This window comes from Mucilaginibacter sp. (assembly GCF_041088075.1).
Lineage (GTDB): Bacteria > Bacteroidota > Bacteroidia > Sphingobacteriales > Sphingobacteriaceae > Mucilaginibacter_A.
In genome coordinates this window covers 1-56,577 of the sequence record NZ_JBGCVY010000026.1, presented here as the reverse complement: position 1 = coordinate 56,577, position 56,577 = coordinate 1, and the positions used below count along the sequence as shown (strand labels likewise).

Below are 56,577 nucleotides of genomic sequence, written 5' to 3'. Positions count from 1 at the left end.
GTTCTTTTTTATTGGTTGACATGATGATCATCGTTTGAAAAGTCTTCACCACCGTAATCCTACTGATTTTTTGCATAATCAATTGCTCGTACGATTTAATGTCTTTCACATAAATTTTCAGCAAAAAATCGCATTGGCCTGTAACGTGGTGGCATTCGGTAATTTCTTTGATTTCCTGGATCTCGTCCAAAAAAATTTGGATTGTATTGTTTTTGTGGAAATCCAGCGAAACCTGGATAAATGTTTTGATGCCCAGACCCAATTTTTCCTCGTCCACTAAAGCGTGATAGCTGAGAATGTAGCCGGAATTTTCCAATTTTCGAACGCGCTCCAACGTTGGCGCAGGCGAAAGCCCGATTTCGTTGGATAACTGTAGGTTGGTGATCCGTCCGTTTTGCTGCAAAATTTTTAAAATCTGCAAGTCTGTTTTGTCTAATTCCATTGCCATAACGCTACAATAATAGCTGTTTCTGCCGCATCAAAATAATTTAAGTTTTTTCAATCAAAACAGAAATAAAAATGTTATTTTTAGACTAACCTAAATTTATTATTAGGCATTCCAAAAATGGATACTTCTTTTACCGAGGAAAATTACCTGAAAGCTATTTACCACTTATCTGCCGACGAAAGCAAACAGGTAAACACCAACCAGATTGCCATGGTTTTGAACACCAAAGCCGCTTCGGTTACGGATATGCTGAAAAAGCTTTCGGGTAAAAACCTGATCAATTATGAACGTTACCAGGGTGTAGAACTCACAGATTCGGGAAAACAAATTGCTTTAAAAATTATCCGGAAACACCGTTTGTGGGAATATTTTCTGGTAGAAAAACTGGCTTTTGGCTGGGACGAAGTGCATGATCTGGCCGAACAATTGGAGCATATCCAATCGCCGGAATTGGTTGACCGGATGGACAAATTTTTGGGTTTCCCAAAATACGACCCGCATGGCGACCCGATCCCCGATCAAAGCGGAACGATTAAATGTGTAGAAATGAAATCTGTCGCTGCATTAAATGCAGGCGATGCGGGAATCATCTCAGGGATTAAAGAACATTCCTCTTCTTTTTTACAATACCTCGAAAAAATGGATTTGAAAATCGGAAAAAAGATTTTAGTGGAAGAAGTTATTCCTTTTGATGAAACGGTAATTCTGCGTACCGAAAACGGCGGAAAAATAAACATCAGCAAAGCTGCTGCAAAACACATTTTAATAAACTATGAGCAACTATAACGAATCTTTGGCCGAAGTGCATGGCTCGGTAAGCACTTCGGGCCGGGTTGGCTGGAAAAGGATTCTGTCTTTTTTAGGACCGGCTTTTATGGTGAGCGTGGGTTATATGGATCCGGGAAACTGGGCAACCGATTTGGCAGCCGGAAGCCAATTTGGTTACCGCTTAATTTGGGTGCTTCTTTTATCCAACCTAATTGCGCTGCTTTTGCAATCGTTAAGTACGCGTTTGGGCATTGTGCAAGGTTTGGATTTGGCGCAGGCATCGCGGCAAACATATTCGCGTTTTGTGAATTTCTGCCTTTTCATCCTGGCACAAATTGCCATTATCGCTTGTGATCTGGCCGAAGTAATCGGTATGGCCATCGGTTTGCAACTGCTTTTTCATTTGCCGCTGATCTGGGGCGTTTCGGTTACACTTCTCGATACCATTTTGCTGCTTTACCTGCTCAACAAAGGGATGCGTCATCTGGAAGGCTTTATCGTTTCGATGGTTTTTATCGTCGGCCTATCGTTTTTGGTGGAGATGTTTATTGTCGAACCAAACGTCAAACAAATTGGTTTAGGCTTGATCCCGCATAATCTAAATGGCAGCGCGCTGTACATCGCGATCGGTATTATTGGCGCAACGGTGATGCCGCATAATTTGTATTTGCATTCTTCTTTAGTGCAAACCCGGAAGATTGAAAGGACAGAAACCGGCATCCGCGAATCTATCAAAATGAATTTTATTGATACGACCGTCGCCTTAAACCTTGCTTTTTTTGTCAATGCGGCCATTTTGATTTTGGCTGCGGCGGCTTTTTTCAGAAATGGGTATCATCAGGTAGCCGAAATTCAGGATGCGCATAAATTGCTCAACCATATTTTTGGTTCGTTGGCGCCGGTTTTGTTTGCGGTGGCACTGATTGCGGCCGGACAAAGTTCTACCGTAACCGGAACGCTGGCCGGGCAAATTATCATGGAAGGCCACATCAACTTGCGGATTGCGCCCTGGCTGCGCCGGTTGTTAACCCGTTTGCTGGCCATTATACCTGCTTTTTTTACCATCCTTTATTCGGATGAACGCGCTTTGGGAAGTTTGCTGGTGCTGAGCCAGGTTGTGCTGAGCTTGCAACTGGGTTTCGCCGTGATCCCATTGATCCATTTCACTTCCAACAAAGAAAAAATGGGCGTTTTTGCCAACAAAACCTGGATCAAAGTTTTGGCTTGGATTGCAGCCATCATTATTGTTGGGTTGAACGCCAAATTAGTGGTCGGGCAAATTGCAGATTGGGCCGAAGCATTTCCACAGCACCAGAAATTGATCCATTTCACCACCGTTCCTTTTGCTATTGCCATCTGCATACTTCTTTTATACGTGTTTTTTAAGCCGTTTTTTAGGGTTTCTGCAGAAGTTGCCACGCGCATCCCGCATGGCCAGGCTTTGGAAATTGAGGCCATTGCCCCTGTTGCTTTGAAACGGATTGGTATCGCCGTTGATTTCACCAAAAACGACCGGGACACCATTCGCCACGCTTTGATGCAAGGCGGAAAAAGTGCCGAATATTTCCTCATCCATGTGGTAGAAACGGCCGGCGCAACTTACCACGGCGATAAAATTATGGATTTTGAAACCCAAAGCGACCGCGAAAACCTGGAGAAATACCAGTTGCGTTTGCAGGAATTAGGCTACCGTTCTAAACCATACATTGGTTATGGCAAAGTGGCAAAAGCCATTGCAGGCGTGGTAAACCAGCAGGATTTGGAACTGTTGGTGATGGGCGCACATGGCCATAAAGTTTTTAAAGATCTTATCTTTGGCACCACGGTCAATTCGGTGCGGCATTTGGTAAAGGTGCCGGTATTAATTGTGCAGTAAAAGAAGCATCAGGAAATTACTGATCAGGACGAAGCGCAACCAGATCAAGCAAAAATGAAAGAACAGGCAGAACAAAAAGTATATATCAAAAATAAAAGGGCTTATTTCGATTTTCACATTGATGATAAATATGTGGCTGGCATCAAGCTGTTGGGGACAGAAATTAAGTCAATACGCGAAGGAAAAGCGAACCTGACGGATTCCTTTTGCACGTTTATCAACGGCGATTTGTACGTCCGCAACCTGCACATTTCCGAATATTCGCACGGCTCGTTTTACAACCACGAAGCCAAACGCGACCGTATTTTATTATTGCAGAAGAAAGAATTAAAAAAGCTGCAATCCAAAACCGAAGAAAAAGGGTTCACCATCGTTCCGTTGGCTATTTTTATCAACGACCATGGTTTTGCCAAGATTGAAATCGGCCTCGCCCAAGGTAAAAAGACGTTTGATAAACGCGAAACGATGAAAGAACGGGATTCTAAAATTGAAATGGACCGGGTGATGAAAAGGTAAGAAGTTAGTATCAGGTACGGCTCAAAGCAGATCGAACTATTGCTTGATACTTGATACTAAATACTTACTACTTTCTTCAACTCCACGCCTGATCGCCAACCAACGGCACAAAACGAAACGTATCCAAACTCACTTTCTCAAAATCGTTTTCCGCAACGCGAAGGATGGTCGTCATCAACTGGCTTTTTTCGTCGCCTACGGGGATCACCAGCAAACCGCCAATCCTCAACTGCTTCAACAAAATTTCGGGGATAAAAGGAGCACCGGCCGTAACCAAAATCTTGTCAAAAGGCGCATGTTCGGGGATGCCGTTGGAGCCATCGCCGCAAAAAAAATGTGCCTGATAACCCATAAAAGGCAACACTTTGCACGTGCGTTCATACAGTTTTACTTGCCGTTCAATCGTAAAAACTTCAGCGCCCAACTCCAGTAAAATACAGGTTTGGTAGCCGGAACCCGTGCCAATTTCGAGTACTTTATCTTTTGGTTGAATGTGCAGCAACTCCGTTTGATAAGCAACCGTATAAGGCTGCGAAATGGTTTGCCCGTCGCCAATTGGGAAAGCAATGTCGCGGTAAGCCTGGTTCCAAAAAGTCTCGTCAAAAAAATAATGGCGCGGCACTTTCGCCATGGCTTTCAGCACGCGTTTGTCGCCAATCTTTTTCACGTCTTCCAGAAACTTCACCAACTGTTTCCGCGCCCCTTTTTCCCGGTAATTATCCACAAACTTGTACGCCATGCGCTGCAAAGATATTTTTTAACAAAGATTTTCCTGACTTTTATCCAAATTAAAATCCGGTAAAAACAGATGCTTCTTTTACCGGTAAAAAATCAATGTAAATGGAATTAAACCTCTTTCAGCCTAAAAAATACCCGATAAAAACAGTATGCCTTTTGCTGCTTTTGATTTTTGCGGGAAATAACCTTTCGGCACAAGCTTTAAAAGTTGCGGTTGCGGCAAACTTGCAAGGCGTAATCAAAGTGCTACAGCAGGATTTTACACGGAAAACGAATATTCAAATGGAACCGATAGTTGGTTCTTCCGGCAACTTATCCAACCAAATTAAAAACGGCGCGCCTTTTTCAGTTTTCCTTTCTGCGGATATGGATTTTCCGAACGAGTTGTACAAAACCGGCTTTACCACTTCAAAACCAGCAGTTTATGCTTTAGGCAGTTTGATTATTTGCAGCAATCAAAACCTCAATTTCAGCAATTGGGAAAAGCTGTTGCAAAGCGGTCAAATCAAAAAAATTGCTTTGGCAAACCCGGCAACGGCACCTTATGGAAAAGCAGCGACGGAAGTTTTGCAACGAAAAAATCTGCTGCAAAAAATCCAACCGAAACTAGTTTATGGAGAAAGTATTGCGCAGGTCAACATTTATCTAAGCACCGGCGTTGCCGAAGTTGGTTTTACTACTGAAGCTTTGGTGAGCGATGCCGCCAACAAGCAAAAAATTTACTGGCAACGCATTCCTGCTGCTGATTATCAGCCGATCGAGCAAGGCATGGTCATTATCAAACAAGCAAACGGAAACCAGCAACAGGCCGAAAAATTTTACCAGTATATGCAAAGTGCCTCGGCCAAAACGATTTTGAAGCGATACGGTTACCGATAATAGTCCGAAAGACCGGAAGTCCGAAAGACTATGTGCGGGGATGATAATTCTAATAATTTAACTCTAAAACTAAAAGCATTTGATCGACTGGTCGCCCATTTGGCTTACGTTAAAACTCGCGGTCATCAGCACTTCCATTTTGCTGGTGCTGGGTTTGCCGGTGGCGTATTGGCTTTCCAAAGGGCATTCGTTAATAAAGGTGATTTTGGAGGCGTTGTTTACCATGCCGCTGGTTTTGCCGCCAACCGTTTTGGGCTTTTATTTGCTGCTGGCTTTTAGTCCACAGCAAGGTTTGGGCAAATGGCTGCTGCAGCATTTCAACCTGCAACTGGTTTTTTCTTTTGAAGGATTGGTGCTGGCTTCGGTGATTTACAGTTTGCCGTTTATGATCAGTCCGGTAAAATCCGCTTTGCAGCAATTGCCGGTTTCGCTGGCACATGCTTCTTTTACCATGGGAAAATCGGAACGGGAAACGTTTTTTAAAGTGCTGCTGCCAAATATCCGCGCATCACTTTTGACCGCAACCGTGATGACTTTTGCACATACTTTGGGCGAATTTGGTGTGGTTTTGATGATCGGCGGAAACATTCCCGGCCTTACGCGCGTCGCTTCCATCGCCATTTACAATTCCGTAGAAAACATGGATTACCGAAGTGCTAATTTTTATTCGCTGGTACTTTTTGGTTTTACTTTTATTTTGGTTGTTGCTGTTTTTATCTACAATAAATACGCGTCTAAAAATTTGCCCGGATGATCCGCATCGAACTTGAAAAAAAGCTGAACACGTATCAGGGCAATTATCCGCTCCATGTTTTGCTGGAGATGGAAACCGGCAGTTTGGTTAAAATTTCCGGTCCTTCGGGTGCGGGCAAAACTACTTTTTTAAAATTGATTGCGGGTTTAATGCTTCCTGATGCTGGCCGGATTTTGGTTGATGATGAAATCTGGCTGGATACTTCCTCCAAAATCAACCTTTCTCCTCAAAAAAGAAAATGCGGTTTTGTGTTTCAGGATTACGCGTTGTTCCCAAACATGACGGTGCAGCAGCAACTGGAATACGCCACCAAAGACCAGGAATTGATAAAAAGCTTGTTGGATTTCGGAAGATTGAAACCTTTTGTAAAACATAAACCTTTACAACTTTCGGGCGGACAACAGCAACGGTTAGCCATTTTGCGCGCGCTGGCCATCAAACCAAAATTGTTATTGATGGACGAACCTTTTTCGGCTTTGGATTTCAAAACAAAAACCAATTTGATCGAAGAGCTCCAAATTTTACTCGATAAAAACAGCATCAGCACCATTATTGTAACGCACAATCCGCAGGAACTGAAAGGTTTGCCGGGACAAAATTTGGTGATTGGCGAGGAAGAAAGTGAAATTTAATCCGCCTGCTTCACCTCAATCTTACTCAAATTATGCAAGTATCTTCTTCCGGTTTTAAAATCCAGCATCGAAGCCATTTGGATATTTTCTGGCATTTGTGCTGCTTTGATGCCGTTCTTTTCCATCAAAATAAAAACCTGGTCGCCCACCGGCGTATTGTACAATTCGTTCCAGGAATAAACTACTTTGTAACCATCGGCACCGCTGCAAACAAAGTATAATTGGCTCATCAGTTTCGGGCTGCTTACATCAAAAGTTGTATTCCGCAACACATCTTTCAGCAAAACACCTTTTAAGTGTTCGTCCTGGTGTTTAAACTCGCCTAAATGGTTGGTAACTTTGATGTTTCCAATTTCTTTTAACGGGATTTTGTTCAGCGAATCCATCGTCATCACCGCTTCTTTTTTCACTTTTCCACTGATCGAAAAACTTTGTGTCGGCTTTAAAACTTCCTGGCCAAAAGCCGTGGCAGAAAGGAACAGCAAAATGAGAAATTTGTACATGCACAAATTAAAACTGATTTGGCCAAAATCCGAAGTATTTTTAAAAATATAACGTTTGGCAATGGTTTAAAATGTTCGTTCCGTTTTTTCCCCAAATACTTCTTTTATGCCTTAAAAAACAATGCCCCGAAAAGGCAGTTCTTTTTTAACCGGAAAATTAAATTGATGGACAGCACTTTTATAAAAATACTTGGATTGGTGGCGGGTGCCTGTACATCGCTTGCTATTTTACCGCAGGTAGTTACTACTTTTAAAACTAAAAAAGCCAGCGATGTTTCTATATTTATGTTTATTGTGATGCTTACCGGCAACATATTATGGGTTGTTTACGGCGTTGCCAAAAGCGACATTGCTATTATCATTACCAATTTAATTACGGTTGCCTTAAACATCACGATGCTGGTTTTTAAGGTAAAATACAAAGAAAACAAGTAAAATTAAACGTTACGCGCATTCCGGGCATTGGGATTTTTAAAAATATATTAAGTTTGCAATATGGAAGCACACGAAGAACACCACCATGAAGAAACCAAGGTTATCGGCCTGGTTCCGGCCATTATTTTTTTGGTTGCACTTGCTATTGTAGTAGTTTGGTACTCGATGAAAGGTGCCGGGCCAAGCGCATGGTAAAAGCATTAAATTTTATAAAAAACGCCTGAATGCTTTTATCTTAAAAAGCAAAACAGGCGTTTTTTATTTGTGCACGAAACGTTTATTGTTTCAGGTTTGGCCCTTTTTCGTCCTCTTTGTCTTGCGCTCCGGCCACATCCCCGGCAATATCACTTTCATAGTTTAAGGTGAAAGAAGGCTCGGCAGCCTGCACGGCGTCGTTGATACGGTCTAATTCTTGGTTGTCGTTTGGTGTGGTTTGGTTCAGTCCGTCATCGTTGCTTTGCTGCGGGTCGTTGGTTTGGTTATCGTCTTCCGGTAAGTTCATGGTTTTGTTTTTATTAAGATAAAACTTCAACCCAAATATTGTTTGCGCAAAACTGACAGGTAAACGCCCAGGCATCTTTTTAATCACGGTTTAACGTTTAAAAAATATTTTTAGCATACTGTTTTTATAGGCATAAAAACAGTATTGTATTGCCATGACCAAATTTTAAGCGGCAAATTTGTACATTTGCAGCCAAACGGATCACGAACCACTATCCCTGGTTGTTTGCACGCTTATCCATTATAAAATTTATAAAAGATCAGCATTCATTTTTTCTTGCTGTTTTACCGTTAAAGCAAGGCATTAATGTTAGGTTCTCTGGCAAAATACGTTGCAAATTTTGCAGCAAAACTTTTGTTTGAAGCAGGACAGGCAAAACCAGTAGGAGTTTAAATTAGAAAAAACATGGCAAAGTCGCAGGCAACTTTTATGAAAAAGCAGTTGGAAAAAAACAGGATGAAAAAGAAGGAAGATAAAGAACAACGCAAATTAGAACGTCAGCAAAATTCGACCAGCGGAGACCTGGAAAACATGATGGCTTACGTAAACGAGTTTGGCGAGATCACTTCTACTCCGCCCGAAAAAAAGTAAATTATGCTTTTAACAACAAGCCCGGCAACAAGTGTTATTTACCGTAACGCCTAATGCCGGGCTTAGCTTTTTTATCGTTTTTGCTTTGCGGAGAAAAGATTGGTGGTTTTTTATGGGAAATGAAACTGCTACAATTCCAGAAAATAGTTTTGCTACATTTGTTTATTCAAATTTACCAACCTTATTTAAAAACCAATTTACTATGGACCCAGATCAACTATTCGAAAAGTACAAAAGCAAACCTTTAGTTAAAGCAACGGCAGTGGTTGGCATCGCAGCTATTTTAATTAAAACAGCCATGTTGGGTTTTGAATTTGGCCATTGGTTAAAAGCCTAGTAAGTTATTTTATTGCTAAAAGCTTTCAAAACCTAATTCTGCTGCCTGTCAAATTGTTTTACCAATTTTTACAGGATAAAAGAAGTATATAATTTCACTTCAATAATTTAACGAAAACAAAAAACCGGTATGTTTCTAAAAATTTGTTTAAAAAACTTACCGGTTTTTTATCTGATAAAAGAAGCATCAAGCGATTCAACATTTTACTTTCCAAAACAATAAACAAGGGATAAGTTTAAAGCTGAAACAAACCTTACCCCAAAAGAATTTACTTTATCCTGCCCGTTGCTATACGAACCAACAAATTTACTATTGCCATAAACGTAACCCAACGTACCAAGTGTAGAAGTTAAACCTATTCTTTTTGTTGGGAAATAAACTATATCTAAAATAAAACCTGTGTTAACATAATTTCCCGTTTGCGAAAAATTATTATTGTTTACTTGTGGTTCTAAATAATCAACTTGGTATTTATACTTTTGATATTGTGCATAAGGGCCGGTTCTAATGCCTATCTTTTGGTTGTACAAAAAATACTTCCTAAGATAAATCCCTCCAGAGTAATATTGATTGTTATTTTTATAAGGCAAAACACTGTAAGATGTATTTGCAACAGAATAATTGTAAGTTGTTTTGTCTGTTCCATAACCTAAACTTAATCCTAAATCAAGGTTATTAGCAACAAAATAGCTATAATCAGGCCCGATTGAAAACGAAATTTCTTTACTTTTATAACTATTGTTGTAAGAGCTGTTGGTGTAATTAACATTGTCGGACTTATCGTTAGTTATTCCAAATAAAACGCTTCCACCCAAAAGCTGACTTCCTTTTTGCGTTTGTGCCTTTACAGTAAAACAGGTAGTAAACACTAAAATAATAAGGGTTAATTTTTTGTTCATATTAATCGTTATATAAATACAAGAGCTAATCTATTAATTAAAAATTGACATGTAAACTATGTTAAAATTTGTTCCTGTTAAAATTTGTTAAATCAATTTTTATAATTCAATGTGTTCAATAATTTAATTTTTTTACAGCTATTGTTTACAGTTTAGCCAACAAAGTTGCTAATGCTTCTTTTATCCATCTTTTTTTGCTTGTCCAAATTTTGGATGTTATACCATAAATGCAAAGTGCTTCTTTTATAAGAATTTTTAGCTGATAAAAGAAGCACTTGGAAAATCACAAAAAAAGAAAATGTATTAATATTTACGGAAACTTCACCGCCCGATACGTGGCCACACTTGTCAACGGAATATTAGAGTTATACTGTGCGTTGATTGTTTTGATAAACTGGTTGGCCACGATTGCATAACCCCGTGGTGTTAAATGCACGCCATCCAACGAAAATATCCCGCCGGTGATGTAGTTTGAAGTTAAAGTCAGGCCATCTACAACCAGTCCGTGTGCTTTGATGTCGTTCAAAAAGCTGTACATATCAACCACGGCTATGCCTTTAGATGCCGCTACAGTTTTGATAGTCGTATTGTAAGAATTTACATAATCTTTGGCTAAAGCAACTTCATTGGCATCCAAAACATATAGGTTTTCGATGGGTGTATAAGGCGTTAAACCATAAGGCAGGTTTCCGGCAGGCGTGGCAACCGGTGTCCCGATTTTTGAAGTGGGGAAAGTTAAGGTGATCATGTCTGCAGATGTGGCGGGCCTTGCTGCATACGTGGTGCTGGTTACATCAGCAGTGCTTTTTGCATTGATAAAAATAGCTTGTACCGTAGGATTTGCTTTTTGCACCGAAGCCAAAACCAAAGCCGGCGTAACGGTATTGAAATAAGGAATGGCGGTAACATCCGGGATGGTTGCACAAATGCCTTTTTGCCCGGCAGCCGTCAACCGCGATAACAACAGCGTATATAACTGGGTAAAAGTAGTTTTATCGGTCAGCACATCGCCCGCGCCACCAGATACGGCATATAGCAACGCATCGTTATTGCCCATCCAATTACTAAAAAAGGTAAAAGGTTTTGCGGTAACATAATCTAAGTAAGTGGTAGAATTTGTACCTGCGTTGCCAGGCAATAATCTTTCGTAATAACCATTCAGGTTGCCGTAAGCAGCATAATTAATATGCAACAATTTCATTCCCGGTATGCCATAATTGTTGTTGTCGCCACTGTATTTGGCATAAGTGGTAACATTGCCAAAACCCGGGATTGGAACAACACCGCGAACGGCCAACTGATCTGTTATCGGGGCCAAAACCGGAGAACCGGCCGCGTTAAAACCAGTCAGTTTTACATATCCGGAACCATTTGCCTGTGCTTCGGTAAACAATGGTTGCGTAAAAGTTCCACCACCTATTTGCTGCATTTGTTTGGCAATGATAGAAGGGTAAGAGTTTTGCTGGCCTTCCAGGTACAAACCATTGTCGGCATAACCGGCCGTAAGCGAGTTTCCAACAGCGATATAACGCGAAAAATCTGCCGTGCCGCTGGTAGCGGTTGGTTTTTTAAATTCGGGTTTGCAGGCAGCAAAGCTTAAAATACCTGCCGTTAAAATAAATATATTTTTAAAGTTGTTCATTTTGGTTTGATTTTGAAGGTACTACCAGTGATAAGTAAGGGAAATGCCGGGGATATAAACGTTGGATTTGTAAGTGCCGGACAATTGCGTTTCGATGGTGGTTTGTGTACGGCTCATCAAACGCTCGTACTCAAAAGAAAGGTCTATGTCAAAGTTTTTTGTGGCTTTGTAACCCACTCCACCCGTCAGATAATAGCGGTCTGCATCCGGTACTTCCGGCGTAACATAACCATCTTGCGCAGCTTTCATGATATAACCGCCGCCAGCCCTAAAGGCCCAATTGGTTGGCAAACTGTATTGTGCGCCAGCGCGGTAAGAAAAAGCGTTTTTATAATTTCTTGGCGAATAAGTATCCTGCAAAGCCGCCGTGTTGGAAGCATAATCAAAAGCCAACGCTTTGTAAACGTCCCATTTTACAAAGTTTACATCAACCGCAAACAACCAGTGTTCTTTGTACTTGTAGCCCAAACCAAGCGTTGTGGTTGAAGGCAAAGGTATGCCAGCCTTGAAAGTATTGGGCTGCGGAAAGTTTGCCTGAACCGAAGCCGGAACCTGAAACATCGCGTTGCCATTGTTGATGGTCGTGTTTACTTTAGAGCGATAGTTCAGCCCGATGTTTAAACCAACATCTGTTTTGATAAACAAGCCCGCGTTCCAGCCGTAACCGTTCCCGCTGCCCTTTAGTTCGGCCTGTCCGTCGGCCCCGGAAGAATTGGCCAAAGGGATGGCACGCGTTAAATCAACACTGCCGCGGTTGTAAACAAAACCGCCGCCGATACTAAAATTTTTGTTGAGGCGGATACTTACCGTAGGCTGAAAATAAATGGCTTTCAGGTTCAGGCTTTCCAAAGCGTATTTGCCGACCCAGTTATTGCTCCAGTCCACCAAACCGCCATAAGGGACGTAAACGCCAAGGCCAACTTTCCACCAGGAAGCTTTGGGGCCAAAAACCGCATAACCCGAAAATGGCGTGGCCACTTTACTCTTAGAATCATAAACATCATTACTGCCCGAAGGGTTAAAAGCAGATTTAAAAACAAGCGGACTGACACCTGCCTGAACAGAATTATCGGGCAATAAAACAACCGCGCCTGGGTTAAAAAATATCGAGGCACCATCTTGCACCAGGCCGGTGCCGGTATGGCCCATGCCAATTTGTTTTTGCCCGGCCACATTCACCTGGAAACCCTGCGCAAAAGTAATTGCCGGCAGCAAAGCCAGCAACAATAGTAAAATTTTTCTCATCATCATTAAAATTGGTTAGGAATAAGGTTGTTTAAAATTAGGTTTTATAAACAAACATGGCGAAGGTAAATTTAGAATTGGAAAATCCAAAAAAAAGGTGTGTAATGCGGGTAATTTAGTCAAAAAGCCGGAATTTAACTGGATTGGTTTTCAACCCTTTTACGTTCGTTCCCCAATCCTGGTTATGCTGTTTTTATGCCCCCAATTTTTGCCTGGTAAAAGAAGCATTATAAACCAGTAATCCCAACAGAATTTAATAGGTTTGAAGGAGGAACCGTTTCGCCTGAATGAGTAAAAAAATAGCCCAATTAAGTTTTAACAAGTTTGTGGATTTGTATGCCGATAAATCCATCGGTACCGATTTTTTTATCACCGAAGAAAAACAACTGCTGGCTTTAAGCGAATATCCTTACCGTTCCGAAGGTTATATCATCGGCATTTGTACCCGCGGAAGTGCCAAAGTGGAAGTGAACTTACAGGTTTACGATGCCCGGCCGGACGCGGTTTTGCTGGCCACGCCTTTCCACATTTTGCGGATTTTTAACAGCAGCGAGGATTTTTTATGTCGTTTTTTGGTTTTTTCAAAAGCTTTTTTAACCGAGCACAACATCAACAGCCATTTTATCGAAACCTTTAGTTTTTTTAAAACTTCATCAACGCCGGTTATTTTTTTGGAGCAGCAAAACGGAAAGGTTTTGGGCGAGATTTTTTCCATCATCCAGCATAAGTTGCGGCGCGAAGAACACCGTTTCCGCACAGAAATTTGCCGAAGTATTTTGGTGGCGCTTTTGTACGAAATTGCCGCGGTTTACGAGCAGCAGCACGTGATCATCAAAAAAAAGCAAACGCGCAAACAGGAACTGAACATGCTTTTCCAGAACTTAGTTTTTCATCAGTATAAAAAGCACCGCAACGTGCAGTATTATGCTGATGAACTGTGCGTTTCCTCCAAACATTTAACCGAAAGCATCAAAGAAGTTACGGGCAAAACCGCGGGCGACTGGATTGATGATGCCGTAGTTTTAGAAGCCAAAGTTTTGCTGCGCAACCACGAAACCAGCATTGCGCGCGTGGCGGAGGAAATCAACTTCCCCGATCAATCTTCCTTTGGCAAATACTTTAAAAAACATACGGGTTTTTCGCCGTCGGAATATCGGATTAAGGCGAATAGTTAGGTACAATGCTTCTTTTATCGGCATAAAATCAGTGCCTTGTATTTTTTGTCATGCCGAAATTTTTTCGGCATCCCACGAGAAAGGTTAGAACTGTGGAAGAGGGATCCTGAATTAAATTCAGGATGACTAAAGGCCATGCTTCTTTTACCGGCATAAATTCAGTGTGTTTTTGTCATGCAGAACTTGTTTCGGCATCCCATCAGAAAAGTTAGAACCATGGAAGAGGGATCCTGAAACCAGTTCAGGATGACAACAGAATGCTTCTTTTACCGGCATAAATTCAGTACGTTTTGTCATGCAGAACTTGTTTCGGCATCCCATCAGAAAAGTTAAAACCCTGGAAGAGGGATCCTGAAAAAATTTCAGGATGACTATGCCAAATGCTTCTTTTACCACTTAAAAATTAGTGTGTTTTGTCATGCCGGAACTTATTTCGGCATCTCATTAGAAAAGTTACAACCTTGGAAAAGGGATCTTGAAATAAATTCAGGATGACAGTACAATGCTTCTTTTACCGGCATAAATTCAGTGCGTTTTGTCATGCCGAAATCTTTTCGGCATCCCACAAGAAAGGTTAGAACCGTGGAAGAGGGATCCTGAATTAAATTCAGGATGACAATGTAAATGCTTCTTTTATCGGCATAAAATTGGTGATGAAAATTGTCAATACACTTTCCCTTTTTCCCCGTTTTTTTGACCAAAACCACCGCACTCCTGCCCTTTTTTAATCGGTCGGCAAAACTAATTTTACTTTTCTAAATTAGCAGCTTCACACAATCGCATTGCTGCACCAAATTAAACCGAAAACATGAAAATATTAGTTTGTATCTGCCAGGTTCCGGATACGGTTACCAAAATCAGCCTAAAAAACAACGATACGGCGGTGGAAGAAAACGGCGTAACCTTCGTCATCAACCCTTATGATGAATGGTATGCCTTGGTTCGTGCGTTGGAGTTAAAAGAAACCGGCCTTGCCCATGCCGTGCATTTAATTACGGTTGGCCGCGCGGCAACAGAACCGATCATCCGAAAAGCGCTGGCTTTGGGCGGGGATGAAGCGATACGGATTAATGCCGATAGCACTGATCCTTACGTTGTTGCGCATTATATTGCCGCTTATGCCAAAACGGTTGGTTACGATTTAATTTTATGCGGAAAAGAATCCATTGATTATGCCAACGGTGCCGTTGGGCCGATGGTTGCCGAATTGCTGGACTTGGACCACATCGGTTTTGCAACTTCAATTGCTTTGGAAGGAAACACCGCCACCGTAAAACGCGAGATTGACAGCGGCGAGGAAACCGATAGTTGCAGTTTGCCGTTGGTGATTTCCTGCCAAAAAGGGGTGGCCGAAGCACGCATCCCAAACATGCGCGGCATCATGTCGGCCAGGACAAAACCGTTACAAGTAGTCGTTCCCGCAGCCGTAGAAAGCCTTACCATGGTTGTCAACTACGAACTGCCGCATGCAAAAGCCGGTGTAAAACTGCTTGGTGCCGATGAAATGGACGAATTAGTTAACCTGCTGCACACGGTAAGCAAAGTTATTTAAACCTTAAAAATCAAGAAAATGTCAGTCTTAGTATTTGTAGAACATATCGAAGGCGTTATCCGAAAAACAAGTTTGGAAGCGGTACAATATGCATCCGAAATTGCCAAAAAACTCGGCACAAACGCAACCGCTGTTGCAGCCGGACAAATTGAAGAACCAGCTTTGCAGGAATTAGGCGCGTATGGCGCACAAAAGGTTTTGCATGTTGCAGATGAACGCTTAAACGAACTGAACGCCCGCGCCTGTACCCGGATTTTGGTTACCGCTGCACAACAGGAAAACAGCCAGGTGATCGTTTTGCTGCACGATGTAAATGGCCGCGCGATTGCGCCCCGCGTTGCCATCCAACTAAAAGCTGGTTTTGTGGCCGGTGCCTTGGATTTCCCTAATTTGGAAAAAGGTTTTGTGATCAAGAAATCTGCTTTTTCCGGGAAAGCTTTTGCTTATGTTAATATAACCAGTCCGGTTAAGATCATCACGTTATCGCCCAATACTTTCCCGTTGGTTAAAGGCGAAGGAACGGCCTCGGTAGAAAAATTAGCAATTGCTTTTGAAGAAAAAGACTTTGCCATCCAAGTAAAAAGCGTAGAAAAAATAACCGGCGAAGTGCCGTTGGCTGATGCAGAACTGGTGGTTTCGGGCGGTCGTGGCATGAAAGGCCCGGAAAACTGGGGCCTGATCGAAAACCTGGCGCACGAACTGGGCGCGGCAACAGCTTGCTCTCGCCCGGTTGCCGATTCCAACTGGCGGCCGCACCACGAACATGTTGGCCAAACCGGCGGCACTATCCGCCCTAACTTGTACATTGCTGCCGGGATTTCGGGAGCAATCCAGCATTTGGCCGGCGTTAGCGGTTCTAAAACCATTGTGGTGATCAACAAAGACCCGGAAGCACCGTTTTTCAAAGCGGCCAATTACGGCGTTGTAGGCGATGTGATGGAAATTTTGCCAAAACTGACCGAAGCGGTAAAAAAGTTTAAAGCCGAAAATCGCTAATACTTCTTTTATGCACATATTTTTTGAAGGCCAGGTTATCTGGTCGCAAATTGATGCCAACCAGCACATGCGGCATTCGGCTTATGCTGATTTTGCCGCGCAGGCACGCGTAAACATGCTCGAAAAATGCGGGTTGAGTGCTTTAAAACTTTTTGAATTGAAAATCGGCCCGGTGTTGTTTCGCGAAGAATTGTTTTACTTGCGGGAAGTGGCGTTGAACGAGTACATTAAAGTTACCTGCGAAATTGTAAAATCGAGGGCGGATGCTTCCCGCTGGACAATCCGCCATGAAATTTACCGAAGCGATGGTGTAAAAGCAGCGGTTATTGTTGCCGAAGGCGCCTGGATTGATACCGTAAAACGAAAACTGGTTGCCCTGCCGGAAGAAATGAGCGCGCTGTTTTTAACCTTGCCGCGAAGTATTGATTTTGTGGAAGAAGCGGCAAAATTGAAAGTTTAAAATTGATCTGAAAAATGGCATCCTAAAAGAGCAATTTAAATTGGTTTGGCTAAAGTTAAGCTTTGCATCAATTTTATATTGCCGTTGACTTTAGCCAACGGTAGCTGTGAATTTGGGAACCGGCTTTAGCCGAACAGTAGAATTGGTTTTTGGCTAAAGCCGTTCGCTGCTTTTATTCTATCCGCTGGCTAAAGCCAACGGCAATGAAATAGATCAAAAAATTTGTGATACTTATTTTACACCTGTAAGCCTTGTTTCTGGTTTTATTAAACAATGTCAAGAACTTTAAAACCAATTTTTTATGTGATAAAAGAAGCATGGAAAATATTTAAACAGGCTCTTATTCATTGCCACGGCCTTTAGGCCGTGGATTTGCAAGCCCCGAAATGGCTTTAGCCAAAACCTTTTTCCGATGCTTCTTTTAGCACCTAAAATTTGGTATCGTTATCGTTCATCCAAAACCAATACGGACACCAATTTTATGCCGATAAAAGAAGCATCATCAATTCAACCAAAACAATTCGGCCCCAAACCAAAATAACCGAACTTTTGACAAATCATTCCGAAGTACAGCCCTTTTTTCTGTTGCTTCAAAATGGATATTTGTAGTACAAAACCAATAAACCAAATTTTTAAACCAGGCCGGGATTTTTCTTTACCAATGGAAAAACCGAAGTAGCTTTTAAAAGGAGACAGAAACATTACTTCTGGTTAAATCTCCCGTAAAAGATTGTATCTTGATTGCGAAAATTTAAACCTGAACCACTATGCACATCCTTAAAAAAAACCTGTTGTCCTGCTTCATCCTGTTGCTGATTTCTGCCTTTGCTGCAAAAGCACAAACCGACAAAGTGGAAGGGCTTTGGTACAACGATGCCAAAACGGCGAAAGTGCAGATCACCAAGGCTGCCAACGGAAAATTTAACGGTAAAATTATTTGGCTGAAAGACCAATTAGAAAACGGCAAACCACGTACCGACCAGTTAAACCCGGACGAGCAATTGCGCAAAAGGCCGATTTTAGGTTTGAAAATTTTGTCGGATTTTGAGAAAGAAGGCGACGACAAATACGTGGACGGCAAAATATATGACCCCAAAAACGGCAAAACCTACAGTTGCAAAATGACCTACAAAGGCAAAACCTTGGATATCCGCGGTTACATCGGTATCTCTTTGCTGGGTAGGACCACCGTTTGGGAACGGGCAAATTAATTTTCCGCTAAAAATCGACTTAAAAAAATGAATGTTAAACGAACGATAAAAAAAGTTGCCGTGCTTGGTTCCGGTGTGATGGGCAGCCGCATTGCCTGCCATTTTGCCAACATCGGCATCGAAGTTTTATTGCTGGATATGATGCCGAAAGACGCGGTGGCAAACGACCCGAAATCCAAAAATAAGCTGGTAAACGAAGCATTAACGTCGGCTTTAAAATCGAACCCTTCCCCTATTTATTCTAAAAATTTCGCTAAAAATATTTCGACCGGAAATTTTGATGACGACATGCCAAAAATTTCCAACTACGATTGGATCATCGAAGTGGTGGTGGAACGGTTGGACATCAAACAAAAAGTTTTTGAACAGGTAGAAAAATACCGCAAACCCGGCACGCTGATTACTTCCAACACTTCCGGCATTCCAATCCATTTGATGGCTGAAGGACGAAGCGAAGATTTTAAAAAGCATTTCTGCGGAACCCATTTTTTCAACCCGCCACGTTATTTAAAGTTGTTAGAAATTATCCCAACGCCCGATACTTTGCCCGAAGTTGTTGATTTCCTGCTGCATTTTGGCGAGAAGTTTTTGGGCAAAACTACGGTGCTGGCAAAAGATACGCCTGCTTTTATCGGCAACCGAATCGGTGTTTTCAGCATCATGAGCATTTTGCATTTTGCGGATAAAAACGGTTATACGATAGACGAAATTGACAAACTCACCGGCCCAGTAATCGGTCATCCAAAATCGGCCACTTTTCGTACCAGCGATGTGGTTGGTTTAGATACGATGGTTCATGTAGCAAACGGTTTGAGCCAAAATGCACCCAACGACGAAGCGAAAGAACTTTTCCAAATCCCGGAATTTGTAACCAAAATGGCGGCCAATAATTGGCTGGGCAGCAAAACCGGACAAGGTTTTTATCGGAAAGAAAAAGGCAGCGGCGGCAACCAGTTTTTCACGCTTAATCTAAAAACGTTGGAATACGAGCCATCCCAAAAGGTAAAATTTCCTTCGCTCGAAACGACCAAAACCATTGACAATTTAAAAGACCGGATGAAAGTTCTGTTTGCCGCGAAAGACCGGGCAGGCGAATTTTACCGTTCGATATTTTACCAGTTGTTCGCTTATTCCAGCAACCGCATCCCGGAAATTGCCGACGAACTGTACAAAATTGATGCAGCTATGAACGCAGGTTTTGGCTGGGAAATGGGCCCGTTTGAAAAATGGGACGCCTTGGGTGTTGAAGAAACGATCAAGGCGATGGAAGCCCAAGGTTATAAACCGGCACAATGGGTTTATGATATGGTTCAGATTGGCGCCACCAGCTTTTATAAAATCCAGGATGGCAAGCGTTTGTATTTCGATATCAACACAAAAACCTACCAGTTAATCCCCGGAACGGAAGATTTTATTTTGCTGGATAACATCCGCGAAACCAATACGATCTGGAAAAACAGCGGAACCACGATTACGGATATTGGCGATGGCATCCTCAACCTGGAATTTCACACCAAAATGAACACCATTGGCAGCGAAGTAATTGAAGGTATCAACAAAGCAATCACATTGGCCGAGCAAAGTTACCGCGGTTTGGTAATCTCCAACGAAGGGACAAATTTTAGTGCCGGTGCCAATGTTGGGATGATTTTTATGTTTGCGGTGGAGCAGGAATTTGACGAGCTAAACATGGTCATCAAAGCTTTCCAAAATACCATGATGCGGATTCGTTATTCTTCCATTCCTGTTGTTGTCGCGCCGCATCAAATGGCGTTGGGCGGCGGCTGCGAACTGTGTTTACATGCGGATAAAGTGGTGGCACACGCAGAGTTGTACATGGGTTTGGTGGAGTTTGGCGTTGGCTTGATTCCAGGCGGCGGCGGCACAAAAGAATTTGCACTGCGTTTATCGGATGATTTGCAGGATGGCGATGTGGAATTGAACAATTTCCGCGACCGTTTTTTAACCATCGGCCAGGCAAAAGTTTCTACCTCCGCAGAAGAAGCTTTTGAATTGGGCTATTTAAAAAAAGGCCGGGATTTGGTGGTTATTTCAAGAAACCGGCTTTTATCCGAAGCAAAAAAACAATGTTTGCTGCTGGCCGACGAAGGTTACGTGCAGCCGCTTCAACGTAAAAACATCAAGGTTTTGGGCAAGCAGGCATTGGGTTTGGGTTACGTTGGCGCGAATACGATGTTCAGTGGAAATTACATCAGCGAACATGATGTTAAAATCTCGCAAAAGCTGGCTTATGTGTTGGCTGGCGGCGACCTCTCTCAACCCACATTAGTAAGCGAAGATTATTTATTGACGCTGGAACGCGAAGCTTTTGTTTCGCTTTGCGCAGAACGAAAAACGCTGGAACGCATCCAATCCATATTAACAGGCGGAAAAGTATTAAGAAATTAAGGGCTTGTTTAAATTTATACCAGAAAAAAATGTTAATGCTTCTTTTACCACCTAAAAATTGGTGGTTGCATCAACCTAAAAAAATCAGAAACCAATTGCCCACCAATTTTTAGGTGGTAAAAGAAGCATCGAAAAATAAACGAACAAAATTTAAACAGGCTTTATAAGCAAAGAAAAAATGAATGCATATATAGTAGCGGCTTGCCGCAGTGCCGTTGGAAAAGCCACACGCGGCGGTTTTAGGTTTACCCGGCCGGATAATTTGGCGGCAGACGTGATCCGGCAACTGGTTGCATTGGTGCCCAACGTGGACAAAGAGCAAATTGACGATGTGATTGTGGGAAACGCCACGCCGGAAGCAGAACAAGGTTTAAACGTTGCGCGCCTAATTTCGTTGATGGCGCTGGATACCGATAAAGTTCCGGGCATGACGGTGAACCGTTATTGCGCTTCGGGCTTGGAAACGATTGCGATTGCTTCGGCAAAAATCCACAGTGGCATCAGCGATTGCATCATTGCCGGTGGCGTGGAAAGCATGAGCTTGTTGCCTTTTGGCGGCTGGCGGATTGTGCCAAACGTGGATGTTGCCCTCGCCCACCCGGATTATTATTGGGGAATGGGTTTAACGGCAGAAGCGGTTGCAAAAGAATACAACATCAGTCGCGAAGAGCAGGACCAGTTTGCTTTTAACTCGCACCAAAAAGCTATCAGCGCAATTGAGAACGGGCGGTTTAAAGACCAGATCGTACCGGTAAATGTTTCAGAAACTTATGTTGACGAAGACGGCAAACGCAAAAAAAGGGAATTTACCGTAGCAACCGATGAAGGCCCAAGAGCTGATACTTCCATCGAAGCTTTAGCCAAATTGAAACCTGTTTTTGATGCGAAAGGGTTGGTTACGGCCGGCAATTCTTCCCAAACCAGCGATGGTGCAGCTTTTGTGATGGTGGTGAGCGAACGGTTTATGAAAGAAAACAACTTGACACCAATTGCCCGAATGGTAAACTATGCCGTTGCTGCCGTTCCGCCGCGGATTATGGGCATCGGGCCGTTGCTGGCGATACCGAAAGTTTTGAAAATGGCAGGCATGAAGCAGGACGATATGGATTTAATCGAGCTAAACGAAGCATTCGCTTCACAATCTTTGGCCATTATTAAAGGGTTGGATTTGAACCCGGAGATATTGAACGTGAACGGCGGCGCCATCGCTTTAGGGCATCCGCTGGGTTGCAGCGGCGCGAAACTATCCGTCCAGATTTTTGATGAGTTGAAAAAAAGGGACAAAAAATACGGCATGGTTACGATGTGCGTAGGCACCGGACAAGGCGCGGCAGGCATATTCGAGTTATTAAATTGATCAAGAAAAATAGGAGATAAAAACAGCATGAACACAGCAACAGAAAAAAAGCAAATAAAAGGCGGCGAGTTTTTGGTTAAAGAAACTTTGGCAGAAGATATATTCATTCCCGAAAATTGGGACGAAGAGCAGTTGATGATTGCGCAAACCTGCCAGGATTTTGTGGAGCAGAAAGTTGTTCCGAATATGGTCAGAATTGATGCACAGGAAGAAGGTTTGATGGTGAGTTTGGTGGAACAGGCCGGCGAACTGGGCATTCTCGGCGTTTCCATCCCTGAAGAATATGGCGGTTTTGGCAAAGATTTCACAACCGCTATGTTGGTGAGCGAAAAAACCGGTCCCGGCGCTTCCTTTTCTGTTGCCGTAATGGCGCATACCGGCATCGGCACGTTGCCCATTTTGTATTACGGGAATGAAGAACAAAAAGCCAAATACATTCCAAAATTGGCTTCGGGCGAGTGGAAAGGTGCGTATTGTTTGACCGAACCAAGTGCCGGCTCTGATGCAAACTCCGGCAAAACCCGCGCTACGCTTTCTGCCGATGGCAAAAATTACATCGTAAACGGCCAGAAAATGTGGATCACCAATGCAGGTTTTGCCGATGTGTTTACAGTTTTTGCCAAGATTGATGACGACGAAAACCTAAGCGCGTTCATCATCGAAAAAGGTTATGAAGGATTGTCCCTCAACCCGGAAGAACATAAAATGGGCATTAAAGGAAGCTCGACCCGCCAGGTGTTTTTTAACGATTGCAAAGTTCCGGTAGAAAACCTGCTTTCCGAAAGAGGGAATGGCTTTAAAATCGCGGTTAATATTTTAAACTTGGGCAGGATTAAGTTGGGCGGTGCTGCTTTGGGCGCTTCAAAATCGGTCATCACCAGTTCTGTTAAATATGCCAATGAGCGTGAGCAGTTTGGCCGTTCTATCGCTAAATATGGCGCCATCCGGTACAAATTGGCCGAACAGGTGATCCGTGCCTACGCTGCCGAAGCCGCCATGTACCGCGCCAGCCAAAACATTGAGGATGCTATCCATGGCATGATCGAAAACGGCATGGAGCCATCCAAAGCCAAGCTCAAAGGCACCGAACTTTTTGCCATCGAAGCAGCCATCATCAAAGTTCACGCTTCGGAAGCGTTAGATTATATTGTGGATGAAGGCGTGCAAATTTATGGTGGAATGGGCTACAGCGCCGAAGCGCCGATGGATCGTGCGTATCGCGACAGCCGCATTAACCGCATTTTTGAAGGCACGAACGAGATCAACCGGATGTTGACGGTGGACATGATTTTGAAACGTGCAATGAAAGGTGAACTGGATTTGATGGGGCCGGCACAAAAAGTAGCTTCCGAACTGATGAGCATCCCTGATTTTGGCGCTTCGGAAGATGATTTCTTCACCAAAGAAAAAAAATATGTCGGCAATTTTAAGAAGGCAGTTTTATTGGTTGCCGGTGCTGCCGTACAAAAGCTGATGACCAATTTGGCCAAAGAACAGGAAGTTTTGATGAACCTGGCCGATATGCTGATCGAAACTTACGTGAGCGAATCGTTGCAGTTGCGGGTTGAAAAACTGGCCGGACAGCGCGGCGAAGCAGCGATTGAGGAGCAGATTGACATGATGCAGGTTTATGTTCGGGATGCGGCCGATAAAATTTTTAAATCCGGAAAAGAAGCTTTAAACGCTTTTGCCGAAGGCGACGAACGCCGCATGATGATGGTTGGTTTAAAACGTTTCACCAAAACCGAAGACATCAACACCACGGCAGCGCGCCGACGGATTGCAGCGAAATTGATCGGCCAAAACAAATACTGTTTTTAGCACCTAAAAATGAATGTCTAATTAAAATTTAGCGATTCCCATGAAAAAGGCAGCACGGTTATTTGATTGTTTAGAAGCACAGCAGCAGGAGCCAAAACCCGATTTTTTGAACGCCAAAATCAACGGCGAATGGAAATCGTACAGCACGGCCGAGGTGCACGAGAAAATCTATCAGTTGGCCGCTGCTTTGCTCGACATGGGAATTTCGCCGGGCGATGGCAGTGTTGATGGCCGCAGCAAAGTAGGCCTCATCAGCAACAGCAGGCCCGAATGGTTGATGACCGATTTGGCAGTACAATTGATTGGCGGGATTTTGGTGCCGCTTTATCCAAATACCAGTACAAAAGAAATGGAGCAGATTTTGGCAGAAGCCGAAGTTGCCTGCATTTTCGTAAGCGATGCCGAACTTTGCGCCAAAGTAACAGCGGTTCAAAAAAACGTACCGACGCTAAAAACCATCGTTTCGTTTGATAAAATTACGGATTGCGTTCACTTTGAAAGTTTGCTGAAACCAATCAGCGAGATTGAGAAAAAGCGGATATCGGCCATCTCAAATAGCATCACCGAAAACGATGTAACTACCATTATTTTCACGTCGGGCACAACCGGCCGGCCAAAAGGCGTAATGTTGACGCACAAAAATATTGTAAGTAATGTGGTTGGTTCAGGCAAAGTATTGTTGCAGATTCCGGTCGTTAACAAACGCGCGCTCAGCTTTTTACCCCTCAACCACATCTTCGAAAAGATGGTTACCTATATCTACCTTTTTTACGGCTACTCCATTTACTACGCCGAAAATATGGACACGATTGGTGCCAATATGCGCGAAATAAAACCCAATCTTTTTACCGCCGTGCCGAGGTTGCTTGAAAAAGTGTTTGAAAAAATCGTGATCGAAGGACAGAAACTTTCGGGCATTAAAAAGAGTATTTTCCTGTGGTCAATTAAAGAGGCAGAACAATTTGAAAATACCGGAACCAGCCTGTGGTACAAAACCAAACTCGCCATCGCCGATAAATTGGTTTACAGCAAGTGGCGCGCTGCTTTAGGCGGCGAAGTGAAAGCCATTATTTTGGGCAGTTCCGCTTGTCCGGTACGGCTCGAAAAAATATTTACCGCAGCCAAAATTGTGATTTTAGAAGGTTACGGATTGACGGAAACTTCGCCGGTAATTACCGTAAACCAATATCAGGTGAAAGGCAGAAGGTTTGGAACAGTTGGGCTTTTGCTGGAAGATGTGCAGGTAAAAATAGCATCCGACGGCGAAATTTTGTGCAAAGGACCAAACATCATGCTGGGTTATTACAAAAACTCGGAATTAACAGCCGAAGTTTTGGCGGACGGCTGGTTCCATACCGGCGACATCGGACAGGTTGATCAGGACAATTTCCTCAAAATAACCGACCGCAAAAAAGAGATCTTTAAAACTTCCGGCGGGAAATACGTTGCGCCCGTGCCAATTGAAAACCGGATGAAAGAAAGCCCTTTGATCGAGCAAATGATGGTCATCGGTGCCGAAAGAAAATTCACTTCGGCCTTGATCGTGCCTTCTTATCCAAACTTAAAATTGTGGTGCGAACAGCAGAACTTTGATTTTACTTCGGCTCGTCAAATTGTTGAACAGGATCAGGTTATCGTTTTGTACCAATCCGTTGTTGATTCTTTTAATGCCGAATTTAACCATGTGGAACAGGTGAAAAAATTCAAACTGCTTTCCGAAGAATGGACGATCAACGGCGGGGAATTAACGCCCACCGGAAAAATGAAACGCCGCGTGATCATGGAAAAATACAAACAGGAAATTGAGCATTTGTATCAAACTGATACTGTAAAAGCTACGGTTGCACATTAAATTTCGCATACTTCTTTTATCACCCTAAAATTAGTGGCATAAAAGAAGCATTGTTCTTTTTGCTGAAAAATCATCGCCATGAAAACTTTAGAAATCAATATTGAAAATAACCTTGCTGTGGTTGCATTAAACCGCGGCCGTTCTAATCCCATCAATCTGGAGATGGTTTTGGAACTGATTTCAGCAGTAAAAGAACTGGAAGCGAACGATGAAGTTGAAGGTTTGATCATCAGCGGAAAAGAAGGGTTTTTCTCCGCAGGAATTGACCTGATCGAAGTTTACCATTACAACGAGCAGCAAAGCAAAGATTTTTGGACGAATTTCCTGCTGATGCAAACCACGCTGGTCAGTTTCAAAAAGCCTTACGTAGCGGCAATTACTGGCCATAGTCCGGCTGGCGGTTGTATTATTGCGCTTTGTGCCGATTACCGTGTGATGGCGAAAGGCAGTTTTATCATTGGTTTGAATGAAATTCCGGTTGGAATCATTGTTCCCGAAGCCGTTTTCCATTTATATTCTTTTTGGCTGGGAAAACGCAAAGCTTACCAATATTTGCTGGAAGGAAAACTATTAAATGTTGATGAAGCGTTGCAGGAAGGATTGGTTGATGAAATAGTTGAACCCATTGATGTTCTGACAGTTGCGAAGAAGAAGCTAAAGGTTTATATGAAGATGAATCCTGAAACTTGGCGCCAAAGCAAATTGAATTTAAGAAAAGAACTGATTAGTCAAATGCAAACCGACCAAAGCGAAACTTTGAACAAAATGCTGGAAAAATGGTGGTCGTCCGAAACACGTTTATCTTTGCAAAAAGTAATTGACCAGCTTACCAAATCCGTAAAAAATTAAAATGGAAATTCCTGTAAATAAAAGTTTGGGCGATGCCGAAAAAGGAATGCTGCGGGATGATGCTTTCAAAGGGAAAACCATCATCATTACCGGCGGCGGAACGGGATTGGGCAAAGCCATGGGAACTTACTTTTTAAAGCTCGGCGCTAACTTAATCATCACCAGCAGAAAGTTGGACGTTCTCCAAAAAACCGCTGCAGAAATGGAAACCGAAATCGGAGGCAAAGTTTTAGCTTTGGCCTGCGATGTTCGTCGTTATGAGGAAGTTGAAAAGGTTTTCCAGGAAGCGGTTGCCAAATTTGGCCAGGTAAACGCAGTAGTGAACAACGCGGCCGGAAATTTTATTTCTCCTACAGAACGGCTTTCGGCCAATGCTTTTTCTACCATCATTGATATTGTGTTAAAAGGTTCGGTCAATTGTTCTTTGGCTGCAGGAAAATATTGGATCAAAGAAAAAATGCCGGGCAATATTTTAAATATCATTACCACTTACGCTTTTACCGGTTCGGCTTATGTCGTTCCTTCGGCTTGTGCCAAAGGCGGCGTGCTGGCCTTGACGCGTTCTTTGGCGGCAGAATGGGGCCGGCATCAAATCAGAACCAACGCCATTGCGCCCGGCCCGTTTCCAACCAAAGGTGCCTGGGAAAGGTTGTTGCCGGGGGAAATGGCAGAAAAGTTTGATTTTAAAAACCGCGTTCCGCTGAAACGGGTTGGCCAGCAACAGGAAATTGCCAACCTGGCTGCCTTTTTAATTTCTGATTATTCTGCTTACATCAACGGCGATGTGGTTACGATTGATGGCGGCGAGTGGCTGCAAGGTGCCGGGCAATTTAACGGCTTGGAAATGGTTACCGATGAAATGTGGGACGGCATCGAACAATTAACGCGTGCCGCAAAAGGCAGCTAATAAATTATATTTTTGTTGAACAACACCGATGCTTCTTTTACCATATAAATTTTGGTGCGTGTATTAATTTTCATCAACCAAAAAATAAATGTTCACCAATTTTTAGGTGATAAAAGAAGCATTTGAACTTTATAAAAAAATCCAAACAGGCCCTAAATAAATTTCATGATTGCACAATTGATCTTTCTAATCCTGCTGGCCGCAGCGGTATTTTTATTTAGCAAAAATGCCGGAAAAATACGGCGTAATATTTTGTTGGGAAAAGATGCCGACCGCAGCGACCAACCCGCATTGCGTTGGAAAACCATGGCAAAAGTAGCATTAGGACAAAGTAAAATGGGCAAACGCCCAGTTGCGGCCTTGATGCACTTGTTTATTTATGTTGGTTTCGTCATCATCAACATCGAAGTTCTGGAGATTATGATTGACGGCCTTTTTGGTTCGCACCGTGTTTTTTCCCGTCCGTTGGGCAGTTTGTATGGCTTGCTGATTGGCGGTTTTGAAATCTTGGCGTTATTGGTCTTGGTTTCTTGCGTAGTGTTTTTATCCCGAAGAAATCTGCTAAAATTAAAACGTTTTCAAGGCCCGGAAATGAAGGAATGGCCGCGTTCTGATGCCAATTATATCCTTTTCATCGAAATATTGTTGATGACTGCTTTTCTCACCATGAACGCAGCCGATTACAAACTGCAAGCCTTGCATTTCGGACATTATATCAAAGCCGGCAGTTTCCCGGTCAGTGCTTTGATTGCCCCGCTCCTGCCTTCCAGCGCCAGTTCGCTGGTGATGATCGAACGCGGTTGCTGGTGGTTCCACATCATCGGTATTTTGGCTTTTTTAAATTACCTGCCCTACTCCAAGCATTTCCACATTTTGCTGGCTTTTCCGAACACGTATTATTCCAAGCTTTCGCCCAAAGGCCAGTTCAGCAATATGGCTTCGGTTACCAATGAAGTAAAAGCGATGGTTGACCCTTCTTTCGTTCCGGCAGCTACCGAGCCCGGCCGTTTTGGCGCAAAAGATGCAACTGACCTCACCTGGAAAAACCTGATGGATGCCTACACCTGTACTGAATGCGGGCGTTGCACCAGTGTTTGTCCGGCCAATATGACGGGCAAACTACTTTCGCCGCGCAAAATTATGATGGATACGCGCGACCGGATTACGGAAATCGGCAACAATCTGGATAAACAGGGAAAGGACTTCCAGGACAATAAAACCTTGTTAGACGATTACATTTCGCGCGAAGAACTTTGGGCCTGCACCACTTGCAACGCTTGTACCGAAGCTTGTCCGGTAAACATTGACCCACTCAATATCATTATCCAAATGCGGCAGTTTATTGTAATGGAAGAATCGCAGGCACCGGCAAGTTTGAACAATATGTTCGGCAATGTAGAAAATAACGGTGCGCCATGGAAATATTCAAATGCGGATCGCCTCAATTGGGCAGAGAGTGATTAGTTTATGGTTCATGGATCATAGTAAGAATTTGCTAAGCCTTGAACCACGCTCTTCATATGAACCGTCAGCTATCCTCCATGAACTATTGCCCATGAACCTTTAACCATTAACTAAAAAACCATGAACGAACTACATATCCCAACCATGGCGCAAATGGCAGCCGAAGGCAAAACGCCGGAAATATTATTTTGGGTGGGCTGCGCCGGAAGTTTTGACGAACGTGCACAAAAAATCACGAGAAGCATTTGCAAGATTTTGCAACATGTTGGCCTAAGTTATGCCGTTTTGGGAACCGAAGAAAGCTGCACCGGCGACCCGGCAAAACGTTCGGGGAACGAGTTTTTGTTCCAGATGCAAGCTTTGACCAACATTGAAGTTTTGAATGCTTACGAAGTTAAAAAGATCGTAACCGGTTGTCCGCATTGTTTTAATACATTAAAGAATGAGTATCCAAATTTGGGCGGTAATTATGAAGTGATCCATCATACCGAGTTGATCCAACAATTGATTAATGAAGGAAAATTAAAAACCGAAGACGGCGAAAGTTTTAAAGGCAAACGCATTACCTACCACGATGCCTGCTACTTAGGCCGCGGCAACAACATTTACGAAGCGCCCAGAAGTGCGTTGCAGGTTTTGGACGCCGAACTGGTAGAAATGAAACGCTGCCGCAGCAACGGTTTGTGCTGCGGCGCAGGCGGCGCGCAAATGTTTAAAGAAGCCGAACCGGGAAAAAAAGAAATCAACATCGAACGGATTGAAGATGCGATTGAAGCCAAAGCGCAAATCGTTGCTTCGGCCTGCCCTTTTTGCATGACAATGTTGCGCGATGGTGTAAAAATCAAAGAAAAAGAACAGGAAATCCAGGTTTTGGATATTGCCGAAATTACGGTGCGGGCAAATGGATTGTGAAGTTAAATACGGAATGCTTCTTTTATCGGCATAAATTTTATCTGCATAAAAGAAGTATGCTGTTGTTCTGATTTTTGCTGTCATTTCGACCGTAGGGAGAAATCTTCTTCGAACTATTTTCTTTATACGTTCTTTTTGCTTGAACAAAAAGAACCAAAAATTCAAGAATGCCGGATCGCCTCCGGGCGGCATTCCTCCCCTCGCTCCCGGGCGCATACCTTGCAAGTTTCTCTGCCATTTCAACAAGAACTGCTTTCTCAATCCACCTAATTTATACAGGTAAAAGAAGCATGGAAAAAACATCCTTTAAAAGCGTAAAATAACGACCAAACATTCCGAAGCGGCAAATCGTCGCCCTGGTGCGGGAAGGCCGACAAAACGCCCGGAGGGATCGGGTTTGTCTTGAATTTTTGGTTCTTTTTGTTCAAGCAAAAAGAACGTTAAAGCAAACAACGAAAGGTTGTCAGCATACCGTTGAGATAACAAAACGTAACCCTACTTCATCTGTTCCTTAATAAAAGCAATCGCCTTTGCATAAGTATCCTGCAACTCGCTGCCGCGCCAGCCATGGCCTTTTCCGGGATAAATAACGTAACTTGATGGCACATTGGCCTGCTTCAACTTCACATTCAAACTGTCGCTTTCCCGGATCGGCACAATCGGATCAGCAGTTCCATGAAAAATAATCGTAGCCGGGCTTTTCTTGTCTACGTGGTAAACTGCACTGGCATCTGCATAAACACTTGGAATTGCTGTGGGAACGCCGTTCATCAACCCAGCCAGTTCGTGGTGCGCCCGGTACAAATCAACCATATCGGCGGGGCCAAACAAATCAACCACTACTTTTACTTCGTGTTTTGGATCGTGGATAAACCCCTCTACCAAAACCAATTGCGCGCCTGCACTTTCGCCCAGCAAAATCAACTGCTTTTTATCAATGTGGTAATCTTTTGCTTTGTCTTTGATAAAAGCAACCGCTTTGTCAATGTCGTCAATTTGCGCCGGCCAGGGGTTGCTCATAGTTTGCCGGTTGGCCAAACGGTAGTTTAAGTTGAAGATGGCATAATCAGGAAAGGCTTTTTGCAGCGGCCTCAGCCAATGCGCCATGTTTAGTTTATCGCCTGCAACCCAGCTCCCGCCATGGATCAAAATGATGGCAGGCGTTTTGCCTTTTTCTTGTTTCGGCAGATAAACGTCCATCTTTTGCCTTGCATCATCGCCATAAGCCACCTCTTTGTTGAAGGTTAGTGCCGATGCCATTTGCCAGCCAATCATCAAACTTAATATGGAAACTAAATTTTTCATAGATACAAACCGTTTTTTCGATACTTCTTTTATGCCTTAAAAAACCGTGCCGAACAGGCTGGCTAAACGTTTCCGTCATGCTTATTTTATGGCATCTTTTTTAGTGAAGTTAATCTTTAACATCCGGCAGGCAGTTTTCCACATCCGCCTTTTTAAAAAACCAAAAGTTATTTTATAAGTTAAATATTATAATGTACCAGATAAACACTTAAAAACAGGGGCGTTATGCTTACACAAAGACCAATAGAAATTTGGGGCGGGATTGAAGGGACCATCAACCGCGTTGGAGATAATTACATTGACCAGTCGGAGTTTTCCGGCCATTACAACCGTGAAACGGATATAGATTTAATCGCTTCTTTGGGCATCAAAATGTTGCGCTACCCGGTTTTGTGGGAGAAACATCAGCCTGAAAAAAACACAGAAATAGACTGGGGTTTTGTTGAACGAAATCTGCTCCGGTTAAAAGAACTGAACGTAGAACCGATTGCCGGTTTGGTACACCACGGCAGCGGGCCAACATTTGTCAGTTTTTTTGACGGCAGTTTTGAGCAAGGCGTTGCTGATTATGCAAGGCTTGTGGCTACAAAATTTCCCTGGCTCGAATATTATACACCGGTAAACGAACCTTTAACTACCGCACGTTTTTGCGGTTTGTACGGCCATTGGTATCCACACGAAAAAGACGCATACTCTTTTTACCGGGTACTTTTAAGCGAATGCAAAGCAACCATCATGGCGATGGCGGCCATCCGGGAAGTAAACCCGAATGCAAAACTGATCCAGACGGAAGATTTAGGAAAAGTTTACAGCACGCCGTTGTTGAAGTACCAGGCTGATTTTGAAAACGAACGCCGCTGGCTTTCTTACGATTTGCTCACCGGAACGCTTACTTCGGACAAAACAATGTACAGGTTCCTCATCGGGATGGGGTTTAAAAATGAGGATTTGGATTACTTTTTAGAGAATCCTTGCAAACCGGAAGTGGTCGGCTTTAATTACTACATCACTTCCGAACGTTATTTGGACGAGGACCTGCAAAAGTATCCGCAGCACGTTCATGGCGGAAACGGACGTCATCAATATGCTGATGTTGAAGTTGTCAGGGTTCCATATCCGCACGAAACCGGCCTTTCTGTGTTACTAAAAGAAGCTTGGGAAAGGTATAAATTACCGCTTGCCATTACCGAATGCCATTTGCATTGTACCCGCGAAGAACAAATGCGCTGGTTTTATGAAGTTTGGGAAACGGCAAACCAGTTGCAAGCCGATGGCGTGGACATCCGCGCTTTAACAGCCTGGGCTATTTTAGGCACTTATGGCTGGAACAGCCTGGTTACAAAACCTTGGGGCTTGTACGAACCGGGCGTATTCAACCTTCGTTCCGGCAAACCACGGCCTACGGCGATGGTTAAACTGATACAGGAACTGGCCCGGAATCAAAAGTACCGGCAACCTGTTTTGGAAACGCCGGGCTGGTGGAAACAGGAAAAAAGGATTGCTTATCCTGACGCCAACGTTTTTAGGATCAACCCTGTCAAACCTTCATCCCACTGTCGCCCGATTTTGGTTTTAGGCCGATTTGCTTCTTTAGAAACTGGGTTTGAAAAGATTTGCTCGGACAGAAATATTAATTGTGTTGTTCATCATCAAATTGGTATGATTGATCAAGTTGAACTGGGACAATTAATCCAGAGATTGAACCCTTGGGCGATCATTAACTTGCAGGAATATGCGGATGTGGGGCAGGCAGAACAAAACCCGGAAAATTGCTTCAAAATAAATACTGACGCAATTTTGCTTTTGGCCGAGGCCTGCAAAAAGAACACAATTAAACTGGTTACTTTTTCTTCTGCATTGGTTTTTAACGGAGAAAAAGAAGAAGCTTATTTAGAAAATGATACCGTTTCTCCTTTAAATATTTTTGGCCAAAGCAAAGCAAAGGCAGAAGAAATGTTGCTGCAACATTTTCCCGAAACCCTGATTGTCCGGGTTGGAAAGTTGTTCAGTCCCTGGGAAAATAAAAGCTTTATTTCGAGAATTTTAAACCGGATCAAGGAAGGAAGCACAGTTGTAGCAGCAAACGATAACTTAATTTCGCTGACCTACGTTCCGGATTTGGTGCACGAAACTTTAAACATTTTGCTGGACGACGAATGCGGCATTGTCCACGCAACCAACCAAGGTCAAACCACGGATGCCAACTTGGCCCGAAAAGCAGCGCAATTTGCCCGATTGGACGATATTTTGGTGCAAGGCATGCCCACAGCAAAACTACAGCAAAAAATACCCGCACCTCAAAATGCTGCGCTGCGAAGCGAAAAAGGTATTTTACTGCCCGAATTTGAAAGTGCCTTAAAACACTATTTGGAAGTTACCGACCAGGTATTTTTAGCAGACAAAATAGCGGTGTAAACATTTGAATGCTTCTTTTACCGGCATAAATTTGGCCTCCACCAAAAAAATGCTGGTAAAAGAAGCATCCTGTTGCGGCAGCTTACCTGCTTAGTTCTTCGATCCGGCTTCGTGTAAAATCTACATAAACCTGCTCTTTTACAGGCGGTTTTGCCTTGAGATATTTCTTGTAAAACTTTACGGCATTGGCTTTATCGTGCAGCCCTTTGTCATACAATCCGGCCAAATTATAATACGTAATGGCTTTCTCTTTAAAAAACAAGCCTTTTTGGTAAGCCAAAGCTTCGTTTTTAAATTGTTTGTTTAAGTCGTAGGTATCGGCCAGCTCATCATAATACACATCCGTGTTGGGCGAAATGGCTTCCATCAGCGTTTTGTTGTAATATTCTACCGCTTGTTTGTACCGCTTCAATGCCTTAAAACTTCTGGCCGATAAATAGCTGATCCGTTCCGTTTGTGCATCGGAAGGCATCGCCAAAAAAGTTTCCAAGGCACAATTGTAATTTTTGACCATAAAATAAGAAGTGCCCAGCATGTTCTGCACTTCCAAAGAAACATCGTTAAGCCCGATTATTTTTAAACAAGCGTTAATGGTTTCTTTAAACCGATCATTAACGTAAGTAAGTTTGGCCAAAGTCCGCAACAAAAGCAAATTGGTAGAATCGGCTTGCAAAGCGCTTTTCAACACAGGTTCTGCTTCTTTAGGCCGTTTTTGGTTGATGAGCATCAAACTTTAATCTGCCGCTACGTCCGCTTCTTCCGGGTTTAGTTGATTTGCCGTTTTCCAGTTGGCAATGGCTTTTTCAGTTTCACCTTTGTCCGAATACAATCTCCCCAATTGCTTGTACACCGAAAAATTAGTTTTATCCAATGCAATCACTTTTTCGTAATAAAACAACGCCTTGCTGTTGTTTTCCCGCCTGATTTGGATACTGGCCAGGTTTAACAAAACAGGAATACTGGCAGAATCCTGCTGATAAATACGCAAATAATAGCTTTCGGCGTCCAACAATTTCCCGGCCATTTGACTGGCATAGGCAAAACGGCCAAGCACTTTTAAATCGGTAACCGGTTCGGGATAATTTTTTTTCAGGTAACCCACCGCTTCTGCGTAACGCTGGTTTTGATACAAATCAATCAAAACAGCATCGTTTGGCGTGTTTGTTTGCGCTTTTATTTCATTTTTGAAAATCAAAAATGCAGCCGTAAACAACAAAAAAGTAAAGGTTTTCATAAAGCAGGATTAATTTAACTAAGCTATTAGTTAAATTGCGTTTTTCAAAATTTAATTTGAGTTTTTTGTTGATGCTTCTTTTACCATACTTTTTTTGATATTGGTTCTTTTGGCGATCCTTAAAAATCAAAAACGACAATTGCTTTTGCCAAAAAACAACCGGTAAAAGGAGTATTTGCCCAGATCAAAATAACGACAATTGCATTTTCGATTGCTCTTTTGCGGTTGGTTTGTTTGAGGTTTGTTTTTTTACAAACGATCCGTCTATTAAATAAACCGCCGTTTCTGCATCGCGCGAAGCCACAATAATTTCTGTCCCATTGGCACAACATTCAAACAGTTGCTGCACTAATTTTGGGCAATTGTTGTCTTTTGAGAGGTGCGACAACAGTAAATGACCCATAAAATCCGGCTTGTGTTCCTTGAAAACCTGCAAAGCCTGCGCATTGGATAAATGCCCTTTTCCGCCGCGGATGCGGTGTTTTAAATGGTAAGGATAACGGCCGTTCACCAGCATTTCGTCATCGTAATTGGCTTCCAAAAAAGCGGCATGGCATTGTTTAAAATGATGGATGAGTTGCTTGCAGGCGAAACCAATATCGGTAAAAATGCCAACTTTGATATGGTTGCAGCCAATCACAAAACTGTGCGGCTCGATGGCATCATGCAGTTTTGGGAAAGCTAAAATTTCCAGCCCGCCAATTTGTACTGGTCTCGTGGCGCAAAAAGGTTTGGTCAGGTGTTTTTCCAAAGCCAAACGGCTGTTCAGTTTTGTTTTTGGGGTGATGTAAACCGGCAGGCTGTATTTGCGCGACAACACTTCTACGCCTCGGATATGATCGGCATGTTCGTGGGAAATAAAAATGGCCTTTACTTTATCAAAACCCAAACCCAAACGTTTCATCCGTTTTTCGGTTTCCAAACACGAAATCCCGGCATCTACCAACACGGCTTCCTGCGCGTTGCCGATGTAATAACAGTTGCCGTTGCTGCCCGAATTTAAGGAGGAAATGAATAAAGACATGGAACTGCAAAGTAACTGGTTTTGGTTTGTTTCTCCCTATTTTTACTGATTTTTTTAGCAATAATTAAGGAATGATGACCAAATCGTACCGGTATAAAAGCCCGGCCAAATCCGGCGCGGCAAACTTTGCTTTTTTCAGGTTGTTCATTTCCGGGTCAATCATAAAGTTTTTGCACGAAGTAAAATCAACCGTGCTTAAATTGGTTTGATCGAAAACGGCTTCGTACAAATCGCAATTGGTTAATTTGGTTTTGCTGAGGTCGGCCCGGGTAAAATTTACGCTGTGCAGCTTGCAGTTTTCAAAACGGCTGGCATTCATTTTTTTCTGGTCAAAAGAAGCATATTCCAGGTTGCAATCCACAAAGGAAACGGCAAAACCAAAATCACGCGTCCGCGAAAAATTAATGCCCAGCAATTTGCAGCCGCTGAAAACAAGGTTGTTCATTTTGCAACTGTCTGCATTAATATTGCTGAGGTTGCAGTTTTTGAAAACACAATCGGTAAAGTTGTAATGCGAAAAAGAAGCGAAGGAGCAATTGACGAGTTCGCAATCTTCAAAATCGCGCCTTTCGGGTTTCTGCGAAGCAAAATCTGTGTTTTGGAAAATTTCTTTTTCTGGTGTTTGGCCTTTCATCGGCTGCAAACCTATTCAAAAAAAAGGTTGGTAAAAGAAGCATCGGTAAAATTTTAACCTTCCTTTTCCTCCAAAAAAACCTTGCTCAACATTTCGTACAGTTCCGGGTGTTTTTGTTTCAGCTTTTCGGGCTTCCCAAAAAAATATTCGGAAGTAACGGCAAAAAACTCGGCTTCGTTGGTCATGGCATACGGGTTAATATCTGATTTTCCGTTCTCCATTTTTTTAATTTCGCGGTGCACCAGTTTCATCCAAGGTTCGGCGTATTCGGGCGGCAAAAGCTGTTCGGGCACGCCGTCGGTTGCGCCGTCTTCCTGGTCCAGCAAATGCACAAACTCATGGATCCCTACATTTTCAGCCCCCGCAGAAGCAGAAAAACCTTTGCGCAGGGCAGCGCGCGAAAGCAGCATTTGCCCGTTCATAAAACCGCTGCCAACCATGCCGGCCATTTCGCCTTTTCCTTCATCAAATTTAAAATCATTATTAAAGGCATCGGGGTACAAAACAACATTGGTGAGGTGCGGGTAACGCCAGTCTTTAAACCTGAAAATCGGGATCAAAGCACTCGAAGCCACCAACACGCGGTCTAAATCTTCCAGCTCAAAACCAACGCCTTCCAAATGGGTTTCCTGTAAAAAAGCTACTGCCCTCAAAACAAAGCTTTCCTGCTGTTCCGGGTTTAGCTGCCGGTAAAAAGCCACGTGCTGCTGCAAAAGTTTTTTGTAATTTTCTGTCTGTTCGGGTTGGATAATAGGTTCCGACTTCCGCTTGTTAAAAAACAAATAAACCAGGAACAAAAGGATGAGCAAAGCAAGGATTAAATAAAGCATCAATTCTGATTTTTAGGTGGTAAAAGAAGCATTCGTTTTTGTTGAAGGATAAGCATTATACAAGCGGCTTTGTTTAGGTTGAGATCCAAAAAATACTTTTGAAAGTTTGCTTCTCCTTTAAAATCTGCTTGTTGCCGTTTTTTCGTCATCGTTGGTTTGCTTCCTTTTAAACTGTCATCACATTTTCAATTAAACGTTGCAACAGGCTTTTAAACTTAGTGCAGGTAAAAATAGTATTAGCTTTAACGCATTAAAAGTTTTGATTATGAAAAACACCGCTACTTTTTTATTATTATCAGCCGCAATTGTATTACTGGGAAGCTGCAACCATGGCCCCGGAAACATCAGCATAAAAAAGACAAAGAAAAGACAGCCAGTTAATTACGCCAATTATATAATTGAAATAATTACCTGTAAAACCAGAAAAGATATCCGCCGGGCAGAATATGTACGCCTGGACTCGTTGGTGCAGCAACTCTATATTCAAAAGCAGCCCGGCTACATCAGCAGTGAAAGCGGTGTTGACCAAAAAGGCAATTGGCTGGTAGTTTTATCCTGGGATAATTTAGCACATGCAAATACAGGCCAGCAAAAGTTTTTACAAAACCCTTTATGGGCAGGTGTACAAAAACTGATTGACACGACAACTTTAAACCGCAAACGCTTTGTGGTGAAAGAAGACCACAGCACTTCATTAAAAGACCAAAAACCTTTTGTAATTGAACTGGCCACTTTTAAAGAAAAGCGTCAGGTTGTGCGCGATACATTTGAAAAACGGGACCAGCAGGTGGAAGCCGACTACATCAGCAGGCAAACCGGCTACATCACGCGCCGCGTTGGCGTTGCCCCGGATGGCGAGCGTTTGATGATGATCTATTGGAAAACTTTGGCCGATGCCGACAACGGGATGAAAGAGTTTTTAAAAGAACAATCCGTGGCAGACTATGCCAAAATGATTGACTGGCCAACTTTAGACCTAAAGCGTTTTCAGGCGGTAAATTAGGTTTCCGGATATTTTGCTTTTATGTAAAAATTTACGGTTTTTAGGTTTAATTTCAAACAAAATATCAGTACGAAAATAAGCTGTCAGCTAATAAACTTTGGTTTAAGTAAATTGTAAATACAGCACAACTATCTGCCTGGAAAACAAGTAGAAGTGTGGCAAAAAACCTACCCTTGCCTAACCAAAACACTTTATGAACACTGCCCAACCTGTAGGTACTTGTTTACTTACCAATTTGCAAAGCTCTATTTCCAATTGTTTGGTTAGCTATGGGCAATATGTGCAAATGCTGCATCAAAACCGGTTGTACAAAGAATACGGCTGGCATAACCGCATCTGGACGATTCATGATGTAGAAGCACCGGCAAGCATCACCAACCTGGTGCTCCATTTAGAACTGGAACGAAAACTGTTTTTTGCCGCTTTGGAAAATGGTATCATCCGCCTTACCGATGCTTTGTATTCGATCAGCCTGTATGAAAAGATATGGCAGAACGCTTTGGACAAAAACGAAACCAACGCCACAACGCACGTTTACATTTACAAAATGATCAGTGCCGGGGAAGAACTGAACCACGCACTCGCCCGGCTGACCAAAGCTTGATTTAACAGGCATAAAAAAAAGCGGGCTCATATAAATACAAACCCGCTTTTAAAATTTCGTTGTTTTAATTTACCCAGTTAAACTTTGCGTGGCGGCAAATCAAAAGCCACCGCATTGTGTTCAAAATGGCCTTTGTGGGAACCATCGCAAAAGGGTTTATTGGTGGATAAACCGCAACGGCAAACCGAAACGACTGTTCTTCCCTGCAAACCGTAATTGTTGCCCTGCATGTCCACGATCTCAAAATCGCCTTCTATTTTTACCGACCCGTTGTTGTTGATGGTTAGTTTTGTTGCTGCCATAGTTTTAATATTTTGATGGCAAAGGTAAGTATTGCGGGGAAGAAGAAAAGCCTGTCCTATTGCTTTGCTGTAATACAAACTGATTCTAAATTAGCTGCGTTGGATTTTCCTTCCATGTCAACAACGTACACTGATTTTATGGCGGTAAAAGAAGCATCAGCGGTGAAAATAAAACAAACAACATTAGGCTGACATAGTGTGTTTGCTTACCCGTTTAAATTAGGTTAGTTTTGATACGTCACCTGCAACCCACCTTTACCACAATGAACAATGCCCTTATTACCAGCCTAAACGAAAGAAGGATTCCGCAACCTACTTACCAGGCTGCTTTTGCGGTTTCGGAAGCAGTTGACCTTCATTTTAAAAAACATTTTAACATAGCACGCTTAAATGCAGTGCAGGAATTGGCGCCCGAACCATCTGTAGAAGTTATTGAAGCGATTATTGATGTGGCTTTTTGGGCAAGTTTAGGCCGCGAAGAAGGCCATTCGCCCAAAATTTCCCTTGCTTTTTTGCCCGAAGAAATGGCTGGAATGCCTTTGGTGTTTAAACACCGGCTGCCGTTTAAAACACAAAATTTAACCAAACTGGCACCGGCAGTAGAGCGCCCGGGCATCCATTTAGGGATTTGGATAGAAGACGGCGAGCTGTATTTGTGGGGAACAACACGCGAAATCCCGGGTTTATGTTTTGTGCTGGAAGTGGTTGAACCGGGCCTGTTGGTAGTAAAACACCGCCGGATAGATGGTTTAGGAAAGTTTGTAAATGTGGCCACACTAAAAGGCGACCAGATTAAAGTGGTGGATGAAATCAGCCAAAACGCATCCGAAAGGCCGCCGATCATCAACTCTTTGTTAGGCTTTACTTCTCATTACAGCAACAATGATGCGGATTCCATTAATGTGCTGGTACAATTAGCCACGGCCATGCGCGCCCATGGCCGCGGCGGCGCGGTGTTGGTGGTTCCGGCAGATACTGACAACTGGCGCGATTCGATCATCCATCCCATTACCTATCCTGTGGTTTCGGCTTTTTCCGGATTATCAGACCTGACAAAACAAATTGACCAAGAAAAAAACCTGCTTTTGTGGCAAAACATGCTTCGGCAGGCCGTAGACAGCGTTGGCGGCTTGACTGCGGTTGATGGCGCAACCGTAATCAACGACAGGCACGAACTGCTTGCTTTCGGTGCCAAAATCGGCAGGTCGTGGAAAAGTAAACGTGTAGATCAGATTGTGCTGACAGAACCCGTGATCGGCAGTTCGGCCAGCGTGATCCATCCGGCAACTTTAGGCGGAACAAGGCACCTTTCGGCAGCACAATTTGTGTTTGACCAGCGCGATGCCGTTGCTTTGGTTGCTTCGCAGGATGGCCGTTTTACCGTTTTTGCCTGGTCGCCGCCAGAAAACATGGTTCATGCGCACCAGATTGATATTTTATTGCTGTAAACTTTCTTATGCCAAGTCCATCCTAAACTTGTCAAAAGCTCAACAAATTTTACCCGATAAAAGAAGCATCAACTTCGCGAAGTGTTGAAGCTTACTTTTTCCCTAAAACTTTAATTGCCCCAGCCGCCGCCAGGCCACCCAGGGTGTACCACAAAATCGTTAAAACTTTCGTTTCTGTTGTCCGATCGCTGTGCGATTGGTTCAGGTTCATCTTAGAAGGCAAAAAAACTGCCCCCACTCCTGCTGCCAATCCTAAAACCAAACTGCGCCTCAACAAATGCTTTTTCTTTCCGAAACCAATCAGGCTGTAGTATAAAGCATTGCTGAAAATATCTCCGGCCAAAGTGTAACTGTACAGTTCTTTTTGGGTTGAAGGAAGAGGCAGGCCGGCTGATTTTAACAATTTCACAAGTGCTTCTTCCCCAATCAATTGGATATGCGGCGCGTCTTTATCAATTTGCCGGTAAGTTTCATGGATCAGGTTGAGCGTTAATGCGCCTGCCAATCCTCCGGCCACTGCTGTTGCTGTTTTCATTTGTGATAAAGTCGGGCCGGTTGGATTTTGTTTGATCGCCACTTTGGTTTAGCCAACCAATCTTTTTTACATTTGTTTAAACTAATGGAAACACAAACCAACAATCCGCTGCACGGCAAAACGCTGGAAGGTATTTTGAATGATTTAGTGGCACATTTTGGCTGGGAAGAATTGGGCGACCGGATCCGCATCAATTGCTTTACGGATAACCCGAGCATTAAATCGAGCTTAACTTTTTTGCGAAAAACACCCTGGGCCAGAAAAAAAGTGGAAGATTTGTACATCCGCTTCTGCTCCAAAAAAGGTTGATACTGTTTTTATCGGCATAAAAACAGTATCAGCTTTAACAACATTTGTTACTTGGCCTTTTTCTTTGGCCCTTCTACAACGCTTTTTTCCGGAAGTTTGGCCGGTTGCTTTTGCCCGGTTGGGTCTTGGCCTAAATAAGTAAACTCTAAAATACTGCCCCGGTAGCTTACTTGTTGCGGGTTTTCTTTGGATGGGCCGGAAGAAACCGAACCGGTGTCTGTTGATAAATAAATCTTTTTTCCGTCCGGAGAAAAAGCCAGGTCGCGATAGCGCACATCGCCTTTAAAGTAACAAATGGTATCAGAAGTAACCTGGTCGCCCCGTTCGTTCAGCTTTAACCGGATCAGCTTTCCGTTTTTCAGGCCGGTCAGCAACACCGAATTTTTCCATCCCGGGATACTATTCGCCGTATAAACCTCAATACTGCTTATCCCTTCGGATGCCCATTTGGTCCCATTATTGCCACTTTTGATCTCATTAAAAAGTTTAGTTAAAAAAGATGAAGGGTTGGGGTACAATGTTTTAATTGGCGCACGATAATTTTCGGCACCAATCAGCTTTACGTTTTCCTGCTCTGAGCGGATAAAAGGATAAGTAGTGTGCCACTTGCCAGGCAAGCTGTCATGGTTAGAAACACCGGCAGCCAAACCATTGTAGTTGCCGTCCGGGTAGCCAATAATTAAAGGATGCCCGTAGTTCTTTCCTTTCTCGATAATATTAACTTCATCATCCGAAAAAGGGCCATGTTCGCAGGAATACAATCTTCCCGTTCCGTTTATAACGGCATAAAACAAGCCTTGCGGGTTGCGGTGCCCAATACTCCAAACAGCATTTTGCCGGGAACTGGTGTTGAAAGGGTTATCGGCAGGGATCCATTTATCGAAAGGGTTTTGGTCTGCGTCCGGCTCCAAATTAAAACGCAAAATTTTCCCTTCGTAATCGTCTTTTTGCTGCGCATGGTTTGGGCGGTTGGCATTTACAAACTGGCCGGCACCCATATCCCCGATAGAATAAAATAAATAATTTTTACCTTTTACGGGAGCAATCGTTAAACGGCCGCCGTTATGGTCATTGCTGCCGGGCAAAGTATCGCAAAGCGTAACCGGGTTAACCAGCTTTTGTGCTTTGGTATCGTATTCGTAACGCACAATTTTTGTTTTAAAAAAGCAGCCGCCATAATTTAACTTACAGCCGTCTTTCGTTTGGTCAACTTCTTTAAACTGGTACAAATACGACAAATAAACATAAGGTTTGCCGGTCAACAACTGCGGGTGCAAAGCCATGCCCATTAGCCCGGCTTGTGGCCAGGGTTTGCCGTTGTGCATCCTGTCGTACCGCGGAAACTGCCTTTCGCTGTTCAAATCCAGCAGCACCGTTTTATTGCCCGAAGCAGTATCAATCCGGCTTACCAGATAACCCTTTGCTTCAGTTACCCAAAGGTAATTATCTGGGCCAAAGGTAATTTCCCAGGGATCGCTTAATTTGGCAGCAACGGTGCGCACTGCAAATTTTTCGCCCATTGGCCCGGTTACGGTTTGTGCCTTTGCCTCTGCATAAATTAATGCGGTAAAAAAAGCAATTAGTAAAGCATGTTTTTTCATTGCTGATACAACCGTCAACAACAATAGAAGTTCTCTTACCAGTTAAAAAATTAATTTCTTAAAACCTGTTTAGATTTACAAAAGAAAAAAATGTTGATGCTTCTTTTACCCTATAAAAATTGGTATTCGCATCAATCCAAAAAATAAAAATTTTATACACACCAATTTTTAGGTGGTAAAAGAAGCATGGAACTTCGATAAGTGGATTCTAAACAAGCATTTAATGTTTCCGCTTGTTGTTCATTTTGGCTTTTTCGCCCGAACTGTAGTTGTAAGTTTTGGCATTGCTATCCTTTTTTTCGTGGAAAGCTGACCCCGTTTCCGGTACTTTTTGGGCTGCTTTTGCGGTTGGTTTTTCTATCTCTTTTTTAAGTTCTTTTTCGATCAGCAAACCTTCCGGCAATTCGGCAACCGGAATTTTTTGTCCGATGGCTTGTTCTATTTTCCTAACCGTTGCCAATTCCAAATCCGTGGCAAAAGTAATGGCCAGCACCTCAAAATTTTCCTGCGGCCATTGGTTAACCACATGTTTGATAAATGTTCCTTTTTCTTCCGGAAGTTCAAAATGAAAGATAAACGGGATGTCGGTCAAATCCAGGTTCGGCGTATTTTCATTCGCCACGATTAACGTACGCACATTAGAAGCCGCTTTAAACTGCTGGATGTCATCAAAACCTGCCGTATCAAAAAATTGCGGGTTGAGTATCGCGGTTTCCTCTTTAACGCTTTTGCCCAAACTCTTCAACACTTTTTCGGCGGTAAAAGAAGTATTTACAAAAACCACATTTTTGGTGAACACATCGGCATCCTGCAAAAACAGGTCGAGCAAATTCAGTTTTGTGCGAAAGTTGGGCACGTGGTACAGCAACTGTTCGTGCGTTACCAAATCCGTTTCGGTCAGTTCCTCCACTTCTACCGTTGCCGGCAATTTCATAAACGGGCCGATCATTTTCAGCAGTTTATCGTGCACCACTTCGGTAAAAACCAAATGCTGGGCTTTGTCAATGCTGTTGGCCAGCTCGGCAACGGGCAATTGCATCCCTTGTTTCACAATCTGTTCGGCATCGTCCAAAATCAGCAAATCCACTTTGTTCAGGTTCAAACCCAATTTCAGGTAAATGGCACGGGCACGGTCTGGCGTGGCCACAACCACATCGGCACCATCAGCCAAAGCGTTTAACTGCGTTTCCATTCCCAGTGCCGGAAATAAACCCACAATTTGAATGGCTTTGTTTTTGGTAAACAAATTGAATTGTTCTAAAACAGCTTCCACTTTTTCTTTGCTGTCCACCAAAATCAAAACACGCGGTGCATCGCCAAAACCTTGTTTAATGCGGTTTAAAACAGCCAAAATATACGTTGTCGTTTTTCCGCAACCTTCCGGGCCAACCACTATTAAATCCTGTCCGCCGGCTATTCTGGTTAAAGTTTTAAGCTGAATTTCTTTTGGAGTGTTGAAACCGGCTTCATTTACCGTTCGTGCTAATTGTTTACCGAGCTTTAATTTTTCTGCCCACATGGCGAGTTTAGAGTTTGAAGATGGAAAGCACAAAGGTACGTTTTGTGCCATCATCCTGTACTTACCAAAAGTGTTTACCTAAAATTAATGGTTGAAAAAGGTTTCTCTCTTTAAATTGGTTGAAATAAGATTTTTCCCTACGGTCGAAATGACAAAGCGCATATTTCAATCCCATAAAAACAAAAAACCCTCAACCAATTAAAGCCGAGAGTTTCTGATTTTTAGGTGATAAAAGAAGCATTACTGGTCAATTGAACCTAAAACGCGGCCCATAAACTGGTTTAAAGCTTCTTTGGCTGGTGTGCCTTGCTGTATTGCCTGGTGTACTTCCAAAGCGCCGTACAGGTTTGATAATAGTTCGCCTATGACGTCCAGTTCTTCATCTTTAATGGAAGAAAGTTCGGTCATGTATTCCAGCAACTCAATAGTTTCAACTACCCAATCCTGGTCGTGGGTTTCCACAAAACCCAAAACGTGTTTAATTACCGGCAGTTTCATCAATCAGTTCTTTAAGTACTTCTGTTTTGTTGGTTTGCGTTTGCTTAAACAGTTTTCCATCTACAAAAGCAGCAAAAGTTGGCAAATTGCTCACGTCGGCCAGTTTGCGCGATTCCGGGTTTTTCTCCGCATCAATTACCACAAACTCCATGTCTTCATGTTCCGAAGAAAACTTCTTGAATTTTGGTTTCATGATCCGGCAGTTGCCGCACCAAGAAGCCGCGTATTGTACAATTACTTTTTTATTGGCCGCAACAACGCTGGCCAACGTATCGGTTGTTAGTTCTGTCATGGCTTAGTTGGCTTGTAAATATTCGGCCACGCCTTTGGTGGTCGCGCTCATGGCTTCTTTTCCTTCTTCCCAATTGGCGGGACAAACTTCGCCATGCGTTTGCACGTGCGTGTAGGCATCCACCAAACGCAAATACTCGTTTACATTGCGGCCAAGCGGCATATGGTTGATGCTTTCGTGGAAAACCGTTCCTTCTTCGTCAATTAAATAAGTAGCGCGGTAGGTAACAAAATCTTCTTCGTCCAAAATGCCCAATTCTGAAGCTAATTTACGGGTCGTGTCAGCTAATAAAGGAAAAGTAACGCCTTCTATTCCGCCATTGTCTTTTGCTGTACTCAACCAGGCAAAATGTACTTCGGCCGAATCGCAGGAAGCGCCAATGACCAAGGTGTTTTTAGCTTTGAAATCTTCTAAAGCAGCCTGGAAAGCGTGGATTTCTGTCGGACAAACAAAAGTAAAGTCTTTTGGGTACCAAAATAAAAGCACCTTTTTGTTTTCATTGATGGCTTTTTGCAGCACGTTGATTTTGTAGGCATCGCCCATTTCGTCCATTGCGTTTACCGTAATATCCGGAAATTTATTGCCTACTTTTGAATTCTTCATAATAACCTGATCTGTATGTTTAATTATTTGTAACAAATTTTTTAATCTATCGCAAATTTCGCATTATTATGCAAAACACGTTTATGCAGGATGCTTCTTTTATCTACCAAAAAACGATAATTACAAAAAGCAGACACAGGAATTTGCACCGCTTTGTCATTTCGACCGGAGGGAGAAATCCTCTTTCAGTTTGATAGTTATCGCTTTGAAGAAGATTTCTCCCTTCGGGTCGAAATGACAATACTTCTTTTACCACTATAAAATTGATGCTTCCATCGAAACGGGTTCCTGCTGCGGCCTGCCGTTTTTGAAAGCTTTGCGCGGTTTCAGGCCCAGCAGCTCAAACATGGCCATGTCCGTATCGAAAGAAGGGTTGGGCGTGGTGAGGAGTTTATCGCCGGCAAACAAAGAATTGGCACCAGCCATAAAACACAAAGCCTGTTCTACGGTGCTCATTTCAGTCCTGCCGGCGGAGAGGCGGACTACTGTTTTTGGCATGATGATCCGCGTGGTGGCGATCATCCGCACCATGTCCCAAACGGAAACCCGCGGCTGGTCGGCCAAAGGCGTCCCTTTTACCGGGACCAAAGCATTGATCGGTACAGATTCGGGATGTTTTGGCAAATTGGATAAGGTTTTCAGCATCGAAACCCGGTCTTCCACCGTTTCGCCCAAACCGATAATGCCGCCGCTGCAAACCGTGATTTTTGCTTTGCGCACATGTTCTAAAGTTTGTAAACGGTCGTCGTAAGTCCTGGTCGTGATGATGCGTTTGTAGTCATCTTCCGAAGTATCCAAATTATGGTTGTAAGCATACAAACCGGCATCGGCCAAACGTTGCGCTTGTGCTTCGTTCAGCATGCCCAGCGTACAGCAAACTTCCATATCCAGCGCGTTCACGGCTTTTACCATCTCAATTACCTTGTCAAAATCGCGGTTGTCGCGCACTTCGCGCCAGGCCGCGCCCATGCACAAACGCGAAGCACCGCCAGCTTTTGCTTTTTCGGCAGCGGCAATTACTTCGTCTTTCGGCATCATGGCGTGTACATCAACGCCCGTATTGTAGCGCGCGGCTTGCGGACAATAAGCGCAATCTTCCGGGCAACCGCCGGTTTTGATAGAGATCAAAGAACTGATCTGGACTTCCGCATAATCTTTATTTTCACGATGAACCGTAGCTGCCTGATAGATCAAATCCAAAAGCGGCATGTGGTAAATTCCTGCAATCTCTTCTTTCGTCCAGTTATTCCTGATCTCAGTCATGTACAAATCAATTTTTAGGTGATAAAAACAGTATGCGGCAAATTTAGATAAATGGATTTGGGATTTGCTATAGAATTTTTTGCTTTGATAAGAAAGGTTGACAAATTTTAGGGGGTAAAAGAAGCATCAACAAAAATTGAGGTTTTATAACAGGATTAGGAAATCCTAAGCTCCAAGGACGAGGTTACAAACCTCGACCAGCAGAATTGACAACAATTGACAATTTTTATCCGATAAAAGAAGCATCAACAAAAAAGGCAGATCAAAAAAATGACCTGCCTTGATATCCAAGTTTTTGTTTTAACTCACATTTCAAACCTCACACCTGATACCTCAATCACCCTTTCGGGTTCAACGCCAGTTCGATCCGGTCGCTTAAATCCTGCAAATGATAATTGCTTAAACTATCGGAAGTATTTGGCAAAGAAGTTTTGATCAGCGCGTTGATGCTGCGCAGTTGTGCTTTGGCAACAGACATCACGTCTGTATCTTCTTTCTCCGGATCGGATGTTGGCGTTTCCCTTCTTCCGCCGCCAGCTTGTGCAAATGGGTTTGGCGTTGCCGATGATCCCGGTTTAACCAGTTCGATCAGTTTGGCCACATACATTTTTTGCAGGTTGCGCCGGTAAACATCAATTGGCTGGTTCGCTTTCAGTTCTCTAAAGATCGAATTTTGCATATCGCCAAAAAAATCGGTGATCTTGTAAGCGCTGTTGCCGTTTGCCGCTTCTGCCGAAATTAATTTGTACAGATTATGGTTGGTTACGATACGGTCTAAAGCGCTGTTTTGCAATTTGTAAACCACCTGAACCGGGCTTTGGCCGATGTCGCTCAAAATTTTTCGGTCCAACATCCAGGTTGGCGTGGTAAACAATTGTTGGTCTAAAAACAGCATTGCTTCTTTTTGGGTTGATGCCGGCACATATTCGTAAACCACACCGGATTGTTCTACCGTTTTCGGGTTTTCGTAAATGCCGCCGATGTTTTTGCCCACATGGCCCATGTAGCGGTTAAACTGGCCGGTCAACTGGTTGTACATGTTTTCCAGGTTGTCGTAGCCTTCGTTTTTCTGGCTCGTCCATTCCGGTAGTTTCACCAAAATGCGTTGGAGGTTTTTGATGCCATATGTGCTGGCTTTCATCGCGTTATCGCCTAAATCCTCGCTTTGTGAGTGCGGGTCGTCCGGGTTGCTTTCCGTTCCGAAAAACAACCTTCTGTCTTTCAAACGTTCAATTGCTATTTTGCTTAATGCAGCTGTTTGTTCTTCAACCGTATTATATTGCGGCATCACTTTGTAGCCCCATTCAATCGCCCATTTATCGTAATCTCCAATTCTTGGATAAATACCTTTTTCAGAAATGTTGTCTTCCGGCTGCGCTACGTAATTGAAACGTGCATAATCCATAATGGAAGGCGTATGGCCGTTAGCCTCCACAAAAGCTTTGTTGCGCAGCATTTCTACCGGAACCGTGGAGCTGGAACCGAAGTTATGGCGCAAACCCAGCGTGTGCCCAACCTCGTGCGAAGACACAAAACGGATCAAATTTCCCATCAGTTCATCACTAAAAACCATTTTTCGTGCTTTTGGGTCAATGGCTGCTGCTTGTATCATATACCAATCGTGCACCAGTTTCTGCACGTTGTGGTACCAGTTGATGTGGCTTTCGATGATTTCGCCGCTCCTCGGGTCGGCCGTGCTTGGGCCGCTTGCATTTTCTGTTTCCGAAGGTTTGTAAACGATGGCCGAGTGGTTGGCGTCATCAATGCTCCAAGTCGAATCTTCTTTGGCAGATGGCACCATTTTCCCGATGATCGCGTTTTTGAAACCTGCTTTTTCAAAAGCTTTTTGCCAATCGTTTACACCGGCAATTAAATACGGGATCCATTTTTTGGGCGTAGTGGCATCAATATAATACACAATTGGTTTTACCGGTTCTACCAGTTCGCCGCGTTTGTATTTGGCCATGTCCTGCGGTTTCACTTCCAGCCGCCAGCGTTTGATCAGTTGGATGTCTTTGATCCCTTGCGGATTGGCATCAAAATCAGTATAGCCAACGGTAAAATAACCAACGCGCGGATCAAAAAAGCGCGACTGCATCGGCTTTTTTGGTAAAATAACCAAAGAGGTATTCAGTTCAACAGTTGCCGATCCGTTGCCGGCATTGGCACCGGTGCCGCCGCCGGGCGTTGGCGTGGTTGGCAAAGCGCCGCGGCCAAAACTTTGCGGCGCGGTAAGCGAATACGTTTTTACCGTGTTGATCTCTACATTGTTCCTGAAACTTTTAACGTTGGAAATGTAACTTCTGTCGGCCTGGATGCTACCCAAACGGATGCGCGATTTTGCCGCTGCCGAACTGAAATAAAACACTTCGCTATCGCCGTTGATGTAATCGGTCATGTCAATCACGCTGCCTTTTTCATCAGGAGAATAAGCCGCAATGTTAAAAGCAGCGGCAATGGCCTGGATGTTGGAACGCTGAACCGATTGGTACATGGATTTGGTACTGTCCGGACTGTAAGTGCTGTAAGAAATCTTCCGCATAAAAATACGGTTGCCCGGCCCTTTTTCAAAACTGATGACCGAACTGCCGATCTGGTCGCCGGCATAACCGGAAGCGGCACGGACTTCGGCACCGGCCTTTGAAATCCGGCTCACCACCAAAATTTCGCGGTTTAAAATACTGTCGCCAATTTCAAAGTAATATTTGTCTTCTACTTTGTGCGTTTTAAACAAACCTCTCCGCGTAATGGCTTTTTCGGTAATCACGGTTTTGTAGGGTTTAGGCTGGGAGCGGGTTACGTTTCCGGCAAAACCGGTAGGAAAAGCGGTACGGCGGACAGAATCTGCCGGACGGGATTGCGCCAACAACGCGTTTACGCCAACGGAAAGCAAGAGCAAAAGTGTAAAAAGTTTCTTCATGGTGCTGTTTTTATGCTGCTAAATTTATAAAGTTTAAGTTGAGGTAATTGCTTTTCGCGTTAAATACTGTATAACTTTATAGTTACATAAAACTGGTTTTGCCGGGAATTAAAACCATTTTCCTGATACTGTTTTTACCGGCATAAAATCATTGGGTTTTTGAGTGGGAAAATGGTTTTTTCATCCCGGTAAAATTCATTCAAAATGATTTTTGATTTGTTTAAATTTTTGATGTTACATATTCTATTTTATTTACACATATTTTATGAAGGACACACCCCTTGCCCCTCTCGAGAGGGGAACCTGCAAACGACGCCTTTCTAAACACAGGAAAGGTAGGCGCCATATTTCCCCTCTTGAGAGGGGTTAAGGGTGTGTCCTTATTTTTATACCATAAAAGAAGCATTTATCAGGAAAGTTAAGTTTAAACAACTTCTTTATCCACACAAAAAACAAAATGTGAACCAGAATAAACTTTTAAAATTTAGGATAGTCTATCATCTATACATACAAGTTCAGATAAATAAACAATCAAGTGAAAAAGATAAATTCAATCCGAAAAATTGCCCTATACATGCTGTTCGCCTGTGCGATAATGCTGGCAGGTTTTTCTCCCGCCGAAGCACAACGCGGCGGCCGTAGTTTTGGAGGCGGTGGCCGTAGTTTTGGCGGCGGCGGCAGAATAAGCGGCGGTTTCCATGGCAGTTTTGGTGGCGGCAACCGTATTGCTTCCGTTCCGCGCTATGCACCGGGCAGGACTTTTGGCGGTTACCGCGGCGGCGTAGCTATTCGCCCTAATTATGGTTACAGGAATTATGGTTACCGTGGTTATTATGGCCGCCCTTATTACGGTGGTTTTTACGGCCGTCCTTACGTTGGCTATGGCGCTTACTACCGCGGCTATTATCCTAACATCGGTTTAAGCATTGGTGCTTTGCCTTTCGGATATTTTTCGTTCAACTATGGCGGCTATCCGTATTATTACAACGAAGGTTTGTTTTACCGCCAGTACACTGATGGCGGCAATTATGAGGTTGTTGCGCCGCCGGTTGGTGCCGTAGTACCACGTTTGCCAAGAGGTTCTGAAGATATTACCATTGACGGACAAAAATATTATGAAAAAGACGGCGTGTACTATGAAAAGATTAAAGATGAAAACGGCAAGAAAGCTTACCGTGTAGCTGGCAAAGACGGTGTTTTAAATACCGATCAAAACGGTGGCCAGCAAGACGGACAGCAACAATACAACAACGATAACAACACGGCGCAGCAACCAAACAACAACACCATGCAGCAACAAAGCACTTTGCCACGCGTTGGCGATGTTGTAAATTCTATCCCTGCCGAAAGCCGTAAGGTTACCATCAATGGCGAAAAACTTTTTGTTTCCCCAGACGGTGTTTATTATCAGGAAGATAACTCTGGCGACAGCCGCATTTTTAAAGTCGTTGGCGTGCCGCCGACAGAAGACGGAACGAATGCCGTTGCGAATCCTTAAATTTTGCCTCCACAAACTAAATATATAAAAACCCGGCCTGTTATGTACAGCCGGGTTTTGTTTTTTTGGTGATAAAAGAAGCATAATCGGTTAATAGGAAATGGTTTATTGTTCATTGCAAAACCTCGATCCTCATACCTCAATCCTTTTTCCCCTTCTTCAGCTCGCTTTCCGATTTCAGCACCTCGTTGCCGTTTTCCTGTTTCACCAATGCGGCAGGTTCCTCTTTGCTGGCCTTGCGTTTTACCGTGGTGCCTTTGATTTTTTTCTCAACAGGTTCGGTAAAAATTTCTTCTACTTTGCCTTCGCCTTCGCCTTTTCCATAGTTCCAGTGTACTGTTTCGCCCTTTTTCATGTTGATTTGGTTTGATCGTTTTGCCTGTATAAAGTCGGCAGCGTACAAAAAAGTTTGAAGAAATTTAAGCAATGCTTCTTTTATCGCCTATTTTTTGGTATTGCTGTAACAATATGATTGATAATTTATCTAAGCATCATTATCAACCTAAATTTTAAAAAGATGAACTGGAAATTCGGCAGCAAAAAGCAAGAAAATCAACCCAAAAAAAGTAAAACGCGCGAATGGTTTGATGCCATTTTGTTTGCGCTGGTTGCTTCAACCATCATCCGCGGATTGGTTTTTTCGGCTTATGCCATTCCTTCCGGTTCGATGGAAGGCTCCTTGCTTACCGGCGATTATTTGTTTGTGAGCAAGATGAGTTACGGCGCACGGATGCCTTTTACGCCGGTTGCCGTTCCGTTTTTAGAATCAACCTTGACCAGCGACAGCATCAAAACGTATTGGGACGGCATCAAACTGCCGTATTTTCGTTTGCCGGGATTATCCGAAATCAAAAACCAGGACGTGGTGGTTTTTAACAAACCCGAAGAAGTGGACAAACCGGTTGATGTGCGCACCAACCTCATCAAACGCTGCCAGGCTTTGCCAGGCGATGTGCTGACGATTGTAAACGGACAGGTTTTTATCAACGGAAAAGCAAACCCGAATGCACCAAACGCGCAAACTTCCTACGCAGTGAAAACAGACGGACGGGAAATGAACCCGAAAGTGTTTAAAGAGCTGCACATCGAAATAAGGCAGCAATTGGCAGAAAATACATTTGAAATGATTGTGCCAACAGCAAACCTGTCTGTTTTGAAAGGTTATTCAAACATTAAATCCATTCAACCCATTGTGGAAAGTAAAGGCGAATACAATGCACAGGTTTTCCCGCACAACGAACGTTTTAAATGGAACGAAGACAATTTCGGCCCGCTTGTTTTGCCGAAAAAAGGGATGGTTATTCCTTTAAATGATTCGACAATGGTTTTGTACCGCCAGGCCATTCAATTTTACGAAAACAACAAGCTTGACATAAAAGGGAATACTGTTTTTATCAATGGAAAAAAGGCTGACCGCTACACTTTTAAGATGAACTATTACTGGATGATGGGCGACAACCGCCACAACTCGCTGGATTCCCGCTTTTGGGGCTACGTGCCGGAAGACCATGTTATCGGCAAAGCGATGATCACTTGGATGAGTACGGACAGCGCGGCAACTGGTTTGAATAAAATCAGGTGGGGCAGGATTTTAAAGGTGATTGAGTAGGTTGATCATCCGAGCCTCGTCATCCTGGGCTTGAAGGGCCTTCTTTAAGTAGTTTTTTCCTTGTCCGTTCTTTTTTCTTGATAAAAAAGAACCAAAAAATCAAGAATGCCAGATCGCCTCCAGGCGGCATTCTTCCCCACGCTCCTGGGCAGCTACCTTGCAGGCTTCCCTTTCTTGCCGCTACTTGTGTTTGTTCAATGCTTCTTTTATCGGCTATTTTTCGTCCACCGTACATCCCGAAGCGGCAGGTATTCGCCCAGGTGCGGAAAGGCCGGACAAAACGCCCGGAGGGATCGGGTTTGTCTTGAATTTTTGGTTCTTTTTGTTCAAGCAAAAAGAACGTTAAGAAAAGCTCAGCCAGTTCTATTTCTCAATCTACTTCAACTCATCCAAAATTTTAAACATTTTTGCCTTGATCCCCGAACTACTTCCGCTGTAATTGTTAACAATAATGGAAAAGCACAAGTTACGGCCGTTTTTGGTTTGATAACCGGCATACGCTTGCACACCATTGATGCTGCCGCTTTTCATCGTCATCTCGTTGATAATTGGAAGGCTTTTATAAAAATCCGGGAACCAGGTTTCTTTTTTTGCGGATAAAAGGATTTGTGCCAAAGTAGAAGTGCTTACACGGTCGCCGGGAGAAAGCCCGCTGCCATCAACGATGTTTAAAGCGTTTGGATCTATGCCTTTTGCTTTCCAAAAATCCTGTAAAACCTGGACGCCATCTGCTGTGGCAACCGGTTTTCCGGCTTTCCAGGCCAGCGTTTTCAGCAATTGTTCGGCGTATAAATTGATGCTTTTTTTATTCAGCCAAAATATGATTTCGCTTAATTTAGGCGAGGCAATGTTGGATAAAATTTGCGTTGCTTCCGGCAATGGCTTTTGCGCTGCCGTTAAGGTTTGGGTTGACGCTGGCGTTCCTTTTAAATCAATCCCCAGCCTTTTTAGCGTATCGGCCAACCGAAAAGCGGCATCATAAGCCGGATCCGGCGTGGCAGCAGCAATACTTCGTTTTTCCAGGTTATTGGCATAAGTGCCGCGAAGGTAAACGATGCTGTTTTTATCAGGTAAATAGGCAAAAGCACGGTCTCCGCTTCCGGCACTTCCGGTCAGCAGTTCGCTTTGAAAACTTAAATTTGGCATTTCCGGAATTGTTTTTACAATCCTAACCCGGCTGCCAACCCTTCCGGTTTGCAGTTTAATGTCATACTGGTTTTCGCGCCAGCACAAGCCCGAAGTACCGGCACCATAATAGTTGCCCAAATCCTGCCAAATCCAACCGTCCGGGATTTTTTGCGTGCCGAACAAAGCATCATTGCCTATAATCCTTCCGTTGATTTTTTTGATTCCTGCCTGGCGGATGACTTCGACCCAAATCTTCAAAACAGCGTTTTCTTTAGAAGAATCGTAACGCCAGCTTCCCAAAGTCGGATCGCCGCCGCCTTTGATGATGAGGTCGCCGTTTAAAGTGCCATCCGCAGCAACCGTTCCATTATAGCCCAAAGTGGTTTGGTATTGAAAATCCTTCCCCAATAAACCAAAAGCTGTGGTAGAAGTAACGGTTTTTAAAGTTGATGCAGGAGCCAAACCCATTTCGGGGTGTGCGGCAAATACCGTTTCGCCTGTTTCGGCATCCAAAACGGTTAAAGACAGGGAAGCGTATTTGCATTGTAAATCCCGTTCTAAACGGTTAAAAGCGTTTTGTAACTTTTGATTTAAACTTTGTGCGTCGAGGTTGACACACCAAAAAAACATCGATAAAAACAGTATGCTTCTTTTATCAGGCATTTTTCAGGTTGCGTTGGGAAATAAAATAAACCGGGATTCCAAGCAGCACAATGAGCAACCCGTAACCGGCAGTATCGGTTTTATAGATGAGCAGACCGATGCAAATCACGGCCGCAGCAACGATATACAAAGCAGGCAAAACAGGGTATAAAAAGGCTTTGTACGGGCGTTCGGCATCCGGCCTTTTCTTCCGAAGAATAAAAATACCGGCTATGGTTAAGATGTAAAATATCAGTACTACGAAAACCACATAATCCAGCAGCGCGCCATAAGTACCGGATAAACATAGCAAACAAGTCCACAAACATTGCGCCCACAAGCCCCAGCCCGGCACTTCAAATTTATTTAGATGTGCGGCTTGCTTGAAGAAAAGTCCGTCCTGCGCCATCGTGTAATAAACCCTTGCGCCAGCCAAAATCAAACCATTGTTGCAGCCAAAAGTGGAGATCATGATCATCACCGCGATAATAATTGTCCCGGAAGTTCCGAAAATATATTGCGAAGCGGCAACGGCAACACGATCGGCAGGCGCATGTGCAATTTCCACCATCGGCAAAACGGCGGTGTACATGATGTTGGCCAAAATGTAAATGGTGGTAACAATTAGCGTTCCCAGAAACAAGCTTAAACCAATGTTTCTTTTCGGATTTCGGATTTCGCCGGCAATAAAAGTAACGTTGTTCCAGGCATCGCTGGAAAACAAAGAACCCACCATGGACGAAATAATGCCGGCAAAAAGAGCACTTCCGCCGATGGCAATTGCGATGTTGGAATCCGCTTTCCATTGCAGCATTTTCCAGGGTTCGGCCCAGTTGGAATGCCAGATTTCGGAACGAAAAGCCGTTGTCAACCCAAAAATAATTAGCCCAAAAAGCGACAATATTTTGGTGATGGTAAACAGTGTTTGGATGATTTTGCCGTTTTTTACGCCCCGGCTGTTGATCCAGGTCAGCAGAATGATCATCAATATCGAAAGCAGTTGCGCGGCGTTGAACTGGAATTTCCCCAAAGAAAACAAAATATGGTCCGGCCCGACAGAAGGGAAAATATAAGCCGAAAACTTGGCGAAAGCCACGCCAACGGCTGCAATGGTTCCGGTTTGGATCACCGTAAAAGTTGACCAGCCGAACAAAAAAGCCACAAATTTATTGTAAGCTTCGCGGAGGTAAACGTATTGGCCGCCGGCTTTTGGAAACATGGCCGAAAGTTCTCCGTAACTTAAAGCGGCCGTTAATGTGATTAACCCGCTGATCACCCAAATCAAAATGAGCCAGCCCGCGCTGCCCACGCTCCGGGTAATATCGGCGCTTACAATAAAAATCCCCGAACCGATCATCGAACCAACCACCAGCATAGTCGCGTCCAACAGCCCGAGTTCGCGTTTCATTTCCTGTCCTTCGTTTTCTATGTTCATCGGCAAAAACTAAATTTTCCGAAGCTATTTAAAAAATAATAGTTTTAACAGTCTTTTATATAAAGTTCAATATATTTTTACAAATAGATAAAAAAGTTGTAGTTTGGCTGTATGGGCAAAGTGGCATTGACAGTGAAGAACTATACATCGGAAGAACTGAGGTCTTTGTTGCGTAAAGACGAGAAGTTCGGGCAAG

58 protein-coding genes (1 of these 58 only partly in view) are annotated in these 56,577 nt (G+C 43.4%); 31 read left to right on the top strand and 27 right to left on the bottom strand.

Annotated elements, in window-relative coordinates; genetic code table 11:
* A protein-coding gene (locus tag V5804_RS05855) for an Lrp/AsnC family transcriptional regulator (RefSeq protein WP_369590446.1) crosses the window boundary here: on the bottom strand, positions 1-448 show its 5' portion. Its footprint begins 23 nt before the window's first position; 448 of the gene's 471 nt are visible here — the first part of the coding sequence; it begins with the start codon at positions 446-448; its stop codon lies beyond the left edge, outside the window.
* 117 nt (positions 449-565) lie between these two features.
* On the opposite strand from V5804_RS05855, the gene V5804_RS05850 reads away from it, so the two are divergent.
* From V5804_RS05850 to smpB, 3 genes are read left to right on the top strand one after another with little or no spacing between them, the layout of a single operon-like run.
* The gene (locus V5804_RS05850; protein ID WP_369590445.1) at positions 566-1,234 is read left to right on the top strand and encodes a metal-dependent transcriptional regulator; all 669 of its coding nucleotides are present in this window, start codon (positions 566-568) and stop codon (positions 1,232-1,234) included.
* Positions 1,221-3,092: an Nramp family divalent metal transporter gene (locus V5804_RS05845; RefSeq protein WP_369590444.1), complete on the top strand. Its 1,872-nt coding sequence runs from the start codon at positions 1,221-1,223 to the stop codon at positions 3,090-3,092. The genes V5804_RS05850 and V5804_RS05845 overlap by 14 nt, the downstream gene beginning before the upstream one ends.
* A gap of 54 nt (positions 3,093-3,146) precedes the next feature.
* Complete coding sequence (gene smpB, locus V5804_RS05840) at positions 3,147-3,608, top strand: SsrA-binding protein SmpB (protein ID WP_369590443.1); 462 nt, start codon at positions 3,147-3,149, stop codon at positions 3,606-3,608.
* A gap of 76 nt (positions 3,609-3,684) precedes the next feature.
* Here smpB and V5804_RS05835 read toward each other — a convergent pair whose 3' ends face one another.
* Entirely contained in the window at positions 3,685-4,347 is a 663-nt protein-coding gene (locus V5804_RS05835) for a protein-L-isoaspartate(D-aspartate) O-methyltransferase (protein WP_369590442.1), read from the bottom strand.
* A 101-nt stretch (positions 4,348-4,448) separates the two neighbouring features.
* Here V5804_RS05835 and modA point away from each other — a divergent pair, with 101 nt between their 5' ends.
* The 3 genes from modA (at position 4,449) to V5804_RS05820 (ending at position 6,611) form a co-directional block, all read left to right on the top strand.
* Positions 4,449-5,225, top strand: coding sequence for a molybdate ABC transporter substrate-binding protein (gene modA, locus V5804_RS05830; protein ID WP_369590441.1), 777 nt, complete (start codon positions 4,449-4,451; stop codon positions 5,223-5,225).
* A gap of 79 nt (positions 5,226-5,304) precedes the next feature.
* A complete protein-coding gene (gene modB / locus V5804_RS05825) occupies positions 5,305-5,979 on the top strand; it encodes a molybdate ABC transporter permease subunit (RefSeq protein WP_369590440.1) in 675 nt (224 codons plus the stop codon).
* The gene (locus V5804_RS05820; protein WP_369590439.1) at positions 5,976-6,611 is read left to right on the top strand and encodes a sulfate/molybdate ABC transporter ATP-binding protein; all 636 of its coding nucleotides are present in this window, start codon (positions 5,976-5,978) and stop codon (positions 6,609-6,611) included. Before modB ends, V5804_RS05820 begins: the two co-directional genes overlap by 4 nt.
* On the opposite strand, the gene V5804_RS05815 is transcribed toward V5804_RS05820, so the two are convergent.
* Positions 6,608-7,114, bottom strand: coding sequence for a hypothetical protein (locus V5804_RS05815; RefSeq protein ID WP_369590438.1), 507 nt, complete (start codon positions 7,112-7,114; stop codon positions 6,608-6,610). The two genes, V5804_RS05820 and V5804_RS05815, sit on opposite strands and share 4 nt — an antisense overlap.
* Positions 7,115-7,132: 18 nt before the next feature.
* Here V5804_RS05815 and V5804_RS05810 point away from each other — a divergent pair, with 18 nt between their 5' ends.
* Both V5804_RS05810 and V5804_RS05805 read left to right on the top strand, forming a co-directional pair.
* Positions 7,133-7,549, top strand: a complete 417-nt coding sequence (locus tag V5804_RS05810) for a SemiSWEET family sugar transporter (protein WP_369590437.1) — start codon at positions 7,133-7,135, stop codon at positions 7,547-7,549.
* A 60-nt stretch (positions 7,550-7,609) separates the two neighbouring features.
* Positions 7,610-7,744, top strand: a complete 135-nt coding sequence (locus tag V5804_RS05805; protein WP_369590436.1) for a hypothetical protein — start codon at positions 7,610-7,612, stop codon at positions 7,742-7,744.
* Positions 7,745-7,826: 82 nt separating this feature from the next.
* Here the strand turns inward: V5804_RS05805 and V5804_RS05800 are convergent, their stop codons facing one another.
* Positions 7,827-8,051, bottom strand: a complete 225-nt coding sequence (locus V5804_RS05800) for a hypothetical protein (protein ID WP_369590435.1) — start codon at positions 8,049-8,051, stop codon at positions 7,827-7,829.
* Between the two features lie 405 nt (positions 8,052-8,456).
* Here V5804_RS05800 and V5804_RS05795 point away from each other — a divergent pair, with 405 nt between their 5' ends.
* Positions 8,457-8,642 (top strand): hypothetical protein, encoded by a 186-nt coding sequence (locus V5804_RS05795; protein ID WP_369590434.1) that lies wholly within the window; start codon positions 8,457-8,459, stop codon positions 8,640-8,642.
* 31 nt (positions 8,643-8,673) lie between these two features.
* Positions 8,674-8,979 carry a hypothetical protein gene (locus V5804_RS05790; protein ID WP_369590433.1) on the top strand — a complete coding sequence of 102 codons (306 nt, stop codon included), beginning with the start codon at positions 8,674-8,676 and terminating at the stop codon, positions 8,977-8,979.
* A gap of 203 nt (positions 8,980-9,182) precedes the next feature.
* Here V5804_RS05790 and V5804_RS05785 read toward each other — a convergent pair whose 3' ends face one another.
* From V5804_RS05785 to V5804_RS05775, 3 genes are all read right to left on the bottom strand, one after another.
* The gene (locus V5804_RS05785) at positions 9,183-9,878 is read right to left on the bottom strand and encodes a hypothetical protein (RefSeq protein WP_369590432.1); all 696 of its coding nucleotides are present in this window, start codon (positions 9,876-9,878) and stop codon (positions 9,183-9,185) included.
* A 310-nt stretch (positions 9,879-10,188) separates the two neighbouring features.
* Complete coding sequence (locus V5804_RS05780; protein WP_369590431.1) at positions 10,189-11,520, bottom strand: SGNH/GDSL hydrolase family protein; 1,332 nt, start codon at positions 11,518-11,520, stop codon at positions 10,189-10,191.
* 21 nt (positions 11,521-11,541) lie between these two features.
* Positions 11,542-12,771, bottom strand: a complete 1,230-nt coding sequence (locus V5804_RS05775; RefSeq protein WP_369590430.1) for an OmpP1/FadL family transporter — start codon at positions 12,769-12,771, stop codon at positions 11,542-11,544.
* Between the two features lie 281 nt (positions 12,772-13,052).
* Here V5804_RS05775 and V5804_RS05770 point away from each other — a divergent pair, with 281 nt between their 5' ends.
* From V5804_RS05770 to V5804_RS05710, 13 genes are all read left to right on the top strand, one after another.
* The gene (locus V5804_RS05770) at positions 13,053-13,940 is read left to right on the top strand and encodes a helix-turn-helix domain-containing protein (RefSeq protein WP_369590429.1); all 888 of its coding nucleotides are present in this window, start codon (positions 13,053-13,055) and stop codon (positions 13,938-13,940) included.
* An 808-nt stretch (positions 13,941-14,748) separates the two neighbouring features.
* Positions 14,749-15,492, top strand: a complete 744-nt coding sequence (locus V5804_RS05765; protein ID WP_369590428.1) for an electron transfer flavoprotein beta subunit/FixA family protein — start codon at positions 14,749-14,751, stop codon at positions 15,490-15,492.
* Positions 15,493-15,510: 18 nt separating this feature from the next.
* The gene (locus tag V5804_RS05760) at positions 15,511-16,488 is read left to right on the top strand and encodes an electron transfer flavoprotein subunit alpha/FixB family protein (protein WP_369590427.1); all 978 of its coding nucleotides are present in this window, start codon (positions 15,511-15,513) and stop codon (positions 16,486-16,488) included.
* Positions 16,489-16,498: 10 nt separating this feature from the next.
* Positions 16,499-16,948 carry an acyl-CoA thioesterase gene (locus V5804_RS05755; protein ID WP_369590426.1) on the top strand — a complete coding sequence of 150 codons (450 nt, stop codon included), beginning with the start codon at positions 16,499-16,501 and terminating at the stop codon, positions 16,946-16,948.
* A 767-nt stretch (positions 16,949-17,715) separates the two neighbouring features.
* Positions 17,716-18,159, top strand: a complete 444-nt coding sequence (locus tag V5804_RS05750; RefSeq protein ID WP_369590425.1) for a DUF2147 domain-containing protein — start codon at positions 17,716-17,718, stop codon at positions 18,157-18,159.
* A gap of 27 nt (positions 18,160-18,186) precedes the next feature.
* Positions 18,187-20,568: a 3-hydroxyacyl-CoA dehydrogenase NAD-binding domain-containing protein gene (locus V5804_RS05745; protein ID WP_369590424.1), complete on the top strand. Its 2,382-nt coding sequence runs from the start codon at positions 18,187-18,189 to the stop codon at positions 20,566-20,568.
* A gap of 178 nt (positions 20,569-20,746) precedes the next feature.
* Positions 20,747-21,925 (top strand): acetyl-CoA C-acyltransferase, encoded by a 1,179-nt coding sequence (locus V5804_RS05740; RefSeq protein WP_369590423.1) that lies wholly within the window; start codon positions 20,747-20,749, stop codon positions 21,923-21,925.
* Positions 21,926-21,952: 27 nt separating this feature from the next.
* The gene (locus tag V5804_RS05735; protein WP_369590422.1) at positions 21,953-23,746 is read left to right on the top strand and encodes an acyl-CoA dehydrogenase family protein; all 1,794 of its coding nucleotides are present in this window, start codon (positions 21,953-21,955) and stop codon (positions 23,744-23,746) included.
* A gap of 40 nt (positions 23,747-23,786) precedes the next feature.
* Entirely contained in the window at positions 23,787-25,598 is a 1,812-nt protein-coding gene (locus V5804_RS05730; RefSeq protein WP_369590421.1) for a long-chain fatty acid--CoA ligase, read from the top strand.
* Positions 25,599-25,676: 78 nt separating this feature from the next.
* The gene (locus V5804_RS05725; protein WP_369590420.1) at positions 25,677-26,447 is read left to right on the top strand and encodes an enoyl-CoA hydratase/isomerase family protein; all 771 of its coding nucleotides are present in this window, start codon (positions 25,677-25,679) and stop codon (positions 26,445-26,447) included.
* 1 nt (position 26,448) lies between these two features.
* On the top strand, positions 26,449-27,354 hold the full coding sequence (locus tag V5804_RS05720; protein WP_369590419.1) for an SDR family oxidoreductase: 906 nt from the start codon (positions 26,449-26,451) through the stop codon (positions 27,352-27,354).
* A gap of 165 nt (positions 27,355-27,519) precedes the next feature.
* A complete protein-coding gene (locus V5804_RS05715; RefSeq protein ID WP_369590418.1) occupies positions 27,520-28,818 on the top strand; it encodes a 4Fe-4S dicluster domain-containing protein in 1,299 nt (432 codons plus the stop codon).
* A 120-nt stretch (positions 28,819-28,938) separates the two neighbouring features.
* Complete coding sequence (locus V5804_RS05710; RefSeq protein ID WP_369590417.1) at positions 28,939-29,730, top strand: (Fe-S)-binding protein; 792 nt, start codon at positions 28,939-28,941, stop codon at positions 29,728-29,730.
* A 495-nt stretch (positions 29,731-30,225) separates the two neighbouring features.
* Here V5804_RS05710 and V5804_RS05705 read toward each other — a convergent pair whose 3' ends face one another.
* The gene (locus V5804_RS05705; RefSeq protein ID WP_369590416.1) at positions 30,226-31,035 is read right to left on the bottom strand and encodes a prolyl oligopeptidase family serine peptidase; all 810 of its coding nucleotides are present in this window, start codon (positions 31,033-31,035) and stop codon (positions 30,226-30,228) included.
* 225 nt (positions 31,036-31,260) lie between these two features.
* On the opposite strand from V5804_RS05705, the gene V5804_RS05700 reads away from it, so the two are divergent.
* Entirely contained in the window at positions 31,261-33,450 is a 2,190-nt protein-coding gene (locus V5804_RS05700) for a family 1 glycosylhydrolase (RefSeq protein WP_369590415.1), read from the top strand.
* Between the two features lie 82 nt (positions 33,451-33,532).
* Here V5804_RS05700 and V5804_RS05695 read toward each other — a convergent pair whose 3' ends face one another.
* From V5804_RS05695 to V5804_RS05670, 6 genes are all read right to left on the bottom strand, one after another.
* A complete protein-coding gene (locus tag V5804_RS05695) occupies positions 33,533-34,177 on the bottom strand; it encodes a tetratricopeptide repeat protein (protein WP_369590414.1) in 645 nt (214 codons plus the stop codon).
* Between the two features lie 6 nt (positions 34,178-34,183).
* Positions 34,184-34,684, bottom strand: a complete 501-nt coding sequence (locus V5804_RS05690; RefSeq protein ID WP_369590413.1) for a tetratricopeptide repeat protein — start codon at positions 34,682-34,684, stop codon at positions 34,184-34,186.
* Positions 34,685-34,868: 184 nt separating this feature from the next.
* A complete protein-coding gene (locus tag V5804_RS05685; protein WP_369590412.1) occupies positions 34,869-35,708 on the bottom strand; it encodes an MBL fold metallo-hydrolase in 840 nt (279 codons plus the stop codon).
* A 64-nt stretch (positions 35,709-35,772) separates the two neighbouring features.
* Positions 35,773-36,342 (bottom strand): pentapeptide repeat-containing protein, encoded by a 570-nt coding sequence (locus tag V5804_RS05680; protein ID WP_369590411.1) that lies wholly within the window; start codon positions 36,340-36,342, stop codon positions 35,773-35,775.
* A 53-nt stretch (positions 36,343-36,395) separates the two neighbouring features.
* Positions 36,396-37,172 (bottom strand): zinc-dependent peptidase, encoded by a 777-nt coding sequence (locus V5804_RS05675; protein WP_369590410.1) that lies wholly within the window; start codon positions 37,170-37,172, stop codon positions 36,396-36,398.
* Positions 37,172-37,321, bottom strand: coding sequence for a hypothetical protein (locus tag V5804_RS05670; RefSeq protein WP_369590409.1), 150 nt, complete (start codon positions 37,319-37,321; stop codon positions 37,172-37,174). Before V5804_RS05670 ends, V5804_RS05675 begins: the two co-directional genes overlap by 1 nt.
* Positions 37,322-37,437: 116 nt before the next feature.
* Here V5804_RS05670 and V5804_RS05665 point away from each other — a divergent pair, with 116 nt between their 5' ends.
* Positions 37,438-38,175, top strand: a complete 738-nt coding sequence (locus tag V5804_RS05665; protein WP_369590408.1) for a hypothetical protein — start codon at positions 37,438-37,440, stop codon at positions 38,173-38,175.
* Between the two features lie 193 nt (positions 38,176-38,368).
* Complete coding sequence (locus V5804_RS05660; protein WP_369590407.1) at positions 38,369-38,779, top strand: hypothetical protein; 411 nt, start codon at positions 38,369-38,371, stop codon at positions 38,777-38,779.
* Positions 38,780-38,856: 77 nt separating this feature from the next.
* Here the strand turns inward: V5804_RS05660 and V5804_RS05655 are convergent, their stop codons facing one another.
* On the bottom strand, positions 38,857-39,081 hold the full coding sequence (locus tag V5804_RS05655; protein ID WP_369590406.1) for a CDGSH iron-sulfur domain-containing protein: 225 nt from the start codon (positions 39,079-39,081) through the stop codon (positions 38,857-38,859).
* Between the two features lie 15 nt (positions 39,082-39,096).
* Between V5804_RS05655 and V5804_RS05650 the strand changes: the two genes are divergently transcribed.
* Entirely contained in the window at positions 39,097-39,273 is a 177-nt protein-coding gene (locus V5804_RS05650) for a hypothetical protein (protein WP_369590405.1), read from the top strand.
* Between the two features lie 71 nt (positions 39,274-39,344).
* Positions 39,345-40,529, top strand: a complete 1,185-nt coding sequence (locus tag V5804_RS05645) for a putative sensor domain DACNV-containing protein (RefSeq protein WP_369590404.1) — start codon at positions 39,345-39,347, stop codon at positions 40,527-40,529.
* 91 nt (positions 40,530-40,620) lie between these two features.
* On the opposite strand, the gene V5804_RS05640 is transcribed toward V5804_RS05645, so the two are convergent.
* Positions 40,621-41,106, bottom strand: a complete 486-nt coding sequence (locus tag V5804_RS05640) for a hypothetical protein (protein ID WP_369590403.1) — start codon at positions 41,104-41,106, stop codon at positions 40,621-40,623.
* A gap of 42 nt (positions 41,107-41,148) precedes the next feature.
* On the opposite strand from V5804_RS05640, the gene V5804_RS05635 reads away from it, so the two are divergent.
* Positions 41,149-41,373 carry a VF530 family DNA-binding protein gene (locus tag V5804_RS05635; RefSeq protein WP_369590402.1) on the top strand — a complete coding sequence of 75 codons (225 nt, stop codon included), beginning with the start codon at positions 41,149-41,151 and terminating at the stop codon, positions 41,371-41,373.
* A gap of 47 nt (positions 41,374-41,420) precedes the next feature.
* Here V5804_RS05635 and V5804_RS05630 read toward each other — a convergent pair whose 3' ends face one another.
* The 7 genes from V5804_RS05630 to V5804_RS05600 form a co-directional block, all read right to left on the bottom strand.
* Positions 41,421-42,974 (bottom strand): PQQ-dependent sugar dehydrogenase, encoded by a 1,554-nt coding sequence (locus tag V5804_RS05630; protein ID WP_369590401.1) that lies wholly within the window; start codon positions 42,972-42,974, stop codon positions 41,421-41,423.
* Between the two features lie 220 nt (positions 42,975-43,194).
* Positions 43,195-44,493 (bottom strand): DEAD/DEAH box helicase, encoded by a 1,299-nt coding sequence (locus tag V5804_RS05625; RefSeq protein ID WP_369590400.1) that lies wholly within the window; start codon positions 44,491-44,493, stop codon positions 43,195-43,197.
* 240 nt (positions 44,494-44,733) lie between these two features.
* Complete coding sequence (locus V5804_RS05620) at positions 44,734-44,991, bottom strand: hypothetical protein (RefSeq protein ID WP_369590399.1); 258 nt, start codon at positions 44,989-44,991, stop codon at positions 44,734-44,736.
* On the bottom strand, positions 44,972-45,283 hold the full coding sequence (locus V5804_RS05615; RefSeq protein ID WP_369590398.1) for a thioredoxin family protein: 312 nt from the start codon (positions 45,281-45,283) through the stop codon (positions 44,972-44,974). Before V5804_RS05615 ends, V5804_RS05620 begins: the two co-directional genes overlap by 20 nt.
* 3 nt (positions 45,284-45,286) lie before the next feature.
* Entirely contained in the window at positions 45,287-45,886 is a 600-nt protein-coding gene (locus V5804_RS05610) for a peroxiredoxin (RefSeq protein ID WP_299291444.1), read from the bottom strand.
* Between the two features lie 255 nt (positions 45,887-46,141).
* Entirely contained in the window at positions 46,142-47,149 is a 1,008-nt protein-coding gene (gene bioB / locus V5804_RS05605; RefSeq protein ID WP_369590397.1) for a biotin synthase BioB, read from the bottom strand.
* Positions 47,150-47,486: 337 nt separating this feature from the next.
* The gene (locus V5804_RS05600) at positions 47,487-50,069 is read right to left on the bottom strand and encodes a zinc-dependent metalloprotease (RefSeq protein ID WP_369590396.1); all 2,583 of its coding nucleotides are present in this window, start codon (positions 50,067-50,069) and stop codon (positions 47,487-47,489) included.
* A gap of 535 nt (positions 50,070-50,604) precedes the next feature.
* On the opposite strand from V5804_RS05600, the gene V5804_RS05595 reads away from it, so the two are divergent.
* Positions 50,605-51,567: a DUF6515 family protein gene (locus V5804_RS05595; RefSeq protein ID WP_369590395.1), complete on the top strand. Its 963-nt coding sequence runs from the start codon at positions 50,605-50,607 to the stop codon at positions 51,565-51,567.
* 139 nt (positions 51,568-51,706) lie between these two features.
* Here the strand turns inward: V5804_RS05595 and V5804_RS05590 are convergent, their stop codons facing one another.
* Positions 51,707-51,922, bottom strand: coding sequence for a DUF2945 domain-containing protein (locus tag V5804_RS05590; protein ID WP_369590394.1), 216 nt, complete (start codon positions 51,920-51,922; stop codon positions 51,707-51,709).
* 162 nt (positions 51,923-52,084) lie between these two features.
* Between V5804_RS05590 and lepB the strand changes: the two genes are divergently transcribed.
* The gene (gene lepB, locus V5804_RS05585) at positions 52,085-53,176 is read left to right on the top strand and encodes a signal peptidase I (protein ID WP_369590393.1); all 1,092 of its coding nucleotides are present in this window, start codon (positions 52,085-52,087) and stop codon (positions 53,174-53,176) included.
* A gap of 19 nt (positions 53,177-53,195) precedes the next feature.
* Here lepB and V5804_RS05580 read toward each other — a convergent pair whose 3' ends face one another.
* From V5804_RS05580 to V5804_RS05570, 3 genes are read right to left on the bottom strand one after another with little or no spacing between them, the layout of a single operon-like run.
* On the bottom strand, positions 53,196-53,510 hold the full coding sequence (locus V5804_RS05580) for a hypothetical protein (RefSeq protein ID WP_369590392.1): 315 nt from the start codon (positions 53,508-53,510) through the stop codon (positions 53,196-53,198).
* Between the two features lie 41 nt (positions 53,511-53,551).
* Positions 53,552-54,967, bottom strand: a complete 1,416-nt coding sequence (dacB, locus tag V5804_RS05575; RefSeq protein ID WP_369590391.1) for a D-alanyl-D-alanine carboxypeptidase/D-alanyl-D-alanine-endopeptidase — start codon at positions 54,965-54,967, stop codon at positions 53,552-53,554.
* Positions 54,960-56,381 carry an APC family permease gene (locus V5804_RS05570; protein ID WP_369590390.1) on the bottom strand — a complete coding sequence of 474 codons (1,422 nt, stop codon included), beginning with the start codon at positions 56,379-56,381 and terminating at the stop codon, positions 54,960-54,962. The genes dacB and V5804_RS05570 overlap by 8 nt, the downstream gene beginning before the upstream one ends.
* Positions 56,382-56,577: the final 196 nt, after the last annotated feature.

What these genes read in the sequence shown, in the direction of transcription:
- V5804_RS05655 (WP_369590406.1), bottom strand. Translation starts at nt 39,081, where the DNA reads ATGGCAGCAACAAAACTAACCATCAACAACAACGGGTCGGTAAAAATA.
- V5804_RS05610 (WP_299291444.1), bottom strand. Translation starts at nt 45,886, where the DNA reads ATGAAGAATTCAAAAGTAGGCAATAAATTTCCGGATATTACGGTAAAC.
- bioB (WP_369590397.1), bottom strand. Translation starts at nt 47,149, where the DNA reads ATGACTGAGATCAGGAATAACTGGACGAAAGAAGAGATTGCAGGAATT.
- V5804_RS05690 (WP_369590413.1), bottom strand. Translation starts at nt 34,684, where the DNA reads ATGAAAACCTTTACTTTTTTGTTGTTTACGGCTGCATTTTTGATTTTC.
- V5804_RS05735 (WP_369590422.1), top strand. Translation starts at nt 21,953, where the DNA reads ATGAACACAGCAACAGAAAAAAAGCAAATAAAAGGCGGCGAGTTTTTG.
- V5804_RS05745 (WP_369590424.1), top strand. Translation starts at nt 18,187, where the DNA reads ATGAATGTTAAACGAACGATAAAAAAAGTTGCCGTGCTTGGTTCCGGT.
- V5804_RS05590 (WP_369590394.1), bottom strand. Translation starts at nt 51,922, where the DNA reads ATGAAAAAGGGCGAAACAGTACACTGGAACTATGGAAAAGGCGAAGGC.
- modA (WP_369590441.1), top strand. Translation starts at nt 4,449, where the DNA reads ATGGAATTAAACCTCTTTCAGCCTAAAAAATACCCGATAAAAACAGTA.
- V5804_RS05715 (WP_369590418.1), top strand. Translation starts at nt 27,520, where the DNA reads ATGATTGCACAATTGATCTTTCTAATCCTGCTGGCCGCAGCGGTATTT.
- dacB (WP_369590391.1), bottom strand. Translation starts at nt 54,967, where the DNA reads ATGCCTGATAAAAGAAGCATACTGTTTTTATCGATGTTTTTTTGGTGT.
- V5804_RS05695 (WP_369590414.1), bottom strand. Translation starts at nt 34,177, where the DNA reads ATGCTCATCAACCAAAAACGGCCTAAAGAAGCAGAACCTGTGTTGAAA.
- V5804_RS05805 (WP_369590436.1), top strand. Translation starts at nt 7,610, where the DNA reads ATGGAAGCACACGAAGAACACCACCATGAAGAAACCAAGGTTATCGGC.
- V5804_RS05710 (WP_369590417.1), top strand. Translation starts at nt 28,939, where the DNA reads ATGAACGAACTACATATCCCAACCATGGCGCAAATGGCAGCCGAAGGC.
- V5804_RS05780 (WP_369590431.1), bottom strand. Translation starts at nt 11,520, where the DNA reads ATGAACAACTTTAAAAATATATTTATTTTAACGGCAGGTATTTTAAGC.
- V5804_RS05665 (WP_369590408.1), top strand. Translation starts at nt 37,438, where the DNA reads ATGAAAAACACCGCTACTTTTTTATTATTATCAGCCGCAATTGTATTA.
- V5804_RS05730 (WP_369590421.1), top strand. Translation starts at nt 23,787, where the DNA reads ATGAAAAAGGCAGCACGGTTATTTGATTGTTTAGAAGCACAGCAGCAG.
- V5804_RS05705 (WP_369590416.1), bottom strand. Translation starts at nt 31,035, where the DNA reads ATGAAAAATTTAGTTTCCATATTAAGTTTGATGATTGGCTGGCAAATG.
- V5804_RS05850 (WP_369590445.1), top strand. Translation starts at nt 566, where the DNA reads ATGGATACTTCTTTTACCGAGGAAAATTACCTGAAAGCTATTTACCAC.
- lepB (WP_369590393.1), top strand. Translation starts at nt 52,085, where the DNA reads ATGAACTGGAAATTCGGCAGCAAAAAGCAAGAAAATCAACCCAAAAAA.
- V5804_RS05625 (WP_369590400.1), bottom strand. Translation starts at nt 44,493, where the DNA reads ATGTGGGCAGAAAAATTAAAGCTCGGTAAACAATTAGCACGAACGGTA.
- V5804_RS05835 (WP_369590442.1), bottom strand. Translation starts at nt 4,347, where the DNA reads ATGGCGTACAAGTTTGTGGATAATTACCGGGAAAAAGGGGCGCGGAAA.
- V5804_RS05675 (WP_369590410.1), bottom strand. Translation starts at nt 37,172, where the DNA reads ATGCTTTATTTAATCCTTGCTTTGCTCATCCTTTTGTTCCTGGTTTAT.
- V5804_RS05570 (WP_369590390.1), bottom strand. Translation starts at nt 56,381, where the DNA reads ATGAACATAGAAAACGAAGGACAGGAAATGAAACGCGAACTCGGGCTG.
- smpB (WP_369590443.1), top strand. Translation starts at nt 3,147, where the DNA reads ATGAAAGAACAGGCAGAACAAAAAGTATATATCAAAAATAAAAGGGCT.
- V5804_RS05740 (WP_369590423.1), top strand. Translation starts at nt 20,747, where the DNA reads ATGAATGCATATATAGTAGCGGCTTGCCGCAGTGCCGTTGGAAAAGCC.
- V5804_RS05770 (WP_369590429.1), top strand. Translation starts at nt 13,053, where the DNA reads ATGAGTAAAAAAATAGCCCAATTAAGTTTTAACAAGTTTGTGGATTTG.
- V5804_RS05785 (WP_369590432.1), bottom strand. Translation starts at nt 9,878, where the DNA reads ATGAACAAAAAATTAACCCTTATTATTTTAGTGTTTACTACCTGTTTT.
- V5804_RS05645 (WP_369590404.1), top strand. Translation starts at nt 39,345, where the DNA reads ATGAACAATGCCCTTATTACCAGCCTAAACGAAAGAAGGATTCCGCAA.
- V5804_RS05660 (WP_369590407.1), top strand. Translation starts at nt 38,369, where the DNA reads ATGAACACTGCCCAACCTGTAGGTACTTGTTTACTTACCAATTTGCAA.
- V5804_RS05630 (WP_369590401.1), bottom strand. Translation starts at nt 42,974, where the DNA reads ATGAAAAAACATGCTTTACTAATTGCTTTTTTTACCGCATTAATTTAT.
- V5804_RS05635 (WP_369590402.1), top strand. Translation starts at nt 41,149, where the DNA reads ATGGAAACACAAACCAACAATCCGCTGCACGGCAAAACGCTGGAAGGT.
- V5804_RS05600 (WP_369590396.1), bottom strand. Translation starts at nt 50,069, where the DNA reads ATGAAGAAACTTTTTACACTTTTGCTCTTGCTTTCCGTTGGCGTAAAC.
- V5804_RS05845 (WP_369590444.1), top strand. Translation starts at nt 1,221, where the DNA reads ATGAGCAACTATAACGAATCTTTGGCCGAAGTGCATGGCTCGGTAAGC.
- V5804_RS05750 (WP_369590425.1), top strand. Translation starts at nt 17,716, where the DNA reads ATGCACATCCTTAAAAAAAACCTGTTGTCCTGCTTCATCCTGTTGCTG.
- V5804_RS05815 (WP_369590438.1), bottom strand. Translation starts at nt 7,114, where the DNA reads ATGTACAAATTTCTCATTTTGCTGTTCCTTTCTGCCACGGCTTTTGGC.
- V5804_RS05615 (WP_369590398.1), bottom strand. Translation starts at nt 45,283, where the DNA reads ATGACAGAACTAACAACCGATACGTTGGCCAGCGTTGTTGCGGCCAAT.
- V5804_RS05755 (WP_369590426.1), top strand. Translation starts at nt 16,499, where the DNA reads ATGCACATATTTTTTGAAGGCCAGGTTATCTGGTCGCAAATTGATGCC.
- V5804_RS05765 (WP_369590428.1), top strand. Translation starts at nt 14,749, where the DNA reads ATGAAAATATTAGTTTGTATCTGCCAGGTTCCGGATACGGTTACCAAA.
- V5804_RS05700 (WP_369590415.1), top strand. Translation starts at nt 31,261, where the DNA reads ATGCTTACACAAAGACCAATAGAAATTTGGGGCGGGATTGAAGGGACC.
- V5804_RS05620 (WP_369590399.1), bottom strand. Translation starts at nt 44,991, where the DNA reads ATGAAACTGCCGGTAATTAAACACGTTTTGGGTTTTGTGGAAACCCAC.
- V5804_RS05670 (WP_369590409.1), bottom strand. Translation starts at nt 37,321, where the DNA reads ATGACGAAAAAACGGCAACAAGCAGATTTTAAAGGAGAAGCAAACTTT.
- V5804_RS05800 (WP_369590435.1), bottom strand. Translation starts at nt 8,051, where the DNA reads ATGAACTTACCGGAAGACGATAACCAAACCAACGACCCGCAGCAAAGC.
- V5804_RS05775 (WP_369590430.1), bottom strand. Translation starts at nt 12,771, where the DNA reads ATGATGATGAGAAAAATTTTACTATTGTTGCTGGCTTTGCTGCCGGCA.
- V5804_RS05795 (WP_369590434.1), top strand. Translation starts at nt 8,457, where the DNA reads ATGGCAAAGTCGCAGGCAACTTTTATGAAAAAGCAGTTGGAAAAAAAC.
- V5804_RS05650 (WP_369590405.1), top strand. Translation starts at nt 39,097, where the DNA reads ATGGCAAAGGTAAGTATTGCGGGGAAGAAGAAAAGCCTGTCCTATTGC.
- V5804_RS05820 (WP_369590439.1), top strand. Translation starts at nt 5,976, where the DNA reads ATGATCCGCATCGAACTTGAAAAAAAGCTGAACACGTATCAGGGCAAT.
- V5804_RS05680 (WP_369590411.1), bottom strand. Translation starts at nt 36,342, where the DNA reads ATGAAAGGCCAAACACCAGAAAAAGAAATTTTCCAAAACACAGATTTT.
- V5804_RS05720 (WP_369590419.1), top strand. Translation starts at nt 26,449, where the DNA reads ATGGAAATTCCTGTAAATAAAAGTTTGGGCGATGCCGAAAAAGGAATG.
- V5804_RS05685 (WP_369590412.1), bottom strand. Translation starts at nt 35,708, where the DNA reads ATGTCTTTATTCATTTCCTCCTTAAATTCGGGCAGCAACGGCAACTGT.
- V5804_RS05760 (WP_369590427.1), top strand. Translation starts at nt 15,511, where the DNA reads ATGTCAGTCTTAGTATTTGTAGAACATATCGAAGGCGTTATCCGAAAA.
- V5804_RS05725 (WP_369590420.1), top strand. Translation starts at nt 25,677, where the DNA reads ATGAAAACTTTAGAAATCAATATTGAAAATAACCTTGCTGTGGTTGCA.